Annotated in this window: 50 protein-coding genes; 25 read left to right on the top strand and 25 right to left on the bottom strand. The window is 63.2% G+C overall.

Translation table 11 applies throughout. The features are described from left to right. Positions 1-33: 33 nt before the first annotated feature. Together ACLEJR_RS23025 and ACLEJR_RS23020 are read right to left on the bottom strand one after the other, a co-directional pair. Positions 34-645, bottom strand: coding sequence for a glutathione S-transferase family protein (locus ACLEJR_RS23025; protein ID WP_440816731.1), 612 nt, complete (start codon positions 643-645; stop codon positions 34-36). Positions 646-681: 36 nt separating this feature from the next. Next, complete coding sequence (locus tag ACLEJR_RS23020; RefSeq protein WP_440793534.1) at positions 682-1605, bottom strand: MurR/RpiR family transcriptional regulator; 924 nt, start codon at positions 1603-1605, stop codon at positions 682-684. 311 nt (positions 1606-1916) lie between these two features. Between ACLEJR_RS23020 and ACLEJR_RS23015 the strand changes: the two genes are divergently transcribed. The 14 genes from ACLEJR_RS23015 (at position 1917) to ACLEJR_RS22950 (ending at position 19130) form a co-directional block, all read left to right on the top strand. Continuing rightward, entirely contained in the window at positions 1917-3854 is a 1938-nt protein-coding gene (locus ACLEJR_RS23015) for a bifunctional 5-dehydro-2-deoxygluconokinase/5-dehydro-2-deoxyphosphogluconate aldolase (protein ID WP_440816729.1), read from the top strand. Positions 3855-4045: 191 nt separating this feature from the next. After that, positions 4046-4969 carry a myo-inosose-2 dehydratase gene (gene iolE, locus ACLEJR_RS23010; RefSeq protein WP_440793531.1) on the top strand — a complete coding sequence of 308 codons (924 nt, stop codon included), beginning with the start codon at positions 4046-4048 and terminating at the stop codon, positions 4967-4969. Further along, on the top strand, positions 4966-5775 hold the full coding sequence (gene iolB / locus ACLEJR_RS23005) for a 5-deoxy-glucuronate isomerase (protein ID WP_440793529.1): 810 nt from the start codon (positions 4966-4968) through the stop codon (positions 5773-5775). Before iolE ends, iolB begins: the two co-directional genes overlap by 4 nt. Before the next feature lie 29 nt (positions 5776-5804). Further along, positions 5805-7307 carry a CoA-acylating methylmalonate-semialdehyde dehydrogenase gene (locus tag ACLEJR_RS23000; protein WP_440816727.1) on the top strand — a complete coding sequence of 501 codons (1503 nt, stop codon included), beginning with the start codon at positions 5805-5807 and terminating at the stop codon, positions 7305-7307. Positions 7308-7340: 33 nt separating this feature from the next. After that, positions 7341-8171 carry a TIM barrel protein gene (locus ACLEJR_RS22995; RefSeq protein ID WP_440793525.1) on the top strand — a complete coding sequence of 277 codons (831 nt, stop codon included), beginning with the start codon at positions 7341-7343 and terminating at the stop codon, positions 8169-8171. 57 nt (positions 8172-8228) lie between these two features. Further along, on the top strand, positions 8229-10160 hold the full coding sequence (iolD, locus tag ACLEJR_RS22990; RefSeq protein WP_440816724.1) for a 3D-(3,5/4)-trihydroxycyclohexane-1,2-dione acylhydrolase (decyclizing): 1932 nt from the start codon (positions 8229-8231) through the stop codon (positions 10158-10160). Positions 10161-10189: 29 nt separating this feature from the next. Continuing rightward, positions 10190-11200 carry a Gfo/Idh/MocA family protein gene (locus tag ACLEJR_RS22985; RefSeq protein WP_440816721.1) on the top strand — a complete coding sequence of 337 codons (1011 nt, stop codon included), beginning with the start codon at positions 10190-10192 and terminating at the stop codon, positions 11198-11200. Between the two features lie 314 nt (positions 11201-11514). Next, positions 11515-12585, top strand: coding sequence for a Gfo/Idh/MocA family protein (locus tag ACLEJR_RS22980; RefSeq protein WP_440816718.1), 1071 nt, complete (start codon positions 11515-11517; stop codon positions 12583-12585). 122 nt (positions 12586-12707) lie between these two features. Next, the gene (locus ACLEJR_RS22975; RefSeq protein ID WP_440793517.1) at positions 12708-12851 is read left to right on the top strand and encodes a hypothetical protein; all 144 of its coding nucleotides are present in this window, start codon (positions 12708-12710) and stop codon (positions 12849-12851) included. A 52-nt stretch (positions 12852-12903) separates the two neighbouring features. Continuing rightward, the gene (locus tag ACLEJR_RS22970; protein WP_440793516.1) at positions 12904-13830 is read left to right on the top strand and encodes a sugar ABC transporter substrate-binding protein; all 927 of its coding nucleotides are present in this window, start codon (positions 12904-12906) and stop codon (positions 13828-13830) included. A 64-nt stretch (positions 13831-13894) separates the two neighbouring features. After that, positions 13895-15448, top strand: a complete 1554-nt coding sequence (locus tag ACLEJR_RS22965; protein ID WP_440816715.1) for a sugar ABC transporter ATP-binding protein — start codon at positions 13895-13897, stop codon at positions 15446-15448. 145 nt (positions 15449-15593) lie between these two features. Next, positions 15594-16616 (top strand): ABC transporter permease, encoded by a 1023-nt coding sequence (locus ACLEJR_RS22960; RefSeq protein ID WP_245144579.1) that lies wholly within the window; start codon positions 15594-15596, stop codon positions 16614-16616. A gap of 327 nt (positions 16617-16943) precedes the next feature. Then, positions 16944-17348 (top strand): TraR/DksA family transcriptional regulator, encoded by a 405-nt coding sequence (locus tag ACLEJR_RS22955; RefSeq protein WP_024780047.1) that lies wholly within the window; start codon positions 16944-16946, stop codon positions 17346-17348. Between the two features lie 177 nt (positions 17349-17525). Further along, a complete protein-coding gene (locus ACLEJR_RS22950) occupies positions 17526-19130 on the top strand; it encodes a methyl-accepting chemotaxis protein (protein ID WP_440816712.1) in 1605 nt (534 codons plus the stop codon). Positions 19131-19318: 188 nt separating this feature from the next. Here the strand turns inward: ACLEJR_RS22950 and ACLEJR_RS22945 are convergent, their stop codons facing one another. Both ACLEJR_RS22945 and ACLEJR_RS22940 read right to left on the bottom strand, forming a co-directional pair. Then, positions 19319-19555 (bottom strand): DUF2789 family protein, encoded by a 237-nt coding sequence (locus tag ACLEJR_RS22945; RefSeq protein WP_440793509.1) that lies wholly within the window; start codon positions 19553-19555, stop codon positions 19319-19321. A gap of 106 nt (positions 19556-19661) precedes the next feature. Beyond that, the gene (locus tag ACLEJR_RS22940; protein ID WP_440816710.1) at positions 19662-19898 is read right to left on the bottom strand and encodes a hypothetical protein; all 237 of its coding nucleotides are present in this window, start codon (positions 19896-19898) and stop codon (positions 19662-19664) included. Positions 19899-20323: 425 nt separating this feature from the next. Between ACLEJR_RS22940 and ACLEJR_RS22935 the strand changes: the two genes are divergently transcribed. The 3 genes from ACLEJR_RS22935 (at position 20324) to ACLEJR_RS22925 (ending at position 22544) form a co-directional block, all read left to right on the top strand. Further along, the gene (locus ACLEJR_RS22935; protein WP_440816708.1) at positions 20324-20773 is read left to right on the top strand and encodes a hypothetical protein; all 450 of its coding nucleotides are present in this window, start codon (positions 20324-20326) and stop codon (positions 20771-20773) included. Positions 20774-20958: 185 nt separating this feature from the next. Further along, positions 20959-21969 carry an ABC transporter substrate-binding protein gene (locus ACLEJR_RS22930; RefSeq protein WP_440793504.1) on the top strand — a complete coding sequence of 337 codons (1011 nt, stop codon included), beginning with the start codon at positions 20959-20961 and terminating at the stop codon, positions 21967-21969. A gap of 137 nt (positions 21970-22106) precedes the next feature. Then, positions 22107-22544, top strand: coding sequence for a DUF3995 domain-containing protein (locus tag ACLEJR_RS22925; RefSeq protein ID WP_440816705.1), 438 nt, complete (start codon positions 22107-22109; stop codon positions 22542-22544). A gap of 186 nt (positions 22545-22730) precedes the next feature. Here ACLEJR_RS22925 and ACLEJR_RS22920 read toward each other — a convergent pair whose 3' ends face one another. The 7 genes from ACLEJR_RS22920 to ACLEJR_RS22890 all read right to left on the bottom strand — a co-directional run bounded on the left by ACLEJR_RS22920 (position 22731) and on the right by ACLEJR_RS22890 (position 29910). Continuing rightward, the gene (locus tag ACLEJR_RS22920) at positions 22731-23084 is read right to left on the bottom strand and encodes a Na+/H+ antiporter subunit G (RefSeq protein WP_440816704.1); all 354 of its coding nucleotides are present in this window, start codon (positions 23082-23084) and stop codon (positions 22731-22733) included. Continuing rightward, positions 23081-23359, bottom strand: a complete 279-nt coding sequence (locus ACLEJR_RS22915; RefSeq protein ID WP_440793499.1) for a K+/H+ antiporter subunit F — start codon at positions 23357-23359, stop codon at positions 23081-23083. Before ACLEJR_RS22915 ends, ACLEJR_RS22920 begins: the two co-directional genes overlap by 4 nt. Then, positions 23356-23844 (bottom strand): Na+/H+ antiporter subunit E, encoded by a 489-nt coding sequence (locus tag ACLEJR_RS22910; RefSeq protein ID WP_440816702.1) that lies wholly within the window; start codon positions 23842-23844, stop codon positions 23356-23358. Before ACLEJR_RS22910 ends, ACLEJR_RS22915 begins: the two co-directional genes overlap by 4 nt. Continuing rightward, positions 23841-25526 (bottom strand): monovalent cation/H+ antiporter subunit D, encoded by a 1686-nt coding sequence (locus ACLEJR_RS22905; protein WP_440816699.1) that lies wholly within the window; start codon positions 25524-25526, stop codon positions 23841-23843. The genes ACLEJR_RS22910 and ACLEJR_RS22905 overlap by 4 nt, the downstream gene beginning before the upstream one ends. Beyond that, the gene (locus tag ACLEJR_RS22900) at positions 25523-25867 is read right to left on the bottom strand and encodes a Na+/H+ antiporter subunit C (protein ID WP_440793493.1); all 345 of its coding nucleotides are present in this window, start codon (positions 25865-25867) and stop codon (positions 25523-25525) included. Before ACLEJR_RS22900 ends, ACLEJR_RS22905 begins: the two co-directional genes overlap by 4 nt. Continuing rightward, complete coding sequence (locus tag ACLEJR_RS22895) at positions 25867-28788, bottom strand: monovalent cation/H+ antiporter subunit A (RefSeq protein ID WP_440816698.1); 2922 nt, start codon at positions 28786-28788, stop codon at positions 25867-25869. The genes ACLEJR_RS22900 and ACLEJR_RS22895 overlap by 1 nt, the downstream gene beginning before the upstream one ends. A 117-nt stretch (positions 28789-28905) precedes the next feature. Next, positions 28906-29910: a DMT family transporter gene (locus tag ACLEJR_RS22890; protein WP_440816742.1), complete on the bottom strand. Its 1005-nt coding sequence runs from the start codon at positions 29908-29910 to the stop codon at positions 28906-28908. A 12-nt stretch (positions 29911-29922) separates the two neighbouring features. On the opposite strand from ACLEJR_RS22890, the gene ACLEJR_RS22885 reads away from it, so the two are divergent. Both ACLEJR_RS22885 and ACLEJR_RS22880 read left to right on the top strand, forming a co-directional pair. Next, entirely contained in the window at positions 29923-30486 is a 564-nt protein-coding gene (locus ACLEJR_RS22885) for a helix-turn-helix domain-containing protein (protein WP_440816695.1), read from the top strand. A gap of 15 nt (positions 30487-30501) precedes the next feature. Next, positions 30502-31950, top strand: a complete 1449-nt coding sequence (locus ACLEJR_RS22880) for an FAD/NAD(P)-binding protein (RefSeq protein ID WP_440816692.1) — start codon at positions 30502-30504, stop codon at positions 31948-31950. 261 nt (positions 31951-32211) lie between these two features. On the opposite strand, the gene ACLEJR_RS22875 is transcribed toward ACLEJR_RS22880, so the two are convergent. The 3 genes from ACLEJR_RS22875 to ACLEJR_RS22865 form a co-directional block, all read right to left on the bottom strand. Beyond that, positions 32212-33327 (bottom strand): Gfo/Idh/MocA family protein, encoded by a 1116-nt coding sequence (locus ACLEJR_RS22875; protein ID WP_440816689.1) that lies wholly within the window; start codon positions 33325-33327, stop codon positions 32212-32214. Positions 33328-33540: 213 nt separating this feature from the next. Then, positions 33541-34308, bottom strand: coding sequence for an SDR family oxidoreductase (locus tag ACLEJR_RS22870; RefSeq protein WP_440816686.1), 768 nt, complete (start codon positions 34306-34308; stop codon positions 33541-33543). A gap of 24 nt (positions 34309-34332) precedes the next feature. Continuing rightward, complete coding sequence (locus tag ACLEJR_RS22865; RefSeq protein WP_440793483.1) at positions 34333-35400, bottom strand: phosphotransferase family protein; 1068 nt, start codon at positions 35398-35400, stop codon at positions 34333-34335. A 178-nt stretch (positions 35401-35578) separates the two neighbouring features. Between ACLEJR_RS22865 and ACLEJR_RS22860 the strand changes: the two genes are divergently transcribed. Then, positions 35579-35974, top strand: coding sequence for a DUF4280 domain-containing protein (locus tag ACLEJR_RS22860; protein ID WP_440793481.1), 396 nt, complete (start codon positions 35579-35581; stop codon positions 35972-35974). Between the two features lie 184 nt (positions 35975-36158). On the opposite strand, the gene ACLEJR_RS22855 is transcribed toward ACLEJR_RS22860, so the two are convergent. From ACLEJR_RS22855 to tssB, 10 genes are all read right to left on the bottom strand, one after another. Further along, positions 36159-36701: a toxin-antitoxin system YwqK family antitoxin gene (locus ACLEJR_RS22855; protein WP_440793479.1), complete on the bottom strand. Its 543-nt coding sequence runs from the start codon at positions 36699-36701 to the stop codon at positions 36159-36161. Positions 36702-36713: 12 nt separating this feature from the next. Then, positions 36714-38723, bottom strand: a complete 2010-nt coding sequence (tssI, locus tag ACLEJR_RS22850) for a type VI secretion system tip protein TssI/VgrG (RefSeq protein WP_440816685.1) — start codon at positions 38721-38723, stop codon at positions 36714-36716. Positions 38724-38727: 4 nt separating this feature from the next. Continuing rightward, the gene (locus ACLEJR_RS22845) at positions 38728-39396 is read right to left on the bottom strand and encodes an endonuclease/exonuclease/phosphatase family protein (protein ID WP_440816682.1); all 669 of its coding nucleotides are present in this window, start codon (positions 39394-39396) and stop codon (positions 38728-38730) included. Between the two features lie 34 nt (positions 39397-39430). Then, positions 39431-41974, bottom strand: coding sequence for a type VI secretion system ATPase TssH (tssH, locus tag ACLEJR_RS22840; protein ID WP_440816680.1), 2544 nt, complete (start codon positions 41972-41974; stop codon positions 39431-39433). 1 nt (position 41975) lies between these two features. Then, positions 41976-43001, bottom strand: coding sequence for a type VI secretion system baseplate subunit TssG (gene tssG, locus ACLEJR_RS22835; RefSeq protein ID WP_440793471.1), 1026 nt, complete (start codon positions 42999-43001; stop codon positions 41976-41978). Next, positions 42965-44755: a type VI secretion system baseplate subunit TssF gene (tssF, locus tag ACLEJR_RS22830; protein ID WP_440816677.1), complete on the bottom strand. Its 1791-nt coding sequence runs from the start codon at positions 44753-44755 to the stop codon at positions 42965-42967. The genes tssG and tssF overlap by 37 nt, the downstream gene beginning before the upstream one ends. Further along, on the bottom strand, positions 44739-45182 hold the full coding sequence (tssE, locus tag ACLEJR_RS22825) for a type VI secretion system baseplate subunit TssE (protein WP_440816674.1): 444 nt from the start codon (positions 45180-45182) through the stop codon (positions 44739-44741). The genes tssF and tssE overlap by 17 nt, the downstream gene beginning before the upstream one ends. Positions 45183-45194: 12 nt before the next feature. Next, on the bottom strand, positions 45195-45692 hold the full coding sequence (locus tag ACLEJR_RS22820; protein ID WP_014337905.1) for an Hcp family type VI secretion system effector: 498 nt from the start codon (positions 45690-45692) through the stop codon (positions 45195-45197). Between the two features lie 193 nt (positions 45693-45885). Beyond that, on the bottom strand, positions 45886-47367 hold the full coding sequence (gene tssC, locus ACLEJR_RS22815; protein ID WP_440793464.1) for a type VI secretion system contractile sheath large subunit: 1482 nt from the start codon (positions 47365-47367) through the stop codon (positions 45886-45888). A 30-nt stretch (positions 47368-47397) separates the two neighbouring features. Then, positions 47398-47958, bottom strand: a complete 561-nt coding sequence (gene tssB, locus ACLEJR_RS22810; protein ID WP_440816672.1) for a type VI secretion system contractile sheath small subunit — start codon at positions 47956-47958, stop codon at positions 47398-47400. 223 nt (positions 47959-48181) lie between these two features. On the opposite strand from tssB, the gene ACLEJR_RS22805 reads away from it, so the two are divergent. Genes ACLEJR_RS22805 through tssA form a run of 5 tightly spaced genes read left to right on the top strand, consistent with a single transcriptional unit; the run spans position 48182 to position 55705 of the window. Then, positions 48182-48646, top strand: a complete 465-nt coding sequence (locus ACLEJR_RS22805) for a type VI secretion protein (protein ID WP_440793460.1) — start codon at positions 48182-48184, stop codon at positions 48644-48646. 48 nt (positions 48647-48694) lie between these two features. After that, positions 48695-50026, top strand: a complete 1332-nt coding sequence (gene tssK, locus ACLEJR_RS22800; protein WP_440793458.1) for a type VI secretion system baseplate subunit TssK — start codon at positions 48695-48697, stop codon at positions 50024-50026. Between the two features lie 17 nt (positions 50027-50043). Beyond that, a complete protein-coding gene (locus ACLEJR_RS22795; RefSeq protein ID WP_440816671.1) occupies positions 50044-50805 on the top strand; it encodes a DotU family type IV/VI secretion system protein in 762 nt (253 codons plus the stop codon). Continuing rightward, positions 50802-54626 carry a type VI secretion system protein gene (locus ACLEJR_RS22790; protein ID WP_440816669.1) on the top strand — a complete coding sequence of 1275 codons (3825 nt, stop codon included), beginning with the start codon at positions 50802-50804 and terminating at the stop codon, positions 54624-54626. Before ACLEJR_RS22795 ends, ACLEJR_RS22790 begins: the two co-directional genes overlap by 4 nt. Further along, on the top strand, positions 54623-55705 hold the full coding sequence (gene tssA, locus ACLEJR_RS22785; protein ID WP_440816666.1) for a type VI secretion system protein TssA: 1083 nt from the start codon (positions 54623-54625) through the stop codon (positions 55703-55705). Before ACLEJR_RS22790 ends, tssA begins: the two co-directional genes overlap by 4 nt. Here the strand turns inward: tssA and ACLEJR_RS22780 are convergent. Further along, entirely contained in the window at positions 55702-56655 is a 954-nt protein-coding gene (locus tag ACLEJR_RS22780) for a 2-hydroxyacid dehydrogenase (protein WP_440816664.1), read from the bottom strand. The two genes, tssA and ACLEJR_RS22780, sit on opposite strands and share 4 nt — an antisense overlap. Positions 56656-56695 lie beyond the last annotated feature (40 nt).

Raw genomic sequence — 56695 nt, 5'->3', positions numbered from 1 at the left:
GCAAGCTCGCTCCCACAGTTATTGCATCAACCGTTACTCCATTGGCGTGCTGACAAACGCTTCCAGCCCTTCGGCATAGGCAGTAAACGCGCTGATCAACGGGAATGACTTACCCTCCACCTTATCCGGCACCACGAGGTTGGTGAAGCTCCAGGCGACCGCGAGGGTGAGGCCGGCCTGGTCGATCGGGCCGTCGGTGCTCAATGGCTGTTGCTCCAGCTCCTTTTCCAGCATTGCGTAGGCTGCCGCCAATTGACCTTCCACGCGTTCGACCCAGGGCGCGTGCTGGATCTGCGCCGGTCGCAGGGTGCGCTCGTAATAGATCTGCACCGATTTCTCGCATGCCGCCAGCGCCAGGCCGAGCAGACGCAATGCGCGTATCCGTTGCCCGAGATCGGTCGGCATCAGGCTCTTGCCCGGTGCAGCCAGGGCTTCGAGATAATCGATGATCAGCGTGGAGTCCATCAGCACGGTTGCGTCATCGAGCACCAGGGTCGGCGCCTTGACTACCGGGTTGATACGCTGGAATTCATCGAAATGCCGGAACACCGAAACCGAGTCGTGCTCCAGGGGAATGCCCAGGCGCTTGGCGGAAATGGCGACGCGTCGTACGTAGGGCGAGTCCAGCATGCCGATCAGTTTCATGGCTTCTCCTCCAGCGGTCTGTAGTGGGCGAGGGTACTAATCCTCGAAGCCTACCTGTTCATGGATTTCATCAACTTTGAGTTCCAGCCGGTAGGCCACGGCGATGAACAACGCCTGGCACAGGCACAGCGTGGCGCTCAACGAACGGAAGGCGAACGAACTGCCTTCGTTCACCAGCAGCACCGCATTGGCTCGCTTGGCCAGGGGCGACAGGTTGCTGTCGGTGATGATCAGCGTCTTGGCCTGATGGTGCTGGGCGATGCGCAGGCAGTGCTGGGTTTCTTTGCCGTAGGGCGTGAAGCTGATGGCAATGACCAAGTCGTTGGCCCGCACGCTGCGCATCTGCTCGCGATAGCTGCCCCCCAGGCCGGACACCAGGTGAATGCGCTTGTTGGTGTGTTGCAGGTTGTAGACCAGGTAATCGGCGACTGCGAACGAGCGACGCACGCCTACCACATAGATGTTGTCGGCGTTGACCACCAGATCCACGGCTTTTTCGAACGTCTGGTCGTCCAGTTCCAGCCCCAGGCGCTCGATACCCGACAGCGTGGCATTCACGCATTCACGGGCCAGGTCGCCGCCGCTGGCTTTCTGCGACTTGTTGGCGATCATGCTGCGTATGCGCTGCTGGTAGTTCTGCACCGGCGTGGTCTTGTGGGTGTAGGCCTCGCGGAACAACGCCTGCATCTCGCTGAACCCGCTGAAGCCGAAGCGCTGGGAGAACCTGACGATCGCCGAGGGGTGCACTTCGCATTCCCGGGCGATGTCGCTGATGCGATCGACCATGATCCGGTCGCTCTGCTGGCTCATATAGCTGGCGATGCGCTTGAGCTGGCGCGGCAGGCTCTCGTATTCCTCGGTGATCAGCTGCAACAGGCGCTCGGCATTGATCGGAGGGCTGGGAAGGGCGGGCTCGGACGCGCGCTCGGACAGCGCCGGCAGATCATCGGGGCGGGTCATAGGAAATCCTTCTGGCTTGTTCTTATAGGCCGGCGCAAAAAAGCGCCGGCCTTCGACAATAGGTTGGCTGATCGCAGTCTACAGCGTAGGCGCGGGGAAAATCATGGGCGGACCTCATTGCGACATTGGCTGAAACGATCCACCGTGTCTGACCACCCTGAGTCATAGCGTATTGGAAAAAATATTCCACGTAAAAAATTTATAGAATAAATATTGATTGTTGTCTGCGGCTCGTTTTAGTCTGCACCCACCAAAGCGTTGGCGTCGGTTCCGGCACCCAGCGCGGACTGATAAAAATAACAGGAGCCAGCATGGGCCAGACTCGTTTTGCCAGTGGGCGTCAATTGGATGTGATCTGCCTGGGACGCCTGGGTGTCGACCTTTATGCGCAGCAGGTCGGAGCGCGTCTGGAAGACGTGAGCAGCTTCGCCAAGTACCTGGGCGGCTCGTCCGCCAACATCGCCTTCGGCACGGCGCGCCTGGGGCTCCGGTCGGCCATGCTGAGCCGGGTAGGCGACGATCACATGGGACGCTTCCTGGTGGAGTCCCTGGCCCGTGAAGGCTGCGATGTCAGCGCGATCAAGGCCGATCCCGAACGGCTGACGGCCATGGTCCTGCTGGGGATCAAGGATCGGGAAACCTTCCCGCTGGTGTTCTACCGGGAGAACTGCGCCGACATGGCGCTGCGCGCCGAAGACATCGACGAAAACTTCATCGCCTCCAGCAAGGCCTTGCTGATCACCGGCACCCATTTCTCCGCCGAGGACGTCTATCAGGCCAGCATCCAGGCCCTGGACTATGCGCACAAGCATCAGGTCCAGCGCGTCCTCGACATCGATTATCGCCCGGTGCTCTGGGGCTTGGCGGGCAAGGCCGACGGCGAGACCCGGTTCGTTGCCGACCAGAAGGTCAGCCAGCACGTGCAAGGCATCCTGCCGCGTTTCGACCTGATCGTCGGCACCGAAGAAGAATTCCTCATCGCCGGTGGCAGCGAAGACCTGCTGACCGCGCTACGCACCGTGCGCTCGCTGACGGCGGCAACCTTGGTGGTCAAGCTGGGCCCGTTGGGGTGCACGGTGATCCACGGCGCCATTCCGGCCCGGCTTGAAGACGGTGCGCTGTATCCCGGCGTGCGGGTCGAAGTCCTGAACGTGCTTGGGGCTGGCGATGCCTTTATGTCCGGGTTCCTTGCCGGTTGGCTGGAGGACGCCAGCGATGAGCGCTGCTGCCAACTGGCCAACGCCTGCGGCGGTCTGGTGGTGTCACGCCATGCCTGCGCTCCGGCGATGCCGACCCGGGCAGAACTCGATTACCTGTTCCAAAGCCCGGTGCCGATCACCCGGCCCGATCAGGACGCGGTGCTGCAACGCTTGCATCAGGTCAGCGTGCCACGCAAGGCCTGGAAGCAGCTGTTCGTGTTTGCCTTTGACCATCGCTGGCAACTGGTGGAGCTGGCGCAAAAGGGTGGTCGCGACTTGAACAGCATCGGCGAACTCAAGCAACTGTTCATCAAGGCAGTGGAGCGGGTCGAAGCGGATCTGCGGCGCGAGGGCGTCGACGCCGATGTCGGTCTGTTGGCCGACCAGCGTTTCGGCCAGGACTCGCTCAACGCCGCGACCGGTCGCGGCTGGTGGGTGGCGCGCCCGGTGGAAGTGCAGAACTCGCGACCGCTGGCGTTCGAACACGGACGCTCTATCGGCAGCAACCTGATCGCCTGGCCGCAGGAACAGATCATCAAATGCCTGGTGCAATTCCACCCCGACGACGAACCGCTCCTGCGCCTGGAACAGGAAGCGCAGTTGATGGGCCTGTACAAAGCCTCTCAGGTCAGCGGCCATGAGTTGCTGCTGGAAGTCATCCCGCCCAAGGATCATCCATCGCCGCACCCGGATGTGCTGTACCGTGCCCTCAAGCGCCTCTACAACCTGGGCATCTACCCGGCCTGGTGGAAGATCGAAGCCCAGAGTGCGGAGCAATGGAAGCAGCTCGATGAGTTGATCCAGCAACGCGACCCGTACTGCCGTGGCGTGGTCCTACTCGGCCTCAATGCCCCGGCCGAGGCCCTGGCCGAAGGTTTTCGCCAAGCCAGCCAGAGTACCACCTGCCGGGGTTTTGCCGTGGGCCGGACGATCTTCCAGGAGCCGAGCCGGGCCTGGCTGGCCGGGGAAATCGATGACGAAACGCTGATCCGGCAGGTGCAGGGCCGGTTTGTGGAATTGATCGAGGCGTGGCGGGCTGCGCGGGCTTGAGGGTCATACAGGGCTTTTGTGGCGAGGGAGCTCGCTCCCGCTGGACTGCGAAGCAGCTCCTCGATCAGCCGACCCGGTCCGACAGGCACACCGCAAAGACAGTTCTACGACTGCTTCGCAGCCGAGCGGGAGCAAGCTCCCTCGCCACAGTGATCGGTTGAACATTAGAGAAAACAATAAAAGGTGCAGCCATGCCCGCTATTCGAATTGGCATCAACCCGATTTCCTGGAGCAACGACGACTTGCCGTCGTTGGGCGGCGAGACGCCGTTGAGTACCGCGCTGAGCGAAGGCAAGGCCATCGGGTATGAAGGCTTCGAGCTCAATGGCAAGTTTCCCAAGGACGCCAAGGGCGTCGGCGATGTGCTGCGTCCGTACGACCTGGCACTGGTTTCCGGCTGGTATTCCAGTCGCCTGGCCCGGCGCTCGGCGGCCGAGGAGATCGACGCCATCGCCAGCCATGTCGAGTTGCTGGCGCAGAACGGCGCAACGGTGCTGGTGTACGGCGAAGTCGCCGACTCCATCCAGGGCCAGCGAATCCCGTTGATCGAACGGCCGCGTTTCCACACCGACGAAGCCTGGCAGGCCTACGCCGACAAACTCACCGAGCTGGCGCGCTTCACTCTGTCCCGGGGTGTGCGCCTGGCCTATCACCATCACATGGGCGCCTACGTCGAATCGCCCTCGGATATCGACAAATTGATGGCCCTGACCGGCAGCGAAGTGGGTCTGCTGTTCGACTCGGGTCACTGCTACATGGGCGGTGGCGAGCCGTTGCAGGTGCTGCGCAAACACATCGAGCGCATCTGCCATGTGCATTTCAAGGACGTGCGCAAGGCGGTGGTGCAACTGGCGCGCAACAACCTCTGGAGTTTCCCCGACTGCATCATCAACGGCACCTTCACCGTGCCCGGGGACGGTGACATCGATTTCGCCGCGTTGCTCGACGTGCTGCTAGCCGCCGGTTACCAAGGCTGGCTGGTGGTGGAAGCCGAACAGGACCCCGCCGTGGCACCCAGTTTCGTCTACGCCAAGAAGGGCTACGACACCCTGCGCGCCTTGCTGCAAGACGCTCTGCTGCAAGACGCCCTGCTGAAAGAGAGGAACCTGCCATGAGCCTGTTGATCAAGAGCCAGGCCAGCGGTCGGACCATGGTCCAACTGCCGGCGGGCGAGTTGGAGTATGTCGGGTTCGCCGCCTACCGCCTGAGTCTCGGCGAAACCCTGCCGGTGGCGGCCGGCGATCAGGAGCTCTGCCTGGTGCTGCTCAGCGGCCGCATCGGCCTCAAAGGCGAAGCGCCGGGGCAGGGCGCCTTCGACTGGGACAACCTCGGCGATCGCCAGTCGGTGTTCGAGGACAAATCCCCCTACGCCGCGTACCTGCCGCCCGGCAGCCAGGCCCAAGTGACTGCCCTGAGCGATGTGCAGATAGCCGTGTGCGCCGCGCCGGGTTCCACCGCCAACGAGTACCGCCCGCGGCTGATCCGGCCCGACAGCATGAAGCGCAGCGTGCGCGGCAAGGGCGCCAATACCCGTTATGTCTGCGACATCCTGCCGGACAGCGAACCGGCCCATTCGCTGCTGGTCGTCGAAGTGCGCACGCCTTCGGGGCATTCGTCGAGCTATCCACCCCACAAGCATGACACCGACGACCTGCCGCACCAGAGCTTCCTGGAAGAAACCTATTACCACCAGATCAACCCGTCCCAGGGCTTCGTGTTCCAGCGGGTCTACACCGACGACCGCAGCATCGACCAGGCCATGGCCGTGGAAAACAGCGACCTGGTGGTGGTGCCCAAGGGTTACCACCCGGTCAGCGTGCCCTATGGGTACGAGTCCTATTACCTGAACGTCATGGCCGGCCCCAAGCGCATCTGGCAGTTCCATAACGATCCGCAGCACAGTTGGCTGCTGGACCTCTGAATCGCCCCTTTTCACGGAGAACAAGAGCAATGAGTGAGCTCCCGGTAGTCGGCCATTATCTCAACGGCCAGGTGCAGGACAGCACCGGCGCGCGATTCAGCAACGTCTTCAATCCGGCCACCGGCGCGGTGCAGGCCCGGGTCGCCCTGGCCGAGCCCGGCACCGTCGACGCAGCGGTGGCCTCGGCGCTGGCGGCGTTCCCGGCCTGGTCCGAGCAGTCGTCGCTGCGCCGCTCGCGGGTGATGTTCAAGTTCAAGGAACTGCTTGACCGCCATCACGACGAGCTGGCGCGGATTATCAGCCGCGAACATGGCAAGGTCCTGTCCGACGCCCATGGCGAAGTCACCCGTGGCATCGAGATCGTCGAATACGCCTGCGGTGCGCCGAGCCTGCTCAAGACCGATTTCAGCGACAACATCGGCGGCGGCATCGACAACTGGAACCTGCGCCAGCCGCTTGGCGTGTGCGCTGGCGTCACGCCGTTCAACTTCCCGGTGATGGTGCCGCTGTGGATGATTCCCCTGGCACTGGTGGCCGGTAACTGCTTCATCCTCAAGCCGTCGGAGCGCGACCCGTCGGCCAGCCTGCTGATGGCCCGGCTGCTGACCGAAGCCGGGTTGCCGGACGGTGTGTTCAACGTGGTCCAGGGCGACAAGGTGGCGGTGGACGCGCTGTTGCAGCACCCGGACATCGAAGCGATTTCCTTTGTCGGTTCGACCCCCATCGCCGAATACATCCACCGGCAAGGCACGGCCCACGGCAAACGGGTGCAGGCGTTGGGCGGTGCGAAAAATCACATGATCGTCATGCCCGATGCCGACCTGGATCAGGCCGCCGACGCGCTGATCGGCGCGGCCTACGGCTCGGCCGGCGAGCGCTGCATGGCAATCTCCATCGCGGTGGCGGTGGGCGACGTGGCAGACGAATTGATTGCACGTCTGTTGCCGCGCATTGATCAATTGAAAGTGGGTAATGGCGAGCAACCCGGCACGGACATGGGACCGCTGGTGACCGCCGAGCACAAGGCCAAGGTAGAAGGCTTTATTGACGCCGGGGTGGCTGAAGGCGCCCGATTGATTGTCGATGGGCGAGGTCTGAAAGTGCCGGGCGCCGAACAGGGCTTTTTCGTTGGCGCGACGCTGTTCGACCAAGTCACCCCTGGGATGAGCATCTACCAGCAGGAAATTTTCGGCCCGGTGCTGGGCATCGTCCGCGTGCCGGATTTCGCCAGCGCCGTGGCGTTGATCAATGCCCACGAATTTGGCAACGGCGTGTCCTGCTTCACCCGTGACGGCGGGATCGCCCGGGCGTTCGCCCGCAGCATCAAGGTCGGCATGGTGGGAATCAACGTGCCGATCCCGGTGCCCATGGCCTGGCATTCCTTCGGTGGCTGGAAGCGCTCGCTGTTTGGCGACCATCACGCCTATGGCGAGGAAGGCCTGCGTTTCTACAGCCGCTACAAAAGCGTGATGCAACGCTGGCCCGACAGCATCGCCAAGGGCCCCGAGTTCAGTATGCCGACCGCCCAATAACCTGTTTTGTCGAATGCCGGAGGGATAACAACAATGAACAAGCCCCTGCGTTTTGCCCTGAACCGAATGGTCGCTCCGCGCCTGTCGCTGCCCGCGTTCATTGACTTGGCCCTGGCGTTGAAAACCGACGCCATCGAGATCCGCAACGATCTCAAGGGCATCGAGATCGAGGACGGCATGTCGCCGGTCCGGGTTCGCCAGCTGTGCGAAGAGCGCGGCGTGAAGGTGCTGTCGATCAATGCCCTTTACCCGTTCGATGTGTGGAACGACGAGCGTCGGGCCCAGGCCGTGCGCCTGGCTGACTATGCCCGCGAGTGCGGTGCCGAGGGGCTGGTGATGTGTCCGCTCAACGACCCCGCTGACTCACGCACGGAGGCTGAGCGTGCGGCGGGGTTGCGCAAGGCCCTCAGCGAGCTGGCGCCGATCCTGCGGGCCTTTGGCATCTACGGCTTCATCGAGCCACTGGGGTTCGAAGAGTGTTCGCTGCGGCACAAGCGCCCGGCAGTGGAAGCGATCAAGGCCATCGGCGGGCTGGATGTGTTTCGCCTGGTGCACGACACCTTCCACCATCACCTGGCGGGGGAACAGGAGCTGTTCCCCGAACTGACCGCGCTCGTGCACATTTCCGGCGTCGAGGATGCCCAGGCCCCGTTGGCGACCATCCGCGACGGCCATCGGGTGCTGGTCGGCGCGGACGACATCCTGGGCAACGCCGCGCAGATCGAAGCCTTACGGGCCGGTGGCTACGACGGCTACCTGTCCTTCGAACCGTTCGCCAGGAGCGTCCATGAACTGGCCGACATTCGCCAGGCGTTGGGGGCGAGTATGAACCACCTGCAAAATCCGCAGGCCTCCAGACAATGAAATCCCCACAGGGGAAATGAGTCGGCCAGCCATTTGCATTCCAGACAAGGTGCAAGCATGACCACAACACGACTGACCATGGCCCAGGCCCTGGTGAAATTCCTCGATACCCAGTACGTCGAGGTCGATGGCGTCCAGAGCAAGTTCGTCGCCGGGGTCTTTACCATCTTCGGCCACGGCAACGTGCTGGGCCTGGGCCAGGCGCTGGAGCAGGACAGCGGCGAGCTGTTGGTGCATCAGGGGCGCAACGAGCAGGGCATGGCCCATGCCGCCATCGGCTTTGCCAAGCAGCACCTGCGGCGCAAGATCTACGCCTGCACCTCGTCGGTCGGCCCTGGCGCGGCGAACATGCTGACGGCCGCCGCCACCGCGACGGCCAACCGCATCCCGTTACTGCTGTTACCCGGCGATGTCTACGCCAGTCGCCAGCCGGACCCGGTGCTGCAACAGATCGAACAGTTCCATGACCTGAGCATCAGCACCAACGATGCGTTCAAGTCGGTGAGCAAATACTGGGATCGCATCAATCGTCCCGAGCAACTGATGAGCGCCGCGATTCACGCCATGCGCGTGCTGACAGACCCGGCCGAGACCGGCGCGGTGACCCTGGCACTGCCCCAGGATGTCCAGGCCGAGGCCTACGACTACCCGGATTATTTCCTGCAGAAACGCGTGCATCGCATTGATCGGCGTCCGGCTACCGAAGCGATGCTCGGTGATGCCCTGGCGCTGCTCAAGGGCAAGCGCCGACCCTTGATCATCTGTGGCGGCGGAGTGCGCTACTCCGGCGCCAATGCTGAGCTGCAAGCCTTCGCCGAGCGCTTCGACATTCCGTTCGCCGAGACCCAGGCCGGCAAGAGCGCGGTGTTGTCCAGCCATCCGCTTAATGTCGGCGGCGTCGGTGAGACCGGCTGCCTGGCGGCCAATCTGCTGGCCAAGGAGGCGGACCTGATCATCGGCATCGGTACCCGCTACAGCGATTTCACCACCGGGTCCAAGTGGCTGTTCCAGCATCCGGAGGTGCAGTTTCTCAATCTCAATATCAGCCCGTGCGACGCCCTGAAACTGGACGGCGTGCAACTGCTCGCCGACGCCCGCGCGGGGCTGCAAGCGCTGTCTGCCGCGCTGGGGGATTACCGCGCAGAATGGGGCGGGCGGGTCGCCGAGGCCAAGACTCAATTGGAAGCCGAGGTGGACCGGGTCTATCAGGCGGATTATCAGACCCAGGATTTCGTCCCCGAGATCAACGACGGCATGGACCCGGCGGTGTTGCGCGAATTCATCGAACTGACCGGCTCCTGCCTGACCCAGAGCCGCGTGCTCGGCACCCTCAATGAAGTGATGGCGGACGACGCGATCATCGTCGCCGCCGCCGGCAGCCTGCCCGGCGATTTGCAGCGCAGCTGGCGCAGCAAAGGCGTGAACACCTATCACCTGGAGTACGGCTATTCGTGCATGGGCTATGAGGTGAACGCCGCGCTGGGGGTCAAGCTCGCCGAGCCGGACAAAGAGGTCTATGCCCTGGTGGGCGATGGCTCCTACATGATGCTGCACTCGGAGTTGGCGACCTCGATCCAGGAGCGGCGCAAGATTAACGTGGTGCTGCTGGACAACATGACCTTCGGCTGCATCAACAACCTGCAGATGGGCAACGGCATGGACAGCTTCGGCACCGAGTTCCGCTTCCGCAATCCGGACACCGGCAAGCTCGACGGTGGCTTCGTGCCGGTGGATTTCGCCATGAGCGCGGCGGCCTACGGTTGCAAGACCTACAAGGTGAAAAACCTCGACGAACTGCACGCGGCCTTGGCCGATGCGCGGTTGCAAACGGTCTCGACCCTGATCGACATCAAGGTCCTGCCCAAGACCATGATCCACGGCTACCTGTCGTGGTGGCGGGTCGGCGTGGCGCAAGTCTCCACCAGCGCCCGCACCGAAGCCGCTGCCAAGGCACTCAACGAGCGACTGGCCCAGGCCCGTCAGTACTAATTGCCCCATCCCTAGGAAAGGAGTTTTTCATGTCTTTGAAGCTGGGCGTCATCGGCACCGGGGCCATCGGCCAGGACCATATCCGTCGTTGCAGCCAGACCTTGCTCAATAGCGAGGTGGTGGCGGTGACCGACATCAACCTCGCCCAGGCGGCGCAGGTGGTGGCGGACTTGAAGCTGACCGCCGAGGTCTACCCGGACGGCCATGCCTTGATCAAGGCGCCGGAAGTGGAGGCGGTCCTGGTCACGTCCTGGGGACCGAGCCATGAGGAGTTCGTGCTGGCGGCGATTGCGGCCGGCAAACCGGTGTTCTGTGAAAAGCCCCTGGCGGTCACCGCGCAAGGTTGCCGTAACATCGTCGAGGCTGAGGTGGCCCATGGCACGCGCCTGGTGCAGGTCGGCTTCATGCGCCCGTACGACGAAGGCTATCGGGCGCTCAAGGCAGTGATCGACAGTGGCCAGATCGGTGAGCCGCTGATGTTGCACTGTGCCCATCGCAATCCGCGGGTGGGGGAAAACTACAAGACTGACATGGCGATCACCGACACCTTGATCCATGAGCTGGATGTGCTGCGCTGGCTGCTGGCCGATGACTATGTCTCGGTGCAGGTGGTCTTCCCGCGCAAGACCAGCAAGGCCCTGGCTCACCTGCGCGACCCGCAGATCGTTCTGTTGGAAACCGCCCGGGGTACGCGCATCGATGTGGAAGTGTTCGTCAACTGCCAGTACGGCTATGACATCCAGTGCGAGGTGGTAGGAGAGACCGGCATCGCCAGGCTGCCGGAACCGTCCCAGGTGCAACTGCGCAGTGGCGCCAAGCTGTCCAATGCGATCCTGATGGACTGGAAGGACCGCTTCATCGCGGCTTATGACGTGGAATTGCAAGCCTTCATCGACGGCGTCCGCGCCGGCCAGGTAGGCGGCCCGTCGGCCTGGGACGGCTACGCCGCGGCCGTGGCGGCGGACGCCTGCATCGCCGCGCAGCAGAGCGGGGAGATTGTCAGGATCGAACTGCCCGAGCGCCCTCGTTTCTACGGCTGACCCGGATCCCTGTGGGAGCGAGCTTGCTCGCGAAAGCGGCCTGACATTCAAAAAAGATGTCGGCTGAACCACAGCCTTCGCGAGCAAGCCCGCTCCCACAAGGGGACGCGTTCTCCCGAAGGCATTCGGTCCAAATTGTGGGAGCGAGCCTGCTCGCGATGACGGACTGATATTCAGAAAAGATGTTGACTGACCCACCGCCATCGTCGGATCGCCGCCCGGAGCAGGCTCGCTCCCACAGGGGGACTGGGTTTTCCCAGGTGGAGCTGCTTCCACAGAGCTTGAGTTGATGCATTGATTAATAAGGAGCTTGCATGCGAATCGGACTAGTAGGCTATGGCAAGGGAGGGCGGTTTTTTCATGCGCCGCTGATCCGCAGCCTGCCGGGGGCGACGTTCGTCGGGGTGGTGACCCGCTCCGCCGAGCGGCGCCAACAACTGGCCGGCGATCATCCGCACGTCCAGGCCTTCGACACCCTTGAGCAATTGCTCGCCGCCGGTGTCGATGCGGTGGTGGTGTCGACGCCGCTGGACGCGCGTTCGGCCGTGGTGATGCAAGTCATCGAGGCGGGTGTGGCGGTGGTCAGTGACAAACCCTTCGCCCATGACGCTGCAGAGGCCGAGGCCATGGTACGTGCTGCCGAACAGCGCAACGTACCGTTAAGCGTCTACCAGAACCGTCGCTGGGATTCCGATTTCCTGACCTTACGCAAGCTCCTGGCCTCCGGCGCACTGGGGCAAGTCACGCGTTTTGAATCGAGCATCGAGCGCTACTCGCCGTCATCGGTTGGCAAGGCCAGCGGAGGCGGATTGCTGCGCGACCTCGGCAGCCATTTGGTGGACCAGGCGCTGCAACTGTTCGGGCCGGTGGTGCGGGTCTACGCCGAGATGGAGTACCGGGAGCCAGGCCAGGTGTTCGACAACGGTTTCTTCATGTCCCTGAGCCACATCAACGGTGTGGTTTCCCATCTGAGCGGCCACTGCTTGCAGAACGCCCCGCGGCCGCGTTTTCGCGTCAGCGGCACCGAGGGCTCCTACACCGTGGAGGGCCTGGATGGGCAAGAGGACCAGGCCCTGGCCGGTCTGAGCCCGGCGACCGAAGGTGAACGCTGGGGTGCCGAAGAGCATCGGCGCTGGGGCTGGTTCGAACAGGGCGCCGAGCGTGAGCGCGTGACCTCGGAGCGAGGGTGCTGGATGGCCTTCTATCAAGGCCTGCAAGCCGCATTGCAAGGCGTCGGAACGCTGCCGGTGGAGGCCCGCGATGCTCTAGCGAATACCCGCATTCTCGATGCCGCCCGGCAGAGCGCCGAGCAGGGCAAAGTCATGGTTTTACCCGTGCCAGTGGGCCATGGAACAAAAAACGAAATAAATTCTAAAATGAGTTGATGTGGAAAATATTTTCCAATAAAGTCTTTTCCAGGTTACCGACATCCTTTTCCCACCCCGCGCAAGTGTGCGTCTACGGGTGAGGAATTAAACAAAAACAAGAAACACAGCAGGTACCGTCGATGAAAACCTTCAACCGTTCTGCGTTCAAACTGCGTCGCCTATCCGCCATCCTTCCTCTGTTCGAATCCTTGTGCATCCAGCGCAACGGCGCCGTGGTGTGCTGCATGCCCGGTGCGCCCATCGTCTGTTTGCCTCGTCGCTGATCCGTCACGCCTTATCCATAAAAACCAACAAGAATGTGGAGAAAGACCGTTCATGAAGACCAAGACCCGTATCGCCTCGCTGGCCCTGTCATTGATGCTCACTAGCGGCGCTGCCCTGGCGGACCTGAAGATCGGCGTCAGCATGTCGCAGTTCGATGACACCTGGCTGACCTACCTGCGCGAATCCATGGACAAGAAGGCCAAGTCGTTCCCGGAAGGGGTCGCCTTGCAGTTCGAAGACGCCCGCAGCGATGTGGTCAAGCAACTGAGCCAGGTGGAAAGCTTCATCAGCCAGAAGGTCGACGCGATCATCGTCAACCCGGTGGACACCGCCGCGACGCAACGCATCACCAAGGCGGCAGTAGCGGCGGGGATTCCACTGGTCTACGTCAACCGCCGTCCCGACGACCTGAAACTGCCGGCGGGCGTGGTCACCGTGGCTTCCGATGACTTGGAAGCCGGGCGCATGCAGATGCAGTATCTGGCCGACAAGATGGGCGGCAAGGGCGACATCGTGATCCTGCTGGGTGACCTGGCGAACAACTCCACCACCAACCGCACCAAGGGCGTCAAGGAGGTGTTGGCCAAGTATCCCGACATCAAGATCGAGCAGGAGCAGACCGGCACCTGGTTGCGGGACAAGGGGATGACCCTGGTCAATGATTGGCTGACCCAGGGCCGCGAATTCCAGGCGGTGGTCGCCAATAACGATGAGATGGCGATTGGCGCGGCCATGGCGCTCAAGCAGGCAGGCACCAAGCAGGGCAGCGTGTTGATCGCAGGGGTCGACGGTACGCCGGATGGTTTGAATGCGATCAAGAAGGGCGAAATGACCGTCTCGGTGTTCCAGGACGCCAAGGGTCAGGCCGATGGTTCGATCGATACGGCGGTGAAAATGGTCAAGAAGCAGCCGGTCGAGCAGGCCGTCTGGGTGCCGTATCGGTTGATCACCCCGCAAAACGTTGATCAATTCAAATAAAGCCTCACCCCAATAACAAGCAGGCAAGGTCGCCACGGCGGCCTTGCCGAGGGAGTACCTGGTCATGTTTGCTTCAGCGATTGCATCGAGCGCCCCGGCAATGTTTGCCCAGCCGTACGCACAGCCTGACGAGCCCTACCTGTTGGAAGTCGTCAATGTCAGCAAAGGCTTTCCCGGTGTGGTGGCCTTGTCCGATGTACAGCTGCGGGTACGCCCCGGCTCCGTGCTGGCGCTGATGGGGGAAAACGGCGCGGGCAAATCGACCCTGATGAAAATCATCGCCGGCATCTACCAGCCGGACGCCGGTGAGCTGCGCCTGCGGGGCAAGCCGGTGACCTTCGACACGCCCCTGGCGGCCCTGCAGGCCGGCATTGCGATGATCCACCAGGAACTGAACCTGATGCCGCACATGAGCATCGCCGAGAACATCTGGATCGGCCGTGAGCAGCTCAACAGCCTGCACATGATCGACCATGGCGAGATGCACCGTTGCACCGCCCGGCTGTTGGAACGCTTGCGGATCAACCTCGATCCCGAGGAGCAGGTGGGCAACCTGAGCATCGCCGAGCGGCAGATGGTGGAGATTGCCAAGGCCGTGTCCTACGACTCCGACATCCTGATCATGGACGAGCCGACCTCGGCCATCACCGAAACCGAAGTCGCCCACCTGTTCTCGATCATTGCCGACCTCAAGGCCCAAGGCAAAGGCATCATTTACATCACCCATAAAATGAACGAAGTGTTCGCCATCGCCGACGAAGTGGCGGTGTTTCGCGACGGCGCCTACATCGGCCTGCAACGGGCCGACAGCATGGACGGCGACAGCCTGATCTCGATGATGGTCGGGCGTGAACTGAGCCAACTGTTCCCGGAGCGGGAAAAACCCATTGGCGAGCGCGTGCTGTCGGTGCGCGACTTGAGCCTGGACGGCGTCTTCCAAGGCGTGTCGTTCGACCTGCATGCCGGCGAGATCCTTGGCATCGCCGGGTTGATGGGCTCGGGCCGGACCAACGTGGCCGAGGCAATTTTCGGCGTGACCCCGGCCACCGGTGGTGAAATCCTCCTGGACGGCCAGCCGGTGCGCATCAGCGACCCGCACATGGCGATCGAAAAGGGTTTTGCCCTGTTGACCGAGGATCGCAAGCTCAGCGGCCTGTTCCCGTGCCTGTCGGTACTGGAGAACATGGAAATGGCCGTGCTGCCACATTACGTCGGCAACGGTTTCATCCAGCAGAAAGCCCTGCGCGCCTTGTGCGAAGACATGTGCAAGAAACTGCGGGTCAAGACCCCGTCCCTGGAACAGTGCATCGACACCTTGTCCGGGGGCAATCAACAGAAGGCCTTGCTCGCCCGCTGGCTGATGACCAACCCGCGGATCCTGATCCTCGACGAGCCGACCCGCGGCATCGACGTCGGTGCCAAGGCCGAGATCTACCGGCTGATCGCCTACCTCGCCAGCGAAGGCATGGCGGTGATCATGATTTCCTCGGAACTGCCGGAGGTGCTGGGCATGAGCGACCGCGTGCTGGTGATGCACGAAGGCGACCTGATGGGCACCCTCGACCGCAGCGAAGCGACCCAGGAGCGGGTCATGCAACTGGCCTCGGGCCTTTGCTGACGCAGCCGGTTCAAAAAATGAAGTCGAGCACAATTGTGGCGAGGGAGCTTGCTCCCGCTGGGCCGCGAAGCGGCCCCGTTTTCCGAGCCGCGACACCTCCCGGCAAAGAACAACCCCTCGCCAGAGAATAAAAAGGTGGATGGCTATGAACGCGATACTGGAAAACAAACCCGCGGCCGCCCCGGCCAGGACGCGCCGGCGCTTGCCTACGGAACTGAGTATCTTCCTGGTGCTGATCGGCATCGGCCTGGTGTTCGAACTGTTTGGCTGGATCATGCGCGACCAGAGTTTCCTGATGAACTCCCAGCGTCTGGTGCTAATGATCCTGCAGGTGTCGATCATCGGCCTGCTGGCCATCGGCGTGACCCAGGTGATCATCACCACCGGTATCGACCTGTCGTCCGGCTCGGTCCTGGCGCTGTCGGCGATGATAGCCGCCAGCCTGGCCCAGACCTCGGACTTCGCCCGGGCGGTGTTTCCCTCGCTGACCGACCTGCCGGTGTGGATACCGGTGGCGGCGGGGCTCGGGGTGGGGCTGCTGGCGGGGGCGATCAACGGCAGCATCATTGCGGTCACGGGTATCCCGCCGTTTATCGCCACGCTGGGCATGATGGTCTCGGCCCGCGGCCTGGCGCGCTACTACACCGAAGGCCAGCCGGTGAGCATGTTATCCGACTCCTACACCGCCATTGGCCATGGCGCGATGCCGGTGATCATTTTCCTGGTGGTGGCGGTGATTTTCCACATCGCCTTGCGCTACACCAAGTACGGTAAGTACACCTATGCGATTGGCGGCAACATGCAGGCGGCACGCACGTCGGGCATCAACGTCAAGCGGCACCTGGTGATCGTGTACAGCATCGCCGGGCTGCTCGCGGGGCTGGCCGGCGTGGTCGCCTCGGCGCGGGCGGCGACCGGGCAGGCCGGCATGGGCATGTCCTACGAGCTGGATGCGATTGCCGCGGCAGTGATCGGCGGCACCAGCCTGGCCGGCGGGGTGGGGCGCATCACCGGGACTGTGATCGGCGCGCTGATCCTCGGGGTGATGGCCAGCGGATTTACCTTTGTCGGCGTCGATGCCTACATCCAGGACATCATCAAGGGGTTGATCATCGTGGTGGCGGTGGTCATCGACCAGTACCGCAACAAGCGCAAACTCAAGCGCTGAACATCTGTTCGCTGCGACAAAGCGCCACGCCTGACCCGCGTGGCGTTGCCATTTGTCTTCTTAATACAGCCATTACAACGAATTTCTTGTTATAAACGCACTCCGATGACCGCCGAGAGCTTGTCAGAAAACATTTGAAGGGGTTGTCGGATATTTTCCCTACGTTTTCGGTTGCTGACGCCTCGACTCGGCCTTAGACTGCCGCCCCTCGTAAATTGAGTGCCGGGTGGCGCTTGGAATCGACGGCGCCTTTCCCGATGAGCGTGGCTGCTGCGCTGCGGGACGCTCCATAATTCGCCTTAATGCACGTTTTTTATAGAGATATCAATGACAAAGGAAAAGTTGCTGGCCATGCCGGCGGATGACTACATGAATGCCGAGCAGCTGGCCTTCTTCACCAAGCTGTTGCAGAACATGAAAGTCGAAACCCACGAGCGCATCGAACAGAACCGAATCGCCATTGAGAGCCTGGATTCCCCGGCTGACCCGGCCGACGCTGCTTCCGTAGAAGAAGAGCGCACCTGGCTGGTCAACGCCATCGATCGCGACCAGCGCATGCTGCCCCAGCTGGAGCAGGCCCTGGACCGCATCAACGACGAAAGCTTCGGCTGGTGCGACGACAGTGGCGAGCCCATCGGCCTCAAGCGCCTGCTGATCAGCCCGACCACCAAGTACTGCATCGAAGCGCAGGAACGTCACGAGCAGATCGACAAGCACCAGCGTCAGGCCTGATTCGTTCCAGCCAAGGATCGCAGCCTTTCACCGAAGGCTGCGATCTTTTGTTTTCGTCTCCCGGCGGTTTCTCTACTACCGTTGATTTGCTGCAAGAACGCGACTAATGGACCATGGATAATGGCTCGGTAGTGGCGTTTAATGCGGTCATAACAACGAGAAGTGTGGGTGACGAACATGGCGACAGACGGATCTCTGACGGGTGCGGTGCCGGCCTCGGTGCCTGGGGCGATAAACACGGTGCGTTGGCTCACGCCAACCTTGCAGAGTCTCGCCCTGGTCGTGCTGTTGTGTGGCATGGCCCTGGGCGGGTGGTCGTTATACCTGGTCCTGCCGTTCGCCATGCTGACTGTCTGGTTGCCCAGCCTGCGCTCGCGAATCGCCGCCACGCCTGTGCCTGCGACCGACAGCTTGGCCGAACTGACTCGTGATTTGTCCTACACCACCAGCCATAACGCTCTGTCGGCGGCTGGTGTCGCCTATTCGGTCAAGCAATTGGCCGGTAAGGTCCAGTCCCAGCTCGATGCGGCGGCGCAGATCGTCAGCAGCGCCGAATCGATGATCGTTACCGAGCAGGCCACCTCGCAACTCAGCCAGCAGGCCCTGGGTGCCGCCAGCGAAGCTCATCGCAGCAGCGTCGCCGGGCGCAGCGAGCTGGTGGAGTCCATCAGTCGCATGCACCAACTCAGCCAGCGGGCCAACGACAGCCGCGAGTTGATCGAGGCCCTGAGCGTGCGCAGCGATGAAATCCAACGGGTTAGCCTGGTGATCCAGTCGATTGCCAGCCAGACCAATCTGCTGGCGCTGAACGCGGCCATCGAGGCGGCGCGGGCTGGTGAGCATGGTCGCGGGTTTGCGGTGGTGGCCGACGAGGTCCGTGGCCTGGCCGGGCGCACGGCGGCGGCGACCGGCGAGGTCGGAGTGATGGTGGCGGATATCCAGCAGCGCACTGCCCAGGTGGTGGAGCAGATCCGCCAGCTGGCTGGCGACCTGGACAGCGGCGTGCAGCAGGTCGAGCACACCGGCCAGCACTTGGAGAACATCGCCCGGCTGGCGGAGGGAGTGGAGACCCAGGTCAGCGCCATCGCTCAAGGCACCGACACCAATCGAGAGCAACTCGATAGTCTGTTCCATGCCATCGAGCAGATGCGCAGCGACCTGTCCGTCAGTGACCAGCAGACCCAGCGCCTGGCCGAGGCGGCCGTGCAGATGGAAGGCCAGGCCGAAACCATCAGCGAGCGCCTGGCTGAGGTGGGTCTGGACGATTATCACCAGCGGGTCTATGACCTGGCCCGGGAAGGGGCGAGCCGGATCGCGGCGCAGTTCGAGGCCGATATCGACCAGGGCCGGATCAGCGTGGATGATCTGTTCGATCGTAATTACCAGGCCATTCCCAATACCCAGCCGGCCAAGTACCAGACCCGTTTCGACCGCTACACCGACCAGGTACTGCCGCCGATCCAGGAGCCGCTGCTCAGCCGCCATGAAGGGCTGGTGTTTGCGATTGCCTGCACACAGCAGGGTTATGTGCCGACCCACAACAACGTATTCAGCCAGCCGCTGACCGGCGACCCTCAGGTGGACACGCTGAACAACCGCACCAAGCGCAAATTCTCCGACCGCACGGGGATCCGTTGCGGCAGCCACCAGCAACCGGTACTGCTGCAGACCTACACTCGCGACACCGGCGAGTTGATGCACGACCTTTCGGTGCCGATCATGGTCAAGGGACGTCATTGGGGAGGCTTGCGGTTGGGCTACAAACCCGAGAAACCGCGGTGACGCTCTCCCTATGAATAAACGCCAAACCCGTGGCGAGGGGATTCATCCCCGTTGGGCTGCGTAGCAGCCCCGAGGCCAGACATCGCGGTGTATCAGATTGGCTGCATCCAGTCTTTTTGGGGCTGCTTCGCAGCCCAGCGGGGATGAATCCCCTCGCCACAGGGAGCAATCAACCGACGGTCTCCAGCTTATTTACCGTCGTGCAACCGCACGTTCAACTGGTCCACCAGCACCGCCTCTTCCCCGTCAGCCAGCAGCCATTCACGCAGCAGTTCCTTCTGCTGGTCCGACCAGAAGTCAGCCTCTACCAGTTTGATCTCCGGCTCCAGGGGATGGGCCATGATGAAAGTGTCGATGGCTTTTCCATCCGAGGGCAGGCCGAGTTGGTCGAACAGGGTCTTGAGTTCGTGGGAAGGCTGTTCCATGGGAGTCTCCTTTGGCGTGCGCCGCCAGGGCGCTTCGGTTGCGTTCCTTTATCTGAGGCAGGCGCTCGCCAGGAGTTCGATTTGACTCAGGCAAAGAGGGAAACGGTCAAGCGTTGCGCTCCAGACATTTGGCCAGGCGGCAGGCTTCGTTATGATCGGTGCGGAATCCTCTTACACGCCCAGTCGATGTTTCCTCGATATGAAAAAAGCACTTACCGGCCAGCACGACCCGATAACGCGGCTGGATCAGTGAGGTTGGCAGGCAATCGGCTCTGTTGAAGGGGCCGTAGGCGTCAACGAAGCAAGGGGTGACGGTAGGGTTCAGGATTGGGGAAGCGTTCATGTGAATTCCTTTTCTATGGGTTACCGACGAATTGCCGGGCATGGAGTGGTGCCAGCGCCTCCGGCTGCTCTAGAATCGGCGGCATTGTGGGGAGCGCTGTGCCTATCTAAAGCAATTTTTTTTAGGCTCGATGTCAGAAAAATGCTTTTTTAAGTGAGAAATTTCCCTAAAGTTAGTAGTCCCACCTTTTCCGATGCTCAGAGTGGCGTTTTCCTTCAGCCTCTGACGCCCTATCGGGAAAGACGGGGAGCTTGACAACCTTTAGTCTGCTCTCGGCCCGGGACAGGGCGCGCCGTTTACTTCGAATTTCAGTTACAGGTCCATTGCGACAATACAGTCGGCACGGGTTCTCGTGGCCCGTCCTTTTCAGGGGGCGGGTCGTTTTCAAAGATGGGGATGTTTCCTTGGCAGTAAGTAATCTCGACATGCATGCGTTATTTGTACTCGGTGACCTGCGGGCAAAACTGGTCAAGCAATTCCAGTCACGTTTCGTCTACATCACCGAGCAGACCGCCGAAGGTATCTATGTCGCCGAAATCGACACGGAATCGGCCCTGGTGGTCGATGACAAGCCCAGGCTCGAACTCAAGGTCGGCGATCATTTTCGCGCCTGCGTATTGCCAAGCCGCGAAGGTGGCAAGTTCGAAATCCGCTTCCGCGAAATCAAGATGACCGTCTATGGGTTGGGTGACTACGCGTTTGTCGAGACGCCCAGGGGCCATGCGATCCTGTTCAAGGAAGGCCACAGCGTGGTGACGGTGTTCGCGGCCAATGAACAATTGCAGGAAGGCCTGACCAAGACCCTGAAGGCCGTGACCGCCAAGGCCGCCAAATGGCGCAAGGGCGAGCTGGTGACCTTCAAGGCCAGCGAGTGATGCGTTTAATGTTCGTAAGAACATCCTAGGAAGCAACCTCGCAACGTCTGTGTCGTAACTGGAAACCAGTTTTCCGTGGGCGGGCCGGAACCTCGGCTACAGTCAATTGACTGAATGATTCAGGGACTTGCGTCCGGTGACGCAGGACCGTTCAGCTATTGCTGTACTGGCACGAGGTGCAAAGCATGAAACGAGTTCGACAGTGGCTGGCTGCCTTGGCCACCTTCGCTGTATTGGCTTCGCCATTTCCGGCGTCCGCCGCGTCCACCCCGATCCACTTTGCCGACCTGAATTGGGAAAGCGGCAGCCTGATCACCGATATCCTGCGGGTTATCGTCGAAAAGGGCTACGGACTGCCGACCGACACACTGCCGGGCACCACCATTACTTTGGAAACCGCCCTGGCCAATAACGACATCCAGGTGATCGGCGAGGAGTGGGCCGGCCGCAGCCCGGTGTGGGTCAAGGCTGAAGCCGAAGGCAAGGTGATCGCCCTGGGCGACACGGTCAAGGGTGCGACCGAAGGTTGGTGGGTCCCCGAGTATGTGATCAAGGGCGACCCGGCCAGAGGCATCAAGCCGCTGGCGCCGGATTTGCGCAGCGTCCAGGACCTCAAGCGCTACAAGCATGTGTTCAAGGACCCGGAGAGCCCCGACAAGGGCCGCTTCCTCAACAGCCCCATCGGCTGGACCTCCGAAGTGGTCAACAAGCAGAAGCTCAAAGCCTATGGCCTGGACGATAGTTTCGTCAATTTCCGCAGCGGCTCGGGGGCGGCACTCGATGCGGAAATCAATTCGTCGATCCGCCGCGGCAAGCCGATCCTGTTCTACTACTGGTCACCCACGCCGCTGCTGGGGCGGTTCAAGCTGGTGCAGTTGCAAGAACCGCCGTTCGATGCCGAGGCCTGGAAGACCTTGACCGACGCCGATAACCCCAATCCGAAACCGACCCGTTCCCTGGCATCGAAACTGTCGATTGGCGTATCCGCGCCGTTCCAGAAGCAGCACCCGGACATTACCGAGTTCTTCAGCAAGGTCGACCTGCCCATCGAGCCGCTGAACAAGGCGCTGGCAGACATGAGCGAGAAACGCACGCCGCCCCGTGAGGCCGCCGAAGCCTTCCTCAAGGCGCATCCCCAGGTCTGGCAAGCCTGGTTGCCCAAGGAGGTGGCAGACAAGGTCTCCGCCGCCCTTTAGCGAAATCGAGACCAGCGGGTTGAACACTTGATCCTGAGCAATGAGTCTTTCAGCGCAAATGGGCATTCTGCGCCCGTCCGGCGAAATGCCAGATTCCAGCTAGGATGATTGTTCAACCTTTTTCAGGAGGCTGGCGAATGATGCTTTTAGTGGCTCGGTCGCTGGTCGCGATATTTGCGGCCATCAGCTTGATTCATTTGTATTGGGCCCTGGGCGGGCGCTGGGCAGCCCTGGCAGTGGTGCCCCAGGTGCCGGTGCAGCAAGGGCAGGCGCTGCGCCCGGCGTTCGATCCGTCGGGCTGGTTGACACTGCTGGTGGCCCTGGCGCTGCTGTTGATCGCGGTCCTGGTGAGCCTTCGGGGCGGTCTGTTGGCACCGCCGGTCACCCACCGGGCGCTGCAATGGCTGATCAGCGCGATTGCCTTGCTGCTGTTCGCCCGGGCCATCGGCGAGTCGAACCTGGTGGGCTTTTTCAAGGAGTTCAAGGAATCAACGTTTGCCCGGCTGGATACCTGGGTCTATTCGCCGTTGTGCGTCGTGCTGGGGGCAGGGTTGCTGACGGTGGCGTGGGCTTGAGCCATTGGCCTCCCGGTCGAACGCTGTTGTGGCGAGGGAGCTTGCTCCCGCTGGAGGGCGCAGCCCTCCCAACGTCACCGAACACAATCTGCCTGACACACCGCGGTCGCAGGTTTTGGGGCTGCTTCACAGCCCAGCGGGAGCAAGCTCCCTCGCCACAGGGGTGTGTTCGGCTCAAGGGAACGGTCAGTCCTTCCGGCGGCTACTGACCTCCGCCGGCACGTCATCCCCTGCCATGCGCTTGCGAAACAAAGCCGCCCGCGCCAGCAGCAGGGTGGTCACCGGTACGGTGATGGACAGCAGGATCGGGATCAGCCAGGCATGCAGCACCGGCCCGGACTTGAGGGCCGAAAAGTAAATGATCGAGGCTAGCGCCACGCTCCAGGCGCCCAAGGTGGAGGCCAGGGCAGGTGGGTGCATGCGCTGGAAATAATCCTTCAGGCGCACCAGGCCGATGGCCCCGACCAGGGCACAAACGCTGCTGAGCAGCAGCAGGATCGCCACCGCAATCTCCACCCACATCGACAATTGGCCGGTCATTCGATCACCTCACCGCGCAGCAGGAACTTGGCCAGGGCGAACGAGCCGACAAAGCCGAACAGGGCGATCAGTAGCGCCGCTTCGAAATAGGTGTCACTGGCATAACGGATGCCCAGCACCAGCATCATCAGCATGGCCACGATGTACAGGTAGTCCAGGGCCAATACCCGGTCCTGGGCCGAAGGTCCCCGGAACAGTCGCCACAGCGTCAACACCATCGCCAGGGAGAACAGGAACAGGCTCAACAGGATCGCGTTGGATAGCAACGGGCTCATTGGAAAATCTCCATCAACGGGCGCTCATAGGTGGCCTTGAAGTGCGCGATGAATGATGCCTCGTCCTGCAGGTCGAACACGTGCATCAACAGGATGCTGCGATCCAGGGCCAGCTCCGACCAGACCGTCCCCGGTATCACCGTGGTGATCATCGACAGCGCGGCCAGGCCATTGGCGTCGTGCAGGTCCAGCGGCACCTTGACGAATTGCGGGCGAGGCGGGCGACGACCAGCGTTCAGCACGCCCCACGCCACCGCCAGGTTGGAGACCAACACATCGCGGCCCACCAGCAGGAACAGGCGCAGCACCACCCATGGCTTGCGGATCCGGATCGGGCGGGGGCGCAACGGACGCATCATCAGCGGCGCCAGGAAACCCAAGGCGGCCCCGAGCAACAGATGACCCGGGCTCAAGGACAGATTCAACACCAGCCACAACAACCAGAGCGCCAGGGACAACCAGGGTGCGGGAAACAGGCGCTTCATGGTTGCAGCTCCTCCAAGGCGGCCCGGGCCTCGGGACTGGGCACCGCTCGGGTGGCGAGCACCGACATCACGTAATGTTCCGGCGTATTCAGCGCTTCGGCGGCGGATTGGGTGTAGCGCAGCAACGGCTCGGCCTTGAATGTCAGGGCGATGCCCAGGCCCAGCAGCACGATGATCGGCAGACACTCGAACGGTCGCAACAACGGCGACGGACGCTCTTGGGGCGTCCAGAAACGCTGCACGCCCAAGCGGGAGAAGGCGATCAACGAGGCCAGGCCCGACAGGATCAGTAGCGCCAGCAGGCCCCAGGCCTGGTACGACACCGGCCCACCGGCGCTCGCCCCGAGGCCGTGGGGATTGAGCAGGGCGTTCAACAGCCCCAGCTTGCCGATGAAGCCTGATAGCGGTGGCATGCCGATAATCAGCAACGCACAGAAGATGAAACTCAAGCCAAGAAAGGCCATGGTCCATGGAATGACCTGCCCGACCACGGCCTTCTGCTCGTCATCGAGGTTGGTGCCTTTGGGCGGTTGCAGGGATTCCAGCGGCCTTGGCAGGGTGTCGAAATCCTCGTCCAGGGACAACTCATTGGCCGAGCGCGAGCGTTCGATCAACTCGGCCAGCAGAAACAGTGCGCAGAGCGCCAAGGTTGAGCTCACCAGGTAGAACAGCGCCGCGCCCACCAGGTTGGGCTGGGCAAAGCCGACGGCCGACAGCAGGATTCCGGCCGAGACCAGGATGTTCAGGCTTGCCATGCGCTCCAGGCGCTGGGCGGCGAGAATGGCAATGGCCGCGCAGACGATGGTCGCCATGCCACCGTAGACCAGCCAATCGGCGCCGAAATACGCCGAGGCGCCGGCCTGGCCGGAAAACAGCAGGGTCCACAGGCGCAGCAGGGTGTAGACGCCAACCTTGGTCATGATCGCAAACAGCGCCGCCACGGGTGCGCTGGCGGCGCTATAGGCCGGCACCAGCCAGAAATTCAACGGCCACATGCCGGCTTTCGCCAGGAACGCCACCGCCAGGATGCCTGCGCCGGCGTGCAGCAAGCCGCGGTCGGCTTCCGGCACCAGAGGCACTTTCAAGGCCAGGTCGGCCATGTTCAAGGTGCCGGTGACACCATAGATCAGCGCTGCGCCAATCAGGAACAGCGAGGAGGCCAGCAGATTAATCGCGATGTAATGCAGGCCCGACGACACTCGCGCCCGGCCCGAGCCGTGCAGCATCAGGCCGTAGGATGCTGCCAGCAGCACTTCGAAAAACACGAACAGGTTGAACAGATCTCCCGTCAGGAATGCCCCGTAAAGCCCCATCAGTTGGATCTGGAACAGCGCATGGAAACTCGCCCCGGCCCGGTCCCAACGCGCGGTGGCGAACAGCAGGGCGCTGACGCCGATGATTCCGGTCAGCACCAGCATCAGCGCCGACAGCCGGTCCACCACCAATACGATGCCAAACGGCGCTTGCCAGTTGCCGGGCAGGTACACGCCGATGGACGCCGGCAAGGCCTGGTCCCGGGTCCAGAGCAGCAACAGCACGGCGATGCCCAGGCCCAGGAGGGTGGAAAACAGGTTGATGCGAGCCTTGAGCGGGCGGTGTTTTTCCCCGAGCATCAGCATCAACGCGGCGGTCAGCAGCGGTAGCAGGATGGGGGCGGCGATCAGATGAGGCGTCAAGGTCATTCCTTGGGCTCCCGACCGTCCACGTGGTCAGTGCCGGTCAGGCCTCGGGAGGCCAGCAATACCACCAGGAACAGCGCCGTCATGGCGAAGCTGATCACGATGGCGGTCAGCACCAGCGCCTGGGGCAGCGGATCGGTGTAATGCAACAGGTTCTGGGGCACGCCGTTCTTGATGATCGGTTCCTTGCCGATGAACAGACTGCCCATGCTGAAGATGAACAGGTTGACGCCGTAGGACAGCAGGCACAGGCCCATGACCACCTGGAAGGTCCGTGGCCGCAACACCAGCCAGACTCCAGAGGCGGCCAGGACCCCGATTGCGATTGCGATGACTTCTTCCATCAGGCCGTGGCTCCGTTGAGAGGGGCGGATTTGGCTTGCAGGCCCGGTTTGTGTGCCCGCACCGATTGGTGGGCGAGGGCGGTGAGGATCAACAGCGTCGAGCCGACCACCACCGCATACACGCCGATGTCGAAAAACAGCGCACTGGCCAGGTGAATGTCCCCCAGCAACGGCAGCTTGAAGTGCCAGGTGTGGGTGGTCAGGAACGGATAACCCACCGCCATCGCCCCCAGTCCGGTCGCCGTGGCGAACAGCAGCCCCGTGCCCATCCAGCGCAGCGGTCGCAGGCTCATTTGTGCCTCGACCCATTGGGTGCCGGCCACCATGTACTGGAGAATGAACGCCACCGACATCACCAGCCCGGCGACGAAGCCGCCGCCTGGTTGATTGTGGCCGCGCATGAACAGATAGAACGACACCACCAGGGCGATCGGCAACAGCAGCCTCACCAGCACCGAAGGCACCATCATGAAGCCCAGGGCGGTGTCGCTGGCGTGACGCGGGTTGACCAGGTCGGTGACCACGTCCGGCGCCAACAGGCGTTGCTGCGCCGGAAGCTGCATGCTTTCTTTCGGTGGACGGAAACGTCGCAGCAGGGCAAACACTGCAAGGGCCACGGCCACCAGCACGGTGATTTCCCCGAGGGTGTCGAAGCCACGGAAATCCACCAGCATCACGTTGACCACGTTGCTGCCCCCGCCCTCGGGCAGGGCCCGGCTGAGGTAGAACGAAGAAATGTCGTTGGGCGTCTGGCGCGTCAGCATCGCATAGGACAGCAGCGCCATGCCGCCGCCGACGGCGATGGACAGCAGCAAGTCCCGCAGGCGACGGATGCGCGCCCGCCGTTCACTGTTGGGGCGCGGCAGGGCGTCCTCGATCCGCCGCGGCAGCCAGCGCAGGCCCAGCAGGATCAGCACCGTGGTGACCACTTCCACCACCAGCTGGGTCAGCGCCAGGTCGGGGGCCGAGAACCAGACGAAGGTCACGCAGGTCATCAGGCCGCAGACGCTGACCATGGTCAGGGCCGCGAGCCGGTGATACTTGGCTTGCCAGGCCGCGCCGAGGGCGCAGGCAATCGCCAGCAACCACAGGGTGACGAATACGATGGAGCCGGGGATCTTCGGCCGGTCGCCCCATACCAGGGTGCTGTGCAGCATCGGGATCAAGCCGGCGAGCACTGCCGCCAGCACCAGCCAGAACAACTGGGCCTGCAAGCGCCGCGTGCTGATGCGCCGTTCCAGGCGTCGGCTCTGGCGCATCATCAGTACCAGGCAGCGTTCAAACAGGCGCTTGCCGCTGAACCGACCAACGAACGGCGGGTGCTTGATGTGTCCTTGCTTGAACTGATTGCGCAGCAACAGATAAAGCACGATGCCGCCGGACATCGCCACCAGGCTCATGATCATCGGCGCATTCAGGCCGTGCCAGATCGCCAGGCTGTACTCGGGCAGCGTGCCGCCCACCACCGGCAGCGCGGCGGCCGCCAGCAAGGAGCCGACCACCTGGGCCGGGAAAATCCCCACCAGCAGGCAGGTGAACACCAGCAACTCCACTGGTGCACGCATCCAGCGCGGTGGCTCGTGGGGTATCAGCGGCAGGTCGGTGGCGGTGGGGCCGAAGAACACATCCACGGTGAAACGCAGGGAATAGGCGACGCTGAAGGTGCCGGCGATGGTGGCGATGATCGGTAGCGCCCATTCGACCCAGGCCGTGGCGGAAATGAACACGGTCTCGGCGAAGAACATTTCCTTGGACAGGAAGCCATTGAGCAGCGGCACCCCGGCCATGGCCGCGCTGGCGACCATCGCCAGGGTCGCGGTGAACGGAATCAGCCGCACCAAACCACTGAGCTTGCGAATGTCTCGGGTGCCGCTTTCATGGTCAATGATCCCGGCGGCCATGAACAGCGAGGCCTTGAAGGTGGCGTGGTTGAGGATATGAAACACCGCCGCCACCGCCGCCAGCGGACTGTTGAGGCCCAGCAGCAGCGTGATCAGGCCCAGGTGGCTGATGGTGGAATAGGCCAGCAGGCCCTTGAGGTCGTTCTGGAACATCGCGCAGTAGGCGCCGAGCATCAAGGTACAGGCACCCGCACCGCCGACGATGTAGAACCATTGTTCACTGCCTGACAGCGATGGCCATAACCGCGCCAGCAGGAACACCCCGGCCTTGACCATGGTCGCCGAGTGCAGATACGCCGACACCGGCGTCGGCGCGGCCATGGCGTGGGGCAGCCAGAAGTGGAAAGGAAATTGCGCGCTTTTGCTCAGCGCGCCGATCAGGACCAGTGACAGCAGGACAGGGTAGAGGGCATGGGCACGGATCAGGTCCCCGGCGGCCAGGACCTGGTCCAGGTCATAACTGCCCACCACATGGCCGATCAGCATCACCCCCGCCAACAGGCAAAGGCCGCCGGCACCGGTCACCATCAGCGCCATGTACGCGCCGCGTCGGGCGTCGGCACGGTGGTGCCAGTAACCGATCAGCAAGAACGAGAACAGGCTGGTCAGCTCCCAGAAAAACACCATCTGAATCAGGTTGCCGGAAATCACCAATCCGAGCATGGCACCCATGAATGCCAGGAAAAACGCAAAGAAACGCGGCACCGGATCGTCCGGCGACATGTAGTAGCGCGCATACAACGACACCAGCGTACCGATGCCCAGCACCAGCAAGGAAAACAGCCAGGCGAAGCCGTCCAGGCGCAGCACGAAATTGAGACCCAGGCTTGGCAGCCAGAAATACTCTTCGCGGATCACCCCGCCGTCGGCGATCTGTGGGTACCACAAGGCCACCTGAACAACACCGACCAGGGCGACAAGGCCCGCCAGCAAGGATTCGGCGTTTCGGGCGTTATGCGGCAGCAGCGCCGCGACACAGCTGCCGATGAAGGGTAAAAGCAATAGAACTATCAGTGACATAGGCTTCTATTCGGCGGAAGGTTGTGAGGGATCATACGTGGCGCATCCCGGATCACCAACCGCGAGGGTGTCGCAGAATCCTACAAGATAGGTGGAGTTTTCCGACTTCGCCGGTTTTCAGCCCTCACGTTCCAATTCCACGTTGGCATGGACTGCCTCTTTGTTCCGGATCTTCAATTCACTGACAATCACCGCCGCCACGATCAATACCGCGCCGAACAAAGCAATCGCCGGCAAGCGCTCGCCCGCCAGCCGCCCGGCGATGCCGGCCCACACCGGCTCACCGGCATAGATCAGCGTGGCGCGGGTGGGCGAGACGCTTTTCTGTGCCCAGTTCATTGCCACCTGAATGGCTGCGCTGGCGGCGCCCAGGCCCACGGCACTGGCGAGCAGCAGCCAGGAAAAATCCGGGAGGGTTTCCTGGGTCGGCACCACCATCAGAAATGCCAGGACGGCGGTGCTTGCCAGTTGCACCACGGTGACCCGGCGCACATCGACCTGGCCGGCATAGGTGCTGATCAGGATGATCTCGGCGGCAATCGCAATGGCGCTGATCAGCGTGGCGATCTCGCCGGCGCTGAAATTCAGCGAAGCGCCTGCGGGCCCCGAAACCAGCATCAGCCCGGTGAAGGCCAGCATGATGCCGATGCTCGGCATCAACCCCGGCCGACGGCCCAGTACCAGCCATTGCAACAAGGGCACGAAGGGTACGTAGAGTGCGGTGATGAACGCCGACTGGCTGCTGGGAATGGTTTGCAGGCCGACGGTCTGCAAGCCATAGCCGAGCATGATCGCCACGCCTATGAACATACCGGCCTTGAGTTCGAACAGGGTCAGGTCGCGCAGGTGCCGCCAGGAGAACAGCGCCACGAACCCCGCTGCGGCGGCGAATCGCAGGCCAACGAAAAACATCGGTCCGCTGACAGTCATGGCGTGCTGCACCAGCAGGAAGGTCCCGCCCCAGATCATGGTAATCAGCACGAGCACGCATTCGGCCCTGCTGAGTTTTGCAAAACGGGGGGAAGCCTGGGGGGAGTTCACTGTAGCCATGACCTTGCGCGCCACTTGAGGCGGACGCACAATGCGTCCGAAGTTGGGCAGTATAATGCGCAGCCCTAGCATGTGAGCAATATAGTGCACAAAGATATCGGCCAGCGGGCGTCTGTCCTGCAACACGTCAGCCAGAACGTCCGCCGTTTGCGGCACGCCGCGCAGCTCAGCCAGACGGCACTGGCGGAACGCTCCGGGGTCAGCCGGCGGATGCTGGTGGCCATTGAGGCAGGGGAAAAAAACGTCAGCCTGACCACCCTCGACCGGGTCGCCGAAGCCTTGGACGTCGCGTTCAGCGACTTGATCCAGGCGCCCGATGCCCGCGACCCGAGCCGCATCAACGAGCTGGCCTGGGCCGGTGCGATCCCGGGCAGTAAAGCGGTGTTGCTGGCAAAAGCCACGGCCAGTCGCGAAGTCGAGCTTTGGGAATGGCGCCTGGAGCCCGGCGAGCATTACCATTCGGAACCCGACGCCGAGGGCTGGAGCGAACAGCTCTACGTCTTTGAGGGATGCCTGACGTTATTGTTGGGCAGCGAAGAGCGACGGGTCGCTGCCGGTGAGTTTTTCATGTTCGCCAGCAACCAGCCCCATGCCTATCGTAACGATGGTCCGGTGGCGGCGAGATTCGTCCGTAATGTGGTGATCTGATTTCTGGAGAGCGGTATGGACACAGCGCTGGATCAACACGAGGGCGGCCCGGCCCGCGAAGCCGATATCCTGATTGTCGGCGGCGGCCTGAGTGGCGCCATGCTGGCGGTACAGTTGCTGCGTTTGCCCGGCCGGCGCCAGGTGCTGATCGTCGAGCCGCGCGCTGAACTGGGCCGGGGCGAGGCCTACAGTGCCGTGGAGCTGGGCCACACCTTGAACGGCAACGCGGCGCGGATGAGTGTCGACCCGGACAACGCCGACGACCTGACCCAATGGCTCACCGGATTCATCGAGGCCGGCGGCTGGCCCGAATCGGACCAGCAGCATGTGCCGGTCAGCGAGCTGTTTCTACCGCGGGGAATATTTGGCCTGTATGTGCAACAACGCCTGGACGAGGCCCGGACGGTCGGCGCACAGCACGGCTCCGTGGCCGAGCACGTGCGCGGGGAGGTGGTGGATCTGCAACTCGTCGAGGGTGCGGTGTTGCTGACGTTGAATGACGGCCAGGTCCTGCGCGGGCGTTTCGCCGTGCTGGCCACGGGCATGTTCCCGGCGGCGCGGACGCCGCAGACCGAGTCCAGCGGCTTGAACGCCGCGGCCCTGGATCCGTGGGACGTGGCTGCGATGCGCCAGCTCGATCCGCAGTCCACGGTGCTGATCATCGGCTCGGGGCTGACCATGGTCGATGCCGTGGTATCCCTGGAACAGGCCGGGCACCGTGGGCCCATCGAAGTGTTTTCCCGTCATGGGCTGTTGCCCCATGTGCGCCGTCAGCCGCCAGCGTGGGCGGATTTTCTTGCCGAAGACCACAGCTTACGTTCCCCGCGCCAGTTGATGCGCGCCCTGCGCGAGCAATGCCGTCAGGCCCAGGCCCAAGGCATCGATTGGCAGGCGCCGCTGGACACCGTGCGTGCGCATATCGGCCGTCTGTGGAACCAGGCCAGTGATGTGCAGCGTCGGCAATTCGTCCGGCATATCCGCCCGTGGTGGGAGAGTCATCACCATCGTTCGCCGCCGTTGAGTGCCGAACTGGTGGCGCGTTTGCACCAGGAAGGGCGGTTGCGGATTCAAGCAGCGTCGTTCAAAGGGTTGGTGGCGTGTTCCGAAGGAACGCTGGGGATTCGCATCCGCCGGCGGGGCGAGGCTGAGGCGACGGTGGTGCACGGCGCTGCGTTGATCAACTCCAGTGGCATCGAATATGACTGGCGCCGGGTTGCCCGACCGTTGCCGCAGCAACTGCTGGTTCGTGGCTTGATCCAGCCCGGCCCGCTGGCCCTGGGCATCGCCGCCCGTGCCGACGGCGCGGTCCTCAACGCCCGCGGCGAACCCGCCGAACGCCTGTTCGCCATGGGACCGCCGTTGCGGGGGATGTGGTGGGAAAGTACGGCTGTGACTGATGTGGCGAGTCAGGCTAAGGCGTTGGCGGGGCGGTTGGCCGAACTACAAAATCAAACTTACGGCTGAACGCGTTTCCTCGTGGAGAGGGAGCTTGCTCCCGTTGGGGCGCGCAGCGACCCAACGGGCTGAATGCGATCAACCTGACACGCCAGGGTGGATGGTTCTGGGGCTACTGCGTAGCCCAGCGGGAGCAAGCTCCCTCGCCATAAGAACGGTGTGCGTCAGCCAGTCAGCGCCCGTTGGCTGTCAGCCCGTGCGAAACCTGTGCGTAAGATGCCCGTTTTCCGACCAGGCTCCCTAGCCACGGGTGTCCACTTAAGTGCGAGGCTATAGCTCAGTGATTTTCACCCACCGCTGTTCCCGCGCCGCCATTCGAATCGCGCTCGCCAGCCGTTCCACTTTCCAGGCCTCTTCAAAATCAGTCCCGCTGCCACCCAGGCCGGCGAGGGCCATGACCAGCTCCTGGACTTCCAGGGTTTTCAATTCGTTGTACCCCAATTGATGCCCCGCCGCCGGGCTGAACGCGGCGTAGCCCGGCAGGTCCGGGCCGGCCAGCAGGCGTTGGAAGCCGGCCTGGCCTGCGCGGCACAGGCGCAGTTCATTGAGTCGTTCCTGATCGAACGCCAATGTGCCCAGGGTGCCGCTGATCTCGAAGCTCAGGTGGTTTTTGTAGCCGTGCTTGAGCCAGCTGCTGCTCACCGTGCCACGGGCGCCATTGGTGAAACGCAGCAGGGCGTGGACTTGGTCATCCACCGCGATGGTGCGTTGTTCGGGATTGCCGATGCTGGCCGGGCGCTGAGTGTGCACGGTCTGGCTGTCGGCGCACACCGCCTCGATGTCGCCCACGAGATGACGGGCCATCGCCAGCAAGTGGCTGCCCAGGTCGGCCAAGGTACCACCGGCGTGGGCCGCCTCGCAGCGCCATGACCATGGCGAGTCCGGATCGGCCATGAAGTCCTCACTGAACTCGCCCTGGAAACTGATGATTTGTCCCAGCTCCCCACGCTGGATCAGCTCTCGCGCCAGCTGGATCATCGGGTTGTGCTGGTAGTTGTAGCCGACCCGTGTGACCACGCCAGCTGCCCTGGCCGCCTGGCGCATCTGGTCGGCTTGTTCGAGGGACACCGCCAGTGGCTTTTCGCAGTAGACCGGCTTGCCCGCCGCCAACGCCGCCATGGCCATTGGGAAATGCAGGTGGTTGGGCGTGGTAATGGCGATCAGATTGACCTTCGGGTCGTCGATCAGTTGTTGCCAGTCGCTGTGAGCCGTCTCGAAGCCCCAACTCTGGGCACATTGCCGGGCACGCTGCGGATCGGCGTCGGCCACTGCTGCCAGTGTCAGGTTCAGGGGAAGGTCGAACACCGTTTTGGCATTGTTGAATGCCAAGGCATGGGCACGGCCCATGAAGCCGGTGCCAATCAGACCGATGCCGAGGTCATGCATGAGAAGAGCCCTTTGAATAATTATTTTCAGGAGGGCTCTTTATGGAATAAATATTCGCTAATTGCAAATATTGGAATAAATATTCATTCTCGCAACCGTCGATGCCTCCTGTGGGAGCGAGCCTGCTCGCGATCGCGGTGTGTCTGTCACAGAATTATTGACTGACCCGACGCCATCGCGAGCAGGCTCGCTCCTACAGGGGACGGGGTTGTTTCAGGAGAGAAACCCGCCGTCGACGTTCAACGCCACGCCCGTGGTATAGCTCGACGCATCGCTGGCCAGGTACAGCACTGCGCCGGCCATTTCGCTCGGGTCGGCCACGCGCTTGAGCGGGATCTGCGCCAGGGCGGTTTTCAGGATGGCGTCGTTCTTGACCAGTGCCGAGGCGAACTTGGTGTCGGTCAGGCCTGGCAGCAGGGCATTGCAGCGGATACCGAACTGTGCGCACTCCTTGGCGAAGACCTTGGTCATGTTGATCACCGCGGCCTTGGTCACCGAGTAGATGCCCTGGAAAATCCCCGGCGAGATGCCGTTGATCGACGCCACGTTGATGATGCTGCCACCGCCGTTTTTGCGCATCAGCTTGCCGGCTTCCACCGACATGAAGAAATAGCCGCGGATGTTCACGTCGACGGTTTTCTGGAAGGCGCCCAGGTCGGTGTCCAGCACGTTGCAGAATTGCGGGTTGGTGGCGGCGTTGTTCACCAGGATGTCCAGGCGTCCGAACTGCTCGCGGATGCCGGCGAACACCTGGCTGATCTGCTCCATTTCACCGATATGGCAGGCGATGGCGGTGGCTTTGCCGCCAGCGGCGATGATGGCGTCGGCCACATGCTGGCAACCGTCGAGCTTGCGGCTGGAAACGATTACATGGGCGCCTTGCTGGGCCAGCAGCTTGGCGATGGCTTCGCCGATGCCGCGGCTGGCACCGGACACGAAAGCGATCTTACCGTCGAGGTCGAACAACTGAGTCTTGGACATGCTGTTTCCTTGTTCTGGGTGCGCTTAAAGCGTGGATTTGCCGATGACCTGCAGGCTCATCTGCTCCAGCAGTGTGTTCATCTGAACGAACTGCGCGAAGCGTTTGTCCTGTGTCTGGCCGTGGAAGAAGCGGTAGTAGATCTGCTGGACGATACCGGCCAGGCGGAACAGGCCGTAGGTGTAGTAGAAATCGAAATTGTCGATGCGGATCCCGGCGCGCTCGGCGTAGTAGTCGACGAACTCGCGGCGGGTCAGCATGCCTGGCGCATGGCTGGGCTGGCGGCGCATCAATTGCACCGGTGCCGGGTCGTCGGCCTCGATCCAGTAGGCGAGGCTGTTGCCCAGGTCCATCAACGGATCGCCCAGGGTGGTCAGTTCCCAGTCCAGCACGCCGATGATCTGCATCGGATTTTGCGGGTCGAGGATCACGTTGTCGAAGCGATAGTCGTTGTGGACGATGCTCGAGGTCGGGTGGTCGGCCGGCATCTTGTCGTTGAGCCAGGCCTTGACTGCCTCCCATTTCGGCGCGTCGGGGGTCAGGGCTTTTTCGTAGCGCTCGCTCCAGCCCCGGATCTGCCGGGTCACGTAGCCTTCGGGCTTGCCCAGGTCGGCCAGGCCGCAGGCGTTGTAGTCGACCCGGTGCAACTCGACGAGCCGGTCGATGAAACTCTTGCAAAGCGCTTCGGTGCGGGCCGCGTCGAAACCCAGTTCCGGCGGCAGGTCGGAGCGCAGGATGATGCCCTTGACTCGCTCCATCACATAAAACTCGGCGCCTATCACCGATTCGTCGGTGCAGTGCACATAAGCTTTCGGGCAGTACGGGAAGCCGTCGCGCAGTTGATTGAGGATGCGGAACTCACGGCCCATGTCGTGGGCGGACTTGGCCTTGTGGCCGAACGGCGGGCGGCGCAGGACAAACTCCTGCCCGGGGTATTCCAGCAGGTAGGTCAGGTTCGATGCACCACCGGGAAACTGGCTGATCCGCGGCAGCCCGGTCAGGCCTGGAATGTGGGCCTTGAGGTACGGGTCGATCAGGTTGGCATCGAGTTCTTCACCGTCGCGCACGCGGGTGGACTGATCAGTAAACGCCATGCTTATCCCTTCTGCTTATTTTGGAGGCCATCGATCATTGGCTAATCTAATGGCGCGTGGGAGGCGTCACAAGTACGCCAGGGTCTTATAGGTTAGCGTGTTGCCGGATGATCAGCGGGCTTGATGTGCTCGGGTGAGCTATGGTTTCGGGGTCGCTCTTGAAGGAGAAGTTACCACGATGGGATGCCCGCAAGTCTGTGCCACCGCGACCTTGCAATGCAGCTTCGGCGCGGCCCCGGCGGTGCTCAATGTATTGCCGGTCAATCGAATGCTGACAGGTGGAATGCCGGCGGCGAACATCATGGATCACATTCCGCTGGTGAACGTCACTACGTTTGGCATGTGCACGAGCCTGGCCAACCCGACCGTGGCCGCGGCCACCGCGGCGGCCCTGGGTGTGCTGACCCCCATGCCCTGCATCCCGGCCACCGCCACCCCGTGGATCCCCGGCGGCGCCCCGACCTTGCTGCTGGGCAACATGCCGGCCATCGACGCCAACAGCACCTTGATGTGCACCTGGGCCGGGGTGATCAAGATCGTGGTGCCGGGGCAGGTGCAGATGTTGATTCCTTGATCGGCCAGGTTGCCGATCCGGTGATTCTCCAGAGGGCACACATTCAGCAACCACTCAGATCCCCTGTGGGAGCGAGCCTGCTCGCGATGGCGGTGTATCTGCCACAGGGATATTGCCTGACCCACCGCAATCGCGAGCAGGCTCGCTCCCACAAAGGAACTGTGGCAGCTGCGCCCCGGTGCACTCAGGCCTGCGCCGGGTCGTTCCAGCGCCGGAACCACCAGCGCACTCGGGAGATCGGTTTGCCGTCGGCATCCAGTGGCCGGCCGTCTTCGGCGTAGGTGTGGGCCGGTTCCAGCAATTGGCCGTTGAGGTAGCGGGCCTCGACGGCGGGCTTGCCGTTGGGGTGCAGGCGGCGGTAGTGGCCGTCGCGCACGCCGTCGCGGTAGAACTCGGCTTCGGCCAGTTGTCCATCGGGAAAATAATTGTTCGCCTCGCCGTGCAGCAGCCCGGCGCGGTAGCTGGCCTGGCGCTGCAACCCGCCTTCGGCGGCATAGAAACTCGCCATACCGTGCAGCTTGCCGTTCACAAATGGCAAGACCGCCGAGACCTTCCCGTTCGGGTGATACAAGGTGCTGCTGCCTTGTAGCTCGCCGTGCTGGTAGTTGAGTTTCGCTTGCGTGCGCCCGGCTTCCGCTATTTTCAAAGGGCCGTCGAGGCGACCGTCCAGCAACTGCCCATCGAGTTGACTGTCGCCCCGTTCCACCTCGAGTTTTTTCGACGCCATCGTGCGCTCCCGTCAGTTGACCTTCACCAGGCCGCCCTTGATCGTCAGCATGCCGCCGCCGTCCACGGTCTGTTCGGCGGCGGCCTTGTTCACCAGGCTGATGCCGGCGTCGTTGGTCAAGGTGGTGCCGGCCTTGTTTTCCAGCGACGTCCCGGCCTGGTTGCTCAAGGCCGTGCCGGCCTTCTGGCTGATGGACGTGCTGGCCTGGGCTGCCAGGTCCGCGCCGCTCTTGATCGCGAAGCTGCCGCCGCTTTGAAGGGTCAGGGTGCCGCTGACCTTGATCGTCAGGTTGCCGTCCACCGTGAGCTCATAATTGCCACTGACCTTGCTGGTGTAGTTGCCGCCGGTGCTGTGGTTCTGGTCCGAACCCACGGTGACGGTGCGGGTGTCTTTCACATCGAGGCTGTCGCTGCCGGTCTGGATCGTCACGCTGCGCTTGCCTTTCTCCAGGATGACGGTTTCGTCGCCATCCTTGACCGTGCGCGTGCGGGCGTTCTGCACGGTGAGGGTTTCGTCGTGGCCGACGGTGGCGGTGGTGTCGTTGAGCACGTTGATGTTGAAGTCTTTCTGGGCCTGGAGAAACACTTCCTCGGCATCCTTCTTGTCCTCGAAGCGCAACTCGTTGAAACCGCCGCCGCCCTTGGACGAGTTGGTCTTGATCCCGGACTGGGTCTGGTTCGCTGGCAGCGCATAGGGCAGGGCGTTGTCGCCGTTGTAGACGCAGCCGGTCACCAGCGGACGGTCCGGGTCACCATCGATGAAGGTGACGATGACTTCCTGACCAATGCGCGGCACGAATTGCATGCCAAAGCCCTTGCCGCTCCAAGGCAGGACCACCCGCACCCAGCAGGACGAGGTTTCGTCGTTCTTGCCGGTACGATCCCAGGGAAACTGCAACTTGATCCGCCCATATTCGTCGGTCCAGATTTCCTCGCCGGCCTTGCCCACCACCAATGCCGTCTGGGTGTGCATGCGCGGCTTTGGCGTGATCCGGGCCGGCCTGTAGGTCGTGGCCTTGGGGATCGCTTCGAAGCGGTTGCGATAGCCATCGTGGCTGGCTTCATGGCTGACCGAAATCACCACCCAGTCGATATTCAGCGTCGTGTCTTCATGACCAGCGAGGGTGAACCAGTACCCAGGCACCAACCAACGGCAATCGCTTTCACCGACAAAGCGTTTCTCCTGGCTGCGCAGGCCGTCCACCCGTTGTTTGGTCAACAAGTCGCCCTGGGCCTTGGCCGTATAGCCGCCGGGGTGCTCGTACATCGAGGCGGGTCCGGCCACGGCCTCAGCCTGGCTGAACAGCGAGGTGGTCGGCGTGGTGAATTCGTAATCCGTCGCCTGGTAGACCCCGGCCACCGCTTGCAGGCACACCTGTCCCGAGCGGATGCCGTGCAGTTCACGTTCGCCCGGTTTCTGCCCCAGATAATTCACCGTCGGCCCATTGGGGATAGGCATGAAGGCATCGTTGCTGTCGGCCAGGACCAGGGTGTGCTTGCCTTCCTCGTGGGCAAAAAACCAGAAGATTGCGTCTTCTTCCATCAGCCGTGAGACGAACGCCAGGTCGGTCTCGGCGTACTGCACGCAATATTCCCGTGGCGTGTAGCTGCCGCTGAGCTTGAGCTGGAAATCGGTAAAGCCGTGGGCCTTGAAGATCGTCGTGACGATGTCCGAGGTGGTGAGGTTCTGGAACACCCGGTTGTTGCTCGCCAGGCTCAGCCACCAGAGCCAGGGCCGGAGCAGCAGCTGGTAGCGCTCGGCGGTGGCGTCGGCGGGAAGCTGGCGGATCTCGGCGACCAGCCAATCCATCGGGCGCAACAGTGCGTCGTTGTGCAGGGTGGTGGTGACATGGCTGGCGACGGCCGTGGTGAGCGTCAGCGAAGCCCCGTCGTTGATGCCGTTGAGGATGTGCGAGCCCAATGCGTTGAGGCGCTCTTCGCCGGACAGCGAATCCGGGTACAGCGCCGCCAGCGTAGCGGCGGTGAGGGAGAGGGTGGTGTTGCTGTCGGTGGAGCGGGGCATGCGGTCAGCCTTTGACGTCGAACAGGATCGGGCGGTGATCGGGGCCGGACATATCGAACACATGGGCAAGCCCGGTGATGTCGACCGGCGTGACGGTGACATCCACTGACGCCAGCACCCAGTCGAGAATGCCGCCCTTGCTTTGGGTCTGTTGGCCGCCCCAGCATTCATAGGCCAGGCCGGGGGTATCGAGTTCTCCGACCTTCTGGTAATCGAGGTTCAGATCGCCGGTCGCGACCCACTTACCGCCCAGGGACGTACAGGATTTGAGTTGGCTTTTGGTCACACCGTTCTGTCCCGACTTGAAGTGGGCGAGGAATACGTAGCCGGTGTAGCCGTTCACGCTTTGGGCTTCGATGGCGATCAAATCCCTGTTCAAGGTGAAGAGGCTGCCTTGGCTGACCACTTGCAGTTTCTCGAAGCTCTTGACCAGGACAATGTAGGCATTGGAGTGGCCGCCGGTGAAGGAGTAGACGCTGTAGTTTTTGTAGATGGCAGCGAGGTTCGAGCGGTAATTATCGATTTGCGCCGAATGGATTTCACACAGGAAAACGATGTCCGCATCCCAGTAATTGCTGGAGCAGCAGTTGTAGAGAAAGATGTCCACCTGCGTCTGTTTTTCCAGCGTGGAGGACTTGCCGTTTTTCTCCACATTGAAACTGCCAATTCTCATCAGACAATCTCCCCGTGCCGCATCGGCCTCGCGTTCATTCCAGGACCCACTGTGCCAACTTGCCCGTCACTTGCGTCATCAGCACATTCTCGATATCCCGCGCTCCGGCTGCGCTGCACTTGGCCAGGACCGCCTTGACGATCCCGGCATCGAACTCAAACTGTTTGCCGGTCGCGGCCTTGTAGCGCCCACGCAGTTTTTCCAGTTTCGCCAGCACGATCCCCTCCAGCGTTGCCTCATCCAGCGGCCGGTACGCCACCACCGTCATGCGCGCCAGGAACGCCGGGCGAAACGCTTGCAGCAGGACCTTGTGCAAGGTTTCGTTGAAGTCATCGGTGCCCAATTGCGCGGCGGGGGTGTCGAGCAGCAGCTCGGCGCCGACGTTGCTGGTGGCGAGCATCACGGTGTTCTTGAAATCCACCACCAGCCCGGTGCCGTCTTCCATCAGGCCTTTGTCGAAAACGTTGTAGAAGGCTTCGAGCACATCCGGGTGGGCCTTTTCGATTTCATCCAGCAGCACCACCGAATAGGGTTTGCGCCGCACCGCTTCGGTGAGCACACCGCCGCTGCCGTAGCCGACGTAGCCGGGCGGGGCGCCCTTGAGCTGGCTGACGGTGTGGGCTTCCTGGTATTCCGAAAGGTTGATGCTGATCAGGTTGCGCTCGCCGCCGTACAAGGCATCGGCCAGGGCGTAGGCGGTTTCGGTCTTGCCTACGCCGGTGGGGCCGACCAGCAGGAACACCCCGACCGGTTTCTGCGGATCGGTCAGGCCGGCGCGGTAGGCTTGCAAGCGCTGGGCGATGGTGTTCAGCGCGCTGTCCTGGCCCATCACCCGCTGGCCCATGCGTTGGCCGAGGGTACGCACGGCGTGGGCTTCGTCGGCGAGCATCTTGCCGACGGGGATGCCGGTCCAGCCAGCGATCACGGCAGCGACGGTCTTGCTGTCCACCTGCTCGGGCACCAGCGGATCGTCCTGGCGAATGGCGTCGAGGCCGGCCTCCAGGCGCAGCAGTTCGGCGGCCAGGTGATCGATGCGGTTATCGATGTCGGTGTCGGCTTTTTCGCCGTCGGCGCGTTCGCTTAAGGCCAGCAATTCACGGCGGGTATCGAGCAGTTCACGCACGGCCTCGCGCTCTTCGCCCCAACGGGTTTCCAGCTCGCGGATGGCCTGGACGTTGCTGCTCGACTCGGCTTCCAGCTGGGTAATGCGCTCGCGGTGATCGAGCCCGGTGGCCTGTTCCCGGCGCAGGCGTTCGACTTCATCCTTGAGGCTGTTCTGGCGGTGGCGCAGGCTCTCCAGGGGCGGCGGCACGTCATGCTGGCCGAGGGCGACACGGGCGCAGGCAGTGTCGAGCACGCTGATGGCTTTATCCGGTAGCTGCCGTCCGGAAATGTAGCGGTGAGACAGCTTCACCGCTTCGTGGATCGCCGCGTCCAGCACCTGCACGCCATGGTGCAGCTCCAGTTTGGTAGCGACGCCGCGGAGCATTTCCACGGCGGTGAGTTCGTCCGGCTCTTCGACCTGCACCAATTGGAAGCGTCGGGCCAGGGCCGGGTCCTTCTCGAAGTATTTCTTGTACTCCAGCCAGGTGGTAGCGGCCAGGGTGCGCAGTTCGCCCCGGGCCAGGGCCGGCTTGAGCAGGTTGGCGGCGTCGCTGCCGCCCTCTGCGCCACCGGCGCCGATCAGCGTGTGGGCTTCGTCGATGAACAGGATGATCGGTTTTTCGGCGCTGCGCACCGCATCGATCACGCCCTTGAGGCGTTGTTCGAACTCTCCCTTGACCCCGGCACCGGCCTGCAACAGGCCCAGGTCGAGCACCCGCAGCGTGACCTCCTGCAATGACGGCGGCACGTCTCCAGCGGCGATGCGCAGGGCCAGGCCTTCCACCACCGCAGTCTTGCCGACCCCCGGCGCGCCCACCAGGATCGGGTTGTTCTGCCGGCGCCTGAGCAGAATATCGATGCACTGGCGAATCTCCCCGTCACGCCCGACGATCGGGTCGATGCGCCCGTCCCGGGCGTCGGCGGTCAGGTCCTGGGTGTACTGGTCGAGGACCGGGTCCTGTGGCTGCGCGGCTTCAACCGCTTTGGCCGGCCGCACGCCACCGACATGCTCGCGGGAGCTTTCGGTCCATTCCAGCAGGTGCGTGCGCAACGCGTCGCGCGGGATGCGCAGCAGCGACGAAGCGCTGTTGAGCAACAGGCTACGACGCTCGTCGCGGTCCAGCAGCGCCAACAGCAGCAAGCCGGAGCGAATGTTGTCCAGGCCCAGCACACTGGCTTGGACCACGGCGTCTTCCAGCAGGCCGATGGTCTGCGCCGACAGCGCAGGTGTGCGAGTGCTGCCGGATTTGAACAGCTCCAGGGCCTTGTTGATTTCCGCGGCCACCGCGTCACGCTCCAGCCCGAAGCGCGGCAGCAGGCAGGCGAAATCACCGCCTTCGATGTCCAGCAGTTCCAACAACAAATGTTCGATTTCCACGTAATGGTGGCTGCGCTGCATGCAGCGTTGCGCCGCCCGTTCCAGGGCTCGGCGGTTGTCCGGGTTGAGGCGTCCGATCAGGCTGGCCAGTTCCATTTCAAGCGATCTCCGGCTGACGAAGGCGGGTTTCGATCCGTTGCACGGCAAGGGTCGATTGGCGCTGCAGGCCACCGTTCCAGTTCAAGCGCGGTGGAGCCTGGTGGCCCAGCTGCAACGGACCGGCGCCACGGATCAACAGCACCAGGGTGCAATCGAGGTCCGGGCCGAAATACAACGCATAGAGGCTGGCGAGCAGCGGGTGGGTCTCGCCGTTGGGCAGCAGTGCATTGGCCTGGGCGGCGCTCAGCGGGCCGAGGGTCAAGCGCACGCCGGCATGTTCATCCCAGACCCGGATACCGGCCACTGCGCTGCGACCCAGGCACAGGTTGCGGCCGCCCGCTTGCAGACGGCTGCGGCTGGCCGGCGGTATTTCGCGCCAGCCGCCTTCGTAGGCGGTCAGCTCCACGGGCAAGCTGAACTGTTCGCGGACAATCGCCGCGAACCCGGCCAGGGAGCGACGCCCATCGGCGTACAGCGCGCTGCACGCGAGCACGGCGGAGTCGGGCGCGGCCTGGCGTTCCTGTAAGGCCTTGGGTAGCAGGCCGGTCAAGGCGCGCAGTTGCGCTTGTACGGCCGAGGCGCCGGGGGTGGTGAAACCGAGGGCGATGCGATGCTTGCGCATCACCTTGTAGAGCAGGCTCAGCAGGCGATGTTGAAACAGGTCGAGAAATTCTGCCGGGGCATGATCGCGGGCCCGCGCCCGTTGTTGCAGCCATTCCTGATAGGCGTAGGGCAACGGACCGTCCGGGCCGCCGAGGCCGAAGATGGGCGTGGTGAGCACCGGTGGTGCGTCGGCTTCCTGATTCAGGCTTTCGATTTCGCTGGCGGCGAACAACGGCGTCAACGGCCCGCGCAGGCGCAAAGCCTCGGCGTGGGGCGCGGTGCCGCTGCCCAGCGGCTCGGCCTGGGGCTGCTCGCGCTCCAGCAACAACAACGCCTGGAGCCATTCGAAACGTTGCGGATCGCGGCGCAGGCGCTGACTCAGGTTCAGAGCGTCAGGGGTTTGCCGGCTTGGGGTTGCCATGTCTTCACCTCCCTGTCGGACTGGACCAGCACGGTGCGCACGAAACGATTGGCGGTGGTATACAGCGAGAAGAACTGCGCCAGCACCCCGGAGAACAGTACGGCGCTGCTGCCGACGAAGTGTTGCGGATCCAGTTGCAGGCGCACCTCCAGGCCATTGCGCCAGCCCCGCCAGGCGTCTTCACCGACGTGGGCGATGACCCGCTCGCAACCCAGCCCGAATACCCCTTCGATCTGCCGCCGGGCGCTGGCCTCGTCCCGCAGGTTGTGCAGCTCCAGGATCTCGCGCAACGCATCCAGTGCCTGGGGGCCTTCGACCAGTGACAGGTGGTTGAGGGTCAACTGCGACACCAGTCGCCAGCGCGACTCACCGTCCAGGCGCGGCAGGCTTTGCGGGCTCGGCGGGTTGCGCAGGCGCGCCCAGGCCACCGGTCCCGGACGCTCGAAACCCAGCGGCGTACCCGCCGGCAGGCTCTGGGCCAGGTGGCGGTTGGTGCACAGCAGTTCGGCGGTGAGGCTGTAGTCGCGGGTCTCGGCCAACGGGTCGAACCCGGTGTCCACCAGGCTGACCATCAGGTCGGTGCCCAGCCGGTTCGGGCTCATGCCGCTGACCCGTCGGGCGTGCCAGTAGCAGGACGAAGCGCCGCCGTGCTGGCTGCCATAGTAGGCCGGCACGTTGCGCACGCCCTCGCTGGAAGTGGCGCGCATGCCACGGATGCTGTGGATCTCGACGCTGTTTTCCCGATGACTGTCAGCCACCAGGCGATATTCGCTGCGGGTGCCGTCCGGTCGCAGCGGTTCGGAGGTCCGAGGAAACAGGTTGATCACCGGCGCGCAGCCCAGGGCGATGTCACTGGCTTGCAGCGGCAAACGGCTGGCAGGCGCCCGGTCGAAGACGATGTACAGATACAACGACGGGCTGTCGCTGACCGCCCCGGCCAGCGGCAGGTCGAAGAAGCCGAACTTGTCGGGAAAGGCCAGGTACTCGGCCAGCAGCCGCATGCCTGGGTGCACGCCATCTTCGTCGGGCAGCAACGCCTGGTCGCCGGCAAAGCCGACGATGCCCGGCAAGCCTGCCAGCGGCTCCGGCACACTGCCCGGCGGGCCGGCGAGGACTTTGACGGCGTGGGCGCCGAGCAGGTCGTAGAGCCAGGCGTTGATCATCGGCGAGGCGGCCAGGTGTATTCGCAACTGCTCGATCCCCAGCGCCGACCATTGGCTGTCCCCCAGGCACCGCAGATGCAGGCGCAAGGCCGAGCGCGCCTGGACTACTCCGGTCAATGCCTGGGCTTCGTCGCCGCCCAGCAGCAACGCTTCGCAGACTTCCAGCGGCCACAGCTGCACGGCGGCGGTGGTGCGAAAGTGAATGCTCTGGCCCTTGTCGGTGGTGACGAACAACGGCGTGTCCCGGGGCAGCGGATAGCCCTGGTCAAGGTTGCCTTTGCTGGGGTCGGGTTCGAACTGGACGATGGCGCACGACGGCAACGGGCGCATGGCCAGCGGGTAGAGTTGTTCGAGCAGGGCATCGCTGAACTCGGCGTAGTCGTCATCGAGCCGGCGCTGCAGGCGGGCGGCCAGCAGGGCGAATCCTTCGAGCAGGCGTTCGACGTGCGGGTCGGGGCATTCGCCGGGCGACAATTCCAGACGCCGGGCAACCTTGGGGTAGCGTTCGGCGAACAGGCTCCCGGCGTGCCGCAACCAGGTCAGTTCACGCTGGTAGTAGTCCAGCAGTTGCGGGTCAATCGAGTCGCTCATGGCGTACCTCGACGCCGTCGCCGGCGTACTCGATGACAAAGGCCACGGGCCATGGATGCGAGTCGCCGCGCAGCTCGCCCGACAATCGTATGCATAGCTGCTGCGGATGGCCCGGTACCGGACAGACCTCGACCTCGCCCAGGCGCAGGCGTGGCTCGAAGTAGCTGATGGCCTGGCGGATTTCCCGGGTCAGCTGGCGTCGGTCATCGCTGCGCTGTTGTTGAAGTGCGGTCCAGTCGGCGATGCCATAGTCCAGGATGCTCGGCGGTTCGGTGAGCGCTTTCGGCCCGCGCCGTGTGTTGAACAGGCGCAGCAGTTCGGCGTGAACCGAATTCTGCAACGCCTGCCGGTCGAACACCCGGCCGGCATCGTCCGCCGTGCCGGCCAGGCGTTCAAACAGCGGCGGACGAAGGCCGAAGCCTGCCATGGGCGCGCTCCGTCACTTGGTCATTTTGTTGGCCGCCAGGTCCCAGGTCGTGCCGGCGGTGCCTTCCTTGGTGCCATCGTCTTTCTGGGCGGTGAGCTCCCACTTGATCTTGGTGAAGTTCAGCGACAGGGTTTCCACCGGCTTGCCACCGGTACCGCCGCTGACGCTGACGTTCGACAGCACGACATTGGTGAGGGTGTAGACGATGAACGGCATGATCTGCCCGCTGCCTTCGGCGGCGTTGCGGCCGATGGTGATCACCGCTTGCGGGATCGGCTTGCCGGCGCAGCAGTATTCATTGAGGGACGGGGTGGAACTGTCGATGAATTTGGTCAGGGTGAATTCGCCGATGTGCGGTCGGCCGGAGGTGCGCTCCGAGTTGCTGACGTCGTTGGTGACCTGCATCGCCACATTATGGCTGTAGGACATGACCTCGATTTTGTCCGTGAAACCTTCCAGCAGGCTGTCGCCCTTGATGTCGCCGCCGAGGTCGAGAATGATTGCATCCATTGTGTGCAGCTCCTGAAAAAGAGATACCGATGGGTAAAGGACAAACACGGAACCTGTGGCGAGCGAGCTTATTGTGGCGAGGGAGCTTGCTCCCGCTGGGGCGCGAAGCGGCCCTGTTTTCCGGGGCTGCTGCGCAGCCCAGCGGGAGCAAGCTCCCTCGCCACAGGTTTCTCTGTCACGGTCCTATGCGTCGTCAGGCAGCAACCGGTGGCGGCAATGTCGCCACCAGGCGGATCGATGCGGTCAGTTCCTCGAGCTGGAAGTGCGGCCGCAGGAACACCGTGGCCTTGTACGCCCCGGGCTTGCCGGCGACTTCGGTCACGTCCACCCGCGCCTCGCGCAACGGATACTGCGCCTTGATCTCTTGCGGCGCGTTGTCGTTGATCAGCACGTAGTCGGCAATCCAGTTGTTGAGGTAGGTCTGCACGTTGTCGCGGGTCATGAAGCTGCCGACCTTGTCGCGCATGATCACCTTCAGGTAGTGGGCGAAGCGCGAGGCCGCCAGCACATAGGGCAACATCGCCGAAATCCGCGCGTTGGCGTTGGCCTCGTTGGTGTTGTAGACCTTGGCCTTGTTGGTGGTCTGGCCGCCGAAGAACACCGCCACGTCGCTGTTCTTCTTGTGGCACAGGGAAATGAAGCCCAGATCGTTGAGCTCTTTCTCGCGCCGGTCAGTGATCGCCACCTCGGTCGGGCATTTGAGCGACAGGTCGCCGGAGCTGGTGCGGAACGTGTGTGCCGGTAGCCCCTGGACAGCACCACCCCCCTCGGCGCCGCGAATCGCCGCGCACCAGCCGTATTTGGCGAAGGCCTCGGTGATGCGTTGTGACAGCGCCCAGGCGGCGTTGCCCCACAGGTATTTGCTGTGGTCGGTGCCGTTGACGTCCTCGACGTAGTTGATGCCTTCCACTGGCAAGGTGTCCGGACCATAGGGCAGGCGCAGCAGGAAGTGCGGCAGCACCAGCGACACGTAGCGCGAGTCCTCGCTTTCACGGAACGAGCGCCATTTGATCAATTCCTGGCTTTCGAAAATCTTCGACAAGTCCCTCGGCACTGCCAGTTCGGTGAAGCTGGTCATGTCGAACAGGCGTGGGCTGGCGGCGGCAATGAACGGTGCATGGGCGGCAGCCGCGACATTCGACAGTTTTTCCAGCAGGCCGATGTCTTGCGGGTGCCGGCCAAAGGTGTAGTCACCCACCAGCAGGCTGAACGGATGCCCGCCGAAGGTCCCATATTCTTCTTCGTAGATTTTCTTGAACAGCGCGCTCTGGTCGAATTCGACGGCTTTTTCCAAATCGTTCTGCAGCTCTTTCTGCGTCACGTTGAGCAAGCGCAACTTGAGCCGGGTGCTGGTCTCGGTGTTCTGCACCAGCAAGTGCAGGCCGCGCCAGGAGGCTTCGAGTTTCTGCAGGTCGGGGTGGTGCAGCACTTCGTTGAGCTGGGCGCTGATCAACTGATCGATCTGGCTGATGCGGTCGTTGATCATCGCCACGGTGTCCTTGTCGATGGCCATGCCTTCGTCGAGGACCTGGGTGGCGAATTCGGCCAGCATGTCGCGGGCGTAGTCCTGCTGGCTGTCGTCGTGGGCCATGCGGCCTTCGGCGATGATTTTGTCCAGCAGGGACAGGGTCTGGGTCGTGCTCTCGCTGGTTTGAGCGCTGGATGAAGCAGGCATGGCTTTATCTCCCTTGAATGATGAGCACGATCAGGCCTGTGGTTCGGTCGGGGCCGGGTCATCGTTGGCGGCCACGGTGGGCAGCTCTGGCGATGCGTCCTGGGGCCGGGCGGATTTGATTTCTTGCAGGCCTTCGGTGTTGGCGATCACGTCGCGCAGCAGCTTGTCCAGGTCGTCGTTGCCGTCGAGCTTGGTCAACAGGTCGCGCAGCCGCTGGCGTGCTTCGAACAGCCGACGCAGCGGAGTGATCTGCTCCACGACCTTGACCGGGTCGAAGTCATCGATGTGACGGAACTTGAGTTCGATGTTGAGCTTACTGTCGTCGCCGCTGAGGGTGTTGTTCACCTGGAGCGTGGCGCGGGGGGAGATGGAGGCGAGTACCTCGTTGAAATTGTCCCGGTCGATTTCCGTGAAGCGCCGCTCGTTGAGCTTCGGCAGCGGCTCCAGTGGCTTGCCCGAAAGGTCGGCCAGAATGCCGACGACCAGTGGCAGTTCTTTTTTCTCGATGGCGTTGCCGATTTCCACGTCATAGGTGATCTGGACGCGGGGAGGGCGGATTCTGTCGAGCTTGTGCTGGGTACTTTCTGCCATGGCGGCCGACTCCGATGCGTATGGGAAGCAATGCATCGGGAGGCCCGCTCATCGCATTCCCTTGCTGATCCGCAGGTTGCAAACGGAGGGCAGAAAACCTGTCATTCCCTTGACGAACCTGGTCCATTCGACCGTGTTGGTCGAACTACCCAAGACGCTAGAACAGGTCTATAAAAATGCAAGCGAAAACAATTTTTGACCGCTGAGAAAAGGAAGATTCATTTTGCGTGGGTTTTTTTGTGGATTTTTTTTCAGCCTGGCGCTCAGCGGTTGCTCGCTTTTCGCCCCTGACGTCGAACTCGACAGCCTGACGCTGGACGTGGCGCCCCGTGCCAATGACGACACACCGATCGCGGTGGACTTCATCGCGGTGAACGACCCCGACCTGCTCAAGCAACTGTCGGGCATCACCGCCAGCCAATGGTTCGCCGGGCGTGAGCAGTATCAGCGCGACTATCGCCAGCTCCTGTCGGTGTGGGGGCTGGAGCTGGTCCCGGGGCAGTTCATCGACCGCCAACCCTTCCCGCTGGAGGGCCGGCGCGCCGCTGGACTTTTGGTCTTCGCCAGCTATAACACTCCCGGAGCCCACCGGCTTCGGCTGGACGACCAGCGCGAGGCGTGGCTGAAGTTCGACAGTCGTGAGATGAACCTGGTCAACGATGACCAGCGCAAGGCCAGCGTTGAGTGACCGCATGCCGCCCTGGCGCGGCGATATTGGAAGGTCGAAGGGAGTCGTATGAGTCTGTTACCTGACGCGGTGTGCTGGCACGAGGGCATGCAATTGCTGCCCCAGCATTTTCAATTGCAAGGGCTACGCGCCGAGGCCCTGGCGGCGCATTTTGCCGTGGCCTGCAATCCCTGGTTCTGGGGCGTCAGCCAACTGGAAGTCGACCCTTCGGCGCTGAGTGCCGGGCAGGTGCGGTTGTTGCAATTGCAAGGCACCTTGCCCGATGGCCTGCCGGTCAACTTGCAGGCGGGGATCGGGCCGACGTTGGAGCTGGACATCAGCGAGGCGGTGGACAAGACCGACGACGCCACCGTGACCGTGTACCTGGCCGTCAGCCCGCTGTGGCGCGCCGGGCAACTGCTGCCGCTCAAGGGTCGCTTGCAATCGGTGGTCGGCGAGGCGCTGCCGGACCTTACCAGCGGCGAATTTCCGGAATCGATTACTGTCTGGCGCCCCAACCCACGGCTGTGCACGCAGCTGAGCAAGGCCGATTCGATCTGCCTGCCGCTGTTGCGCATCCGCAAGGAAGGCGGTGGCTTTCTGCGGGTGCCCTACACGCCACCGACTCCGGTCCTGCTACCCGAATCGTTGCTCGGGCGGCGCGTCGCCGGGCTGTGCGCACGGGCCCGGGAAAAGTGCCTGTTCCTGGCCGGTCGGCTGCGCCAGGCCCAAGCGGCCGGTAATCAGGACGATGCGCTGGAGATCCGCCGACAACTGACCGCGCTGTGGGCGCGTTTGCCGGAAGTCGAGGGTGCGTTGAACACCCGAGTGGCGACACCGCAGTCGCTGTACGGTTTGTTGCTGGGGCTGGCCGGCAGCTGGTCGGCACTCGATCTGCTGGCGGGTGTCCCGGCCTTCGCCCCGCTGGATTTCCTCGAATTGCAGCGCGGTTACGAGCCGCTGCTCGACTGGCTGGAAACCACCCTGGAGCGGGTCCGCGCCGGCTACCGCAGCCTGGCCTTCGAACGCAATGACCCGGTGTTTTCGATCCAACTGCCCGACGATCAACCGAGCCAGCGCCTGGTGATCGGCCTGCGCATGCCCAACGGCGCCAGCGAGCAGGCCGCCGCCGAGTGGTTGCGGGGGGCGATCATCGCCTCCGCGCCGCATGTCCCGCTGCTGAGCCGGCAACGCATGAGTGGCCTGCCTCATCAGGCCATGAGCCGCAACGAACAGGTGGCCTACAGCGTGGGCGACGACACCCGCTTGTTCGTGGTGGCCGCCAGTGGGCAATGGTTCGACGGCCAGTTGCCGTTGCACATTGTCGCGCCGGCGTCGGCACAGGCCAGCGGCCCATGGCAGGTGGTGTTGTTCGTCGCGCAAGCCGGTGAGAGTGCCTGATCGCAAAGGGGAGTCGTATGCCTGACGGAAGTGGCGGGGCGGTTCGGAGTCTGCATGAGGCGCCGCTGAGCAGCGCGTTTCGTCAGGCCTGGCTGAAATGGTCCCAGGACTGGCAGGACCTGCCCAAGGACAGCGACCCGGCCGCGCTGGTCAACCGCGTGGTGGAGTTTTCCGGGCGCAGCGCCCAGCGTTTGTGGCGGGTGGCGTTCGCCACCGTCGGCGACGCTGCCACCGAGCAGGTCAAGGCTGTGGTCTACGCCTTCGTGGCGCTGGTGGACGAAACCTTGCTGTTCAGCCCATGGCCCGGGCAACTGGCCTGGCAGCAACACCCCCTTGAATCGCGCATGTATTCCAGTCGCCAGGCCGGCGAGCGGTTGCCTGCCGCCATCAAGAAACTGCTGGATGAACAGATGCCCGGCACCCGGGACCTGGCCAATGTCTACCTGCAATGCCTGATCCTCGGCTTCCAGGGACGACTGCGCGGTGAGCCCGGCCAGGTCCAGCACGAAAAATGGCGCCTGGCGCTGTTCACCTTCGCCTGGCAGCACGACCCCGATTATGTCGATGTCAGCCAGCGCCTGGCGCTGTCGGCGGCGGCACCACCGGTGCGCATGCCGGCGCAGACATCGCTGCCCGACGGCTTGCGCCTGGGGTTGGCGATCCTGGCGATGGTGCTGTTGCTGACCGGATTGGGGCAGGTGTTCTGGCGTGACATCCGCTCGGCGCTGGAACCGGTGCTGCAACTGAACGAGTCGGTAGTCCAGGAGCAGGACTCATGAGTACCCTGAGTCTCGTTGCACTGGTGCTGCTCGCCTTCGTCCTGGTGGTGCTCCTCGCCGCGCTGCTCTGGTGGTTGCGCACCCAGGGTGGCGCGGCCATTCGCAGCTTCTACGGCGCGGTGCGCCACATGGAGCAGGAGCAGGGTACCCGGGACCGGTACCAGATGCCCTGGTTGATGATGCTCGGCAATGAAACCGACGGTGCCCGATTGTGCGCGCAATGGCGCCTGCAACCGACGGACAAGGCGGCGTGGTTCGGTCGTTGGTGGTCGGATGCCGAAGGCGCGGTGCTGGTGGTGCCCCAGGCGTTGTTCCTGCCTGAGGAGGGCATGAACCGGCAACGGGGCAACTGGTGGCGCCTGTTGGGGCTGATCCTGCGGCTGCGCAGCAAGCGACCGTTGGACGCGGTGATCTGGACCGTGCCGTTCGCCCGCCTCGACGACAGCGAACACACCGCCGACCTGAGCCTCAAGGTCCGGCGCTGTTTCATTGATCTGTTGCAACGGTTCGGTCTTAGCCTGCCCGTGTATGTGGTGGTCACCGGAATGGAAGAACTGCCCGGCTTCCAGGAACTGGTCAGTGCCTTGCCAGCCGAGGCCCGCGAGTCGATGTTGGGCTGGTCATCGCCTTACGCGCCCGACGCGGCGTGGCAGTCGCAATGGAGTGACCAGGCGCTGGACCAGGTTCATGCCGCGCTGGCGCAGTCGATCATCGAGATTGGCGCGCTGTCGGGGCAATTGAGCGCCGATCTGTATGGCTTGCCGGAGCGCTTCGAAGGCCTGCGCCGGGCCTTGCAGATCCTGTTGGAACCGGTGTTCCAAGGCAATGCTCAGGGCGAGGCACCGCGTTTTCGCGGGGTGTATTTCACCGCCAGCCAGGCGCCGGCGGTCAGCGGCGATGGGCTCGCGGCCAATGACCTTGCCCTGCGGCAAACCGTGTTCGCCCGGCACTTGTGGGCCCGCAGGCTGGTGGCCGAGCGCGGCCTGGCCCAGTCGGTGCCGCGCCTGCTGCGCTTGCGCCAACGCTGGCATCGGTTGGCCGGCGGCGTTGCGCTGGTGGTTGGCCTGCTCTGGCTGGGGGGAATGATCTGGGTCTGGCAAGATTCGGTGGAACAGGCCGGCGAGCTGTCCCACCTGATTCTGAGCGCCCATAAGAATCACCTCGCCGTCGACCCTGACAAGCCGCAGCTGGAGCTGACCCGGCACAACGTGCAGAACTACTGGAACGTGCTGGAAAAGGCCCCGCGCTGGCGCTTCGTCTCAGTGGTCTTCCCGACCTCGTGGTTCTCCGACCTGGACGATCAGTTGCAGGCCGGCCTGCGCCTGACCGCCCGGCACCATTGGGTCCTGCCGTTGCGTGATCTGCTGGCATCGGACCTGGAACAGCTCAAGGCCATCCGCAACACCGAGCGTAGGGGAAACTCGCAGAGTGAAGACCCGGCGCAATGGCAGAGCTACGTGAAAGCCCGGCAATTGGTTGAACTGGCGGCCCGGCTCGAGCAGTACAACCAGATGTTCAATCAGGCGGTGAACAACCCCAAGGCGCCGCTGGATGAACTGGTGCAATTGAGCAACAGCGCCTTGTCGCTGAACCTCAACACCGGCACCTTGAGCCGGGCCCGGTTCTATAACCGGGTACTGTTCGATTCCCAGAACGCTGACCTCAAAGGCCTGGACCTGGAGGCCGCGCGCCCGGTGATCTCGGATAACTTCACCGGCCTGATGCAGCGCTGGCTCGATCATTATTTCCTGGCCGACAACTTCGTGCGCCAGGCCGGCTATCTCAAGCTGCACCTGCAACGGCTGGAGGCCGGCAGCGGCAATTCCTTGAGTGAGCTCGAAGACCTGATGGCGCTGATCGACGATTTGCAGACCCTGGTCAGCCTGACCAATTCCGCCTGGGGCCGCGGCAAGGGCCAAGACCTGGTGCCCGGCTACACGCAACTGATGGACAAAGTCAGCCACAGCAGCTTGCTCGGGCCGGACATCGAGCAGGACCTGGAGAGCCAGGCGGCGAAACTGCAACAGAGCTTTCGCGATCAGTGGATCGTCCAGACCGGCTCGCGGGACAATCTGCTGGTGCAGCAGGGCAGCGGCCTGCTGGTGTTGCAGGAGCATGTCACGGCGCTGGACGGCGCGGTCCAGGCACTGTTCAAGCGCGACTTCGTGGCGTTGGCCTTGCAGAAAGATCCTTCGGACAGCAGCGCCGATTCGACGGGCCAGGGCGATGGCAGCGATGATTTCAGCGTCGCCCTGAACTACTTTGCCAGTTTCAAAAGCTACGCCAATGAAGAACTGCCGCGGATCCCGCCGGACTACCGCGACGCGCTGATGCAAGCGGCTGAAGGCGCGGCGGCGCGAGCCATGTGGTTGAGCCTGGACGAGAGCGATGAGCAATTGCCCGGCATGGGCTTCAACGTGCAGACGACCCAGGCCGTGGCGCTGCAAAAAGCCTTCATGGACGTGCATCGCAATGACCTGGCGATACGTTTCCAGCGGCTGCTCAATCGCCGGGCCCTGGCGCAGATCAGGCGCGCCCTGGATGAAATCGATGCGCAGCCGCTGTTCAGCCAGCGCGCTGATTTGCAGCGTTGGAACGGTGCGAAGAATTTCGGTTTGCAGCTCTACGGTGCCAGCGATCCGCAAGAACTGAAGCTGAACCTGAACCAGCAATTCGGCGCCATGGTGCAGATCGCCGAGCAGCGGATGCCGGCGCTGGAATGGCTGATCGTCCAACAGGACAGCCTGTCGGCCAGCGAGCACGACCAGGTGGCGCGGTTCATGGCCCTCAACGATGAACTGCTCAAGTACAAGAACCAGAACCCGGCCAGTTCGGCGGCCCAACTGGAACAACTGGTGAGCCGGGATTTCATCGAGATGGACATCAGCTCCTGCGCACAGATCCTGAAGACGGCCAGCCTGTCCGCCGGACGCGGTGACCTGGCCCAGCGCACCGTGGCGCTGCAACAGAGTGCCCTGCAACGCTGCCTGTATCTGCAACAGAACCAGGCCGCGACCGCCTGGAACGACCTGGTGAACTATTTCAATCAGTACTTGGCGGGGCGTTTTCCGTTTTCCACGGATGTGCGGGCCAGCGATGCCGATCCGGCACGGGTCCAGCATCTGCTGGAGTTGATCGACACCCGACTGCCCCTGGCCCAGGCCGGGTTGACGCTGAGCCAGACGCCGGAGCGGTTGGCGGCGCAAGATTTTCTCAACCGTTTGAAACAGGCCGGAACCTGGCTCGGGCCGTTGTTCGTGCGGGACAAGAGCGGCATCCTGGGAGTGGAGATGGACGTGCGCTGGCGCACCGACCGCGATGAAGAGCGCGGTGCCGACCAGGTGATTGCCTGGGGCCTGAATGCCGGCAACCAGCAGATCAGCTACCCCGGCGCCGAGCAGCCGAACCTGCGCTGGATGGTCGGGCAACCGGTGCGCCTGACCCTGCGCTGGGCCCGCAACGGTTACCAGCGCCCGGTCAACGACCCGTTGCAACCGGACCTGGTGGTGCGCGACCTGGAAGCCGGCTGGGAATACCAGGGGCCGTGGGCATTGCTGCGGTTGATGCGCTCGTTGGGCTCGGCCCAGCGTCAGCCGAATGTCGACTACACCGACTTTCCCCTGGCCTTGCAATTGCCGGTGACAGCCCGGACCCAGGCCCGGACAGCCGAACAGACCCTGATGTTCGTACGCCTTTCGCTGATGAGCCAGGGGTCGAAGCTGCCGCTGTCGATCCCGCCGTTGCCGACCCGTGCGCCCCGTTCACCGTTCATGGCGACCCCATCGAGTCCTGCCATCGCCACCCGTGAGGAGGGCCTGTGAGCCTGCCGATATCACCGTTGCCCGAGTTGGTCACGCAGTTGCTCGAACCGTTGAGTGCCGAATCGCCCTGCGGCCAGGACCTGCGCTACGAGACCGAATACGACCAGTTGCGCGAGTTGCGCCGCGAGGACGACACCAGCCTGCCCACGGGGGTGTGGCAGTCGTCCATCAAGCGTGCCCAATGGCCGGAGCTGGAGCGGCTCGCGACCACGCTTTTGCGGGAGCGCAGCAAGGACCTGATGATCAGTGCCTGGCTGGGGGAGGCCTGGTTGCACCTGGCGGGGCTGGAGGGTTTGCCCGGTAGCCTGGCGCTGGTGGCCGGGCTGTGCGAGCGTTATCCCGAGCAGTTGCATCCCCAGGCTGAGGAGGGTGATCAGTCGTGGCGGGTGATTCCCCTGGAATGGCTGGCCCGACGCTACAGCGAGGTGCTGTTGACGCGGGTGCCCCTGTTCGAGGGCCGGGAGCAGGCTTTCGCCGGGTTTTGCCTGGACGACTGGCAACGCTTGCAACGCCAGCAAGTGCCGGTCAATGACAGCAAGAACGCCAAGGCTTCAGCGGAGGCGGCGCGCACCGACCAAAAGAAAGTCGCCGAACTGATTCGTGCCACTCCGTTGTCGTTCTGGTTGCATCGCCAGGGCAGCCTGATGTTGAGCCTGCAACATTTGCAGCGGCTCGAGGCCTGGAGCGATGCCTACCTGGGCAACCTGGCCCCAGGCTACAAAACCCTGCAGGATGTGATGCAGGCCCTGTTGGCGCTGGTCGAGGAGTTCATCGCGATGCATCCACAACAACCCAGTGTCGCACCGGTGCAGGCGACATCCGCGCTAACGACGCCGACTGCCGAACCCCAGGCGGCACCCGCCCAGGTCTTCCAGGAGCCGGCCAATCGCGAGGAGGCCTATCGACAATTGATGGTCATTGCCGGCTACCTGGCGCGCACCGAACCCCATAGCCCGGTGCCGTACCTGATCCGGCGCGGCGTGGAATGGGGCAACAAGCCGTTGAGCGAGCTGTTGGGCGAACTGATCAGCGCCGATGCCGAATCCCGGCGGTTGTGGACCTTGCTGGGCGTGCTTTAGTACGGCGCGTCGGGTAACGGCACCGGCGTCAGCACCGGCTTACCGGAGAAAAACGCGTTCAGGTTCTGTCCCACCAGCTCCACGGTACCTTGGGTGGCTTGCGGCGACAGGCCGGCGACGTGGGGCGTCAGAATCACGTTCGGCAGCTTTTTCAGCGCATCCGGCACGTGCGGCTCGTCATCGAAGACATCCAGCGCGGCCCCAGCGATGCGTCGATGTTCCAGGGCGCTGATCAGCTCGGCCGTGGCGACCACGCTGGCTCGGGCAATGTTCACCAGGAATCCATGGGGGCCCAGGGCATCGAGGGCCTGTTTGTTGATCATTTGCCGGGTGTCCAGTCCACCGGGCGCGGCGACGATCAAAAAGTCCGAAGCTCGCGCCAGTTCCGTGGGCGTGGAGCAGAAGGTGTAGGGCACGTCGTTGCGCATCCGCCGATTATGGTAGCTGACGCTCATGTCGAACCCGAGGGCGGCACGCTTGGCGATCGCCATCCCCACCGCCCCCAGGCCCAGCACGCCGAGCCGCTTGCCGGCCAGGGATGGACGCATGATCTTCGCCCATTCGCCCCGGCGCACGCTTGCGTCGGCCCGGGGAATATCCCGGACCAGCGCCAGCAGCAGGGCCATGGCATGGTCGGCCACCGAAGAGGCGTTGACCCCGGCACCGTTGGTCACCACGATGCCGCGCTGGCGTGCGGCTTGCAGGTCCACCTGCTCGTAACCGGCACCGATCACACAGATGATCCGCAGATTAGGCAGGGCGGCAATTTCCTCGGCCGTCAGCCCCAAGGGGCCACGAGTCAACACCGCGCTGAACCGCTCCCCATGCTCGAAAATCGCCGTCTTGCGTTCGGCCGGCGTCGGCGCCAACTCCAGGTGATAGCCCTGGTGCTCAAGAATGGGCAGGTATTCGTTGACGGTTTCAACCAGTACCAGGACGGTCGCGGTCATGCTGGGCTCCTGAGGATCTTGCGGACAAATCCTGTGGGAG

Origin of the sequence: Pseudomonas sp. SMN5 (genome assembly GCF_052041925.1) — a bacterium.
In the GTDB taxonomy this organism is placed as follows: Bacteria; Pseudomonadota; Gammaproteobacteria; order Pseudomonadales; family Pseudomonadaceae; genus Aquipseudomonas.
The sequence above is the reverse complement of the archived record's forward strand: the minus strand, read 5'-3'. Positions and strand labels throughout refer to the sequence as shown.

Excerpts from the sequence above, each read along its gene's own strand:
- ACLEJR_RS23025 (WP_440816731.1), bottom strand. The coding sequence starts at position 645 with ATGAAACTGATCGGCATGCTGGACTCGCCCTACGTACGACGCGTCGCC.
- ACLEJR_RS23020 (WP_440793534.1), bottom strand. The coding sequence starts at position 1,605 with ATGACCCGCCCCGATGATCTGCCGGCGCTGTCCGAGCGCGCGTCCGAG.
- ACLEJR_RS23015 (WP_440816729.1), top strand. The coding sequence starts at position 1,917 with ATGGGCCAGACTCGTTTTGCCAGTGGGCGTCAATTGGATGTGATCTGC.
- iolE (WP_440793531.1), top strand. The coding sequence starts at position 4,046 with ATGCCCGCTATTCGAATTGGCATCAACCCGATTTCCTGGAGCAACGAC.
- iolB (WP_440793529.1), top strand. The coding sequence starts at position 4,966 with ATGAGCCTGTTGATCAAGAGCCAGGCCAGCGGTCGGACCATGGTCCAA.
- ACLEJR_RS23000 (WP_440816727.1), top strand. The coding sequence starts at position 5,805 with ATGAGTGAGCTCCCGGTAGTCGGCCATTATCTCAACGGCCAGGTGCAG.
- ACLEJR_RS22995 (WP_440793525.1), top strand. The coding sequence starts at position 7,341 with ATGAACAAGCCCCTGCGTTTTGCCCTGAACCGAATGGTCGCTCCGCGC.
- iolD (WP_440816724.1), top strand. The coding sequence starts at position 8,229 with ATGACCACAACACGACTGACCATGGCCCAGGCCCTGGTGAAATTCCTC.
- ACLEJR_RS22985 (WP_440816721.1), top strand. The coding sequence starts at position 10,190 with ATGTCTTTGAAGCTGGGCGTCATCGGCACCGGGGCCATCGGCCAGGAC.
- ACLEJR_RS22980 (WP_440816718.1), top strand. The coding sequence starts at position 11,515 with ATGCGAATCGGACTAGTAGGCTATGGCAAGGGAGGGCGGTTTTTTCAT.
- ACLEJR_RS22975 (WP_440793517.1), top strand. The coding sequence starts at position 12,708 with ATGAAAACCTTCAACCGTTCTGCGTTCAAACTGCGTCGCCTATCCGCC.
- ACLEJR_RS22970 (WP_440793516.1), top strand. The coding sequence starts at position 12,904 with ATGAAGACCAAGACCCGTATCGCCTCGCTGGCCCTGTCATTGATGCTC.
- ACLEJR_RS22965 (WP_440816715.1), top strand. The coding sequence starts at position 13,895 with ATGTTTGCTTCAGCGATTGCATCGAGCGCCCCGGCAATGTTTGCCCAG.
- ACLEJR_RS22960 (WP_245144579.1), top strand. The coding sequence starts at position 15,594 with ATGAACGCGATACTGGAAAACAAACCCGCGGCCGCCCCGGCCAGGACG.
- ACLEJR_RS22955 (WP_024780047.1), top strand. The coding sequence starts at position 16,944 with ATGACAAAGGAAAAGTTGCTGGCCATGCCGGCGGATGACTACATGAAT.
- ACLEJR_RS22950 (WP_440816712.1), top strand. The coding sequence starts at position 17,526 with ATGGCGACAGACGGATCTCTGACGGGTGCGGTGCCGGCCTCGGTGCCT.
- ACLEJR_RS22945 (WP_440793509.1), bottom strand. The coding sequence starts at position 19,555 with ATGGAACAGCCTTCCCACGAACTCAAGACCCTGTTCGACCAACTCGGC.
- ACLEJR_RS22940 (WP_440816710.1), bottom strand. The coding sequence starts at position 19,898 with ATGAACGCTTCCCCAATCCTGAACCCTACCGTCACCCCTTGCTTCGTT.
- ACLEJR_RS22935 (WP_440816708.1), top strand. The coding sequence starts at position 20,324 with ATGCATGCGTTATTTGTACTCGGTGACCTGCGGGCAAAACTGGTCAAG.
- ACLEJR_RS22930 (WP_440793504.1), top strand. The coding sequence starts at position 20,959 with ATGAAACGAGTTCGACAGTGGCTGGCTGCCTTGGCCACCTTCGCTGTA.
- ACLEJR_RS22925 (WP_440816705.1), top strand. The coding sequence starts at position 22,107 with ATGATGCTTTTAGTGGCTCGGTCGCTGGTCGCGATATTTGCGGCCATC.
- ACLEJR_RS22920 (WP_440816704.1), bottom strand. The coding sequence starts at position 23,084 with ATGACCGGCCAATTGTCGATGTGGGTGGAGATTGCGGTGGCGATCCTG.
- ACLEJR_RS22915 (WP_440793499.1), bottom strand. The coding sequence starts at position 23,359 with ATGAGCCCGTTGCTATCCAACGCGATCCTGTTGAGCCTGTTCCTGTTC.
- ACLEJR_RS22910 (WP_440816702.1), bottom strand. The coding sequence starts at position 23,844 with ATGAAGCGCCTGTTTCCCGCACCCTGGTTGTCCCTGGCGCTCTGGTTG.
- ACLEJR_RS22905 (WP_440816699.1), bottom strand. The coding sequence starts at position 25,526 with ATGACCTTGACGCCTCATCTGATCGCCGCCCCCATCCTGCTACCGCTG.
- ACLEJR_RS22900 (WP_440793493.1), bottom strand. The coding sequence starts at position 25,867 with ATGGAAGAAGTCATCGCAATCGCAATCGGGGTCCTGGCCGCCTCTGGA.
- ACLEJR_RS22895 (WP_440816698.1), bottom strand. The coding sequence starts at position 28,788 with ATGTCACTGATAGTTCTATTGCTTTTACCCTTCATCGGCAGCTGTGTC.
- ACLEJR_RS22890 (WP_440816742.1), bottom strand. The coding sequence starts at position 29,910 with ATGCTAGGGCTGCGCATTATACTGCCCAACTTCGGACGCATTGTGCGT.
- ACLEJR_RS22880 (WP_440816692.1), top strand. The coding sequence starts at position 30,502 with ATGGACACAGCGCTGGATCAACACGAGGGCGGCCCGGCCCGCGAAGCC.
- ACLEJR_RS22875 (WP_440816689.1), bottom strand. The coding sequence starts at position 33,327 with ATGCATGACCTCGGCATCGGTCTGATTGGCACCGGCTTCATGGGCCGT.
- ACLEJR_RS22870 (WP_440816686.1), bottom strand. The coding sequence starts at position 34,308 with ATGTCCAAGACTCAGTTGTTCGACCTCGACGGTAAGATCGCTTTCGTG.
- ACLEJR_RS22865 (WP_440793483.1), bottom strand. The coding sequence starts at position 35,400 with ATGGCGTTTACTGATCAGTCCACCCGCGTGCGCGACGGTGAAGAACTC.
- ACLEJR_RS22860 (WP_440793481.1), top strand. The coding sequence starts at position 35,579 with ATGGGATGCCCGCAAGTCTGTGCCACCGCGACCTTGCAATGCAGCTTC.
- ACLEJR_RS22855 (WP_440793479.1), bottom strand. The coding sequence starts at position 36,701 with ATGGCGTCGAAAAAACTCGAGGTGGAACGGGGCGACAGTCAACTCGAT.
- tssI (WP_440816685.1), bottom strand. The coding sequence starts at position 38,723 with ATGCCCCGCTCCACCGACAGCAACACCACCCTCTCCCTCACCGCCGCT.
- ACLEJR_RS22845 (WP_440816682.1), bottom strand. The coding sequence starts at position 39,396 with ATGAGAATTGGCAGTTTCAATGTGGAGAAAAACGGCAAGTCCTCCACG.
- tssH (WP_440816680.1), bottom strand. The coding sequence starts at position 41,974 with ATGGAACTGGCCAGCCTGATCGGACGCCTCAACCCGGACAACCGCCGA.
- tssG (WP_440793471.1), bottom strand. The coding sequence starts at position 43,001 with ATGGCAACCCCAAGCCGGCAAACCCCTGACGCTCTGAACCTGAGTCAG.
- tssF (WP_440816677.1), bottom strand. The coding sequence starts at position 44,755 with ATGAGCGACTCGATTGACCCGCAACTGCTGGACTACTACCAGCGTGAA.
- tssE (WP_440816674.1), bottom strand. The coding sequence starts at position 45,182 with ATGGCAGGCTTCGGCCTTCGTCCGCCGCTGTTTGAACGCCTGGCCGGC.
- ACLEJR_RS22820 (WP_014337905.1), bottom strand. The coding sequence starts at position 45,692 with ATGGATGCAATCATTCTCGACCTCGGCGGCGACATCAAGGGCGACAGC.
- tssC (WP_440793464.1), bottom strand. The coding sequence starts at position 47,367 with ATGCCTGCTTCATCCAGCGCTCAAACCAGCGAGAGCACGACCCAGACC.
- tssB (WP_440816672.1), bottom strand. The coding sequence starts at position 47,958 with ATGGCAGAAAGTACCCAGCACAAGCTCGACAGAATCCGCCCTCCCCGC.
- tssK (WP_440793458.1), top strand. The coding sequence starts at position 48,695 with ATGAGTCTGTTACCTGACGCGGTGTGCTGGCACGAGGGCATGCAATTG.
- ACLEJR_RS22795 (WP_440816671.1), top strand. The coding sequence starts at position 50,044 with ATGCCTGACGGAAGTGGCGGGGCGGTTCGGAGTCTGCATGAGGCGCCG.
- ACLEJR_RS22790 (WP_440816669.1), top strand. The coding sequence starts at position 50,802 with ATGAGTACCCTGAGTCTCGTTGCACTGGTGCTGCTCGCCTTCGTCCTG.
- ACLEJR_RS22780 (WP_440816664.1), bottom strand. The coding sequence starts at position 56,655 with ATGACCGCGACCGTCCTGGTACTGGTTGAAACCGTCAACGAATACCTG.